This window comes from Kitasatospora cystarginea (genome assembly GCF_039533515.1).
Classification (GTDB): domain Bacteria; phylum Actinomycetota; class Actinomycetes; order Streptomycetales; family Streptomycetaceae; genus Kitasatospora; species Kitasatospora cystarginea.
On record NZ_BAAATR010000010.1, the window covers coordinates 56501 to 111617 of the forward strand.

A 55117-nucleotide genomic window follows, 5' to 3' on the forward strand; every position below is an offset into this window, starting at 1 on the left:
GCCTGGACGACGAACAGCTCACCGCGCGGGCCGTCCTTGGCCCACTCGAGGTCCATCGGGCACCCGTAGTGCTCCTCGACGGCCACGGCCCACTGCGCGAGCGTCCGGACCTCCGTGCCGTTCAGCACCAGGCGCGACCGCTCCTCGGGCGTGGTGTCCACCGTGCGGGTGAGGCCCTGCTCGGCGTACACCGCCTTGCGGCGCTTGGGGCCGACCGAGGCCTGCAGCACCGGGTTCAGCGCCGGGTCCTTGAGCAGCGGCTTGAAGACCACGTACTCGTCGGGATCGACCTGTCCGCTGACCACCGTTTCGCCCAGCCCCCAGGCCGCGCTGATCAGCACCACCTCGGGGAAGCCGGTCTCGGTGTCCAGGGTGAACACCACCCCGGCCCCTCCGAGATCCGAACGGACCATCAGCTGCACCCCGACCGACAACGCGACCGAGAGCTGGCCGAAACCCATCCGCTCTCGGTAGTCGATCGCCCGGTCGGTGAACAACGAGGCGTAACAGCGCCGACAGGCATCCAACAGCGCCTCGCGGCCCCGGACGTTGAGGAAGGTCTCCTGCTGTCCGGCGAAGCTCGCCTGCGGCAGGTCCTCGGCCGTGGCGCTGGAACGCACGGCGACATCGGGGTCGGTCCGCCAGACGTTCCCGCCGAGCCGCTCGTACGCCTCGCCCAGGTCGCGCTCCAGCGCGGACGGCAGGGGAGTGGACAGGACGGCGGCGCGGATCGCGGAGCCGACCTCGGCAAGCGGCTCGCCCTCGCGCAGCCGGTCGAGTTGCGCGGCGATCCGCTTACGCAGACCCGGGGTGTCGAGGAACTCGCGATAGGCCTCGGCGGTGGTGGCGAAGCCGTCGGGTACCCGCACGCCTGCCGGGCCGAGGCGAGTGATCAGCTCGCCGAGCGAGGCGTTTTTGCCTCCGACCAGGCTGACGTCATCGCGGCCCAGGTCGGTGAACCAGATCACACGGCGCATTGCTACTCCCAAGCAGTCAGTACGGCGGTAGGCAGCCGGAGACATCCACAGAGCGGCGACCGCAGCTGCAGACTTGGAGGGGGCTTGGCGGCCCTCACTCTCAAACCCGGTCAAGGCCCGCATCGACTGGCCAGGCGGCTCACGAGACGGTGGGGTGGTGAGGGGACACCCGCTTCTCGCGTCCTTACCCTTCGAGGCCTCCCCGTCGCTTCCAGGAGAACCCTGGCCACCTGCACCCGGAAGGGCCGGTCGGCCCCATCCCCGGGCTCGGCCGGTCCATTCCCCCAGGGCGGCGCTGTGCTGGAAGCCGAGAACCGCAGTCCGGGAGGGTGGCCCTCGACAAGAACTGGCCGGCGTGAGCGCGCGTAGGGAACAAGGCCTGGTAGCCCTGCAGTCTCAACTGCGGGGGCCGTACCCAGGCCATTGACGACACAGGCCGAGGCCCGGTCGGGGGTTGTCGAGGTCGCGTGAGGTCCTGGCAGGGCCGACCGGCCCCTTCCCCGGCCGCTCTGCGCGGCGGGGCCGCGCGGTCCCGCCCAGCGGTCCGAACGGCCTTCCCCGGCAGTGGCCCGGGCCACCGAGGCTGGAAGCAGACCGGTGAAGTGCCGGCTCCGAACCGAAGGGAGCTCCCGATGAACGGCTCCACAGCCCCGACCGGCACCGGAAGCCGCCGCCCCGTGGGCGTCTCCCGCTCCGAGGCCAGCCGCTACGGGCAGGCCGCAGCAACTGGACTCCATGCTCGGACAGTTGGCGTTCGAAACTACGGCCGAAGTAGTTCTTGTCGCCGATGAGAGTCTGTCGGGGGCGTTCTCGCAGAAGCTCGCATTCGGCTGCCAGGAGGCCAAGGAGGGTCTCGCGTTCGTCGGCCTTGGCCCCGGTCAGGGCGAAGGCGATGGGCAGGCCCTGAAGGGTGCAGACCAGGTGCAGGCGCAGGCCCCAGAAGAAGCGGCTGTGGCTGGCGCAGTAGCCGTATTCGGCCCAACCTGCCAGGTCGGAGCAGCGTTTGACGGTCTCGCGGGAGCGGCCGCATTCCATCGGGGTGGAGTCCACGACCCATACGTCGTCGCTCCACACCGAGGTGGTGGCGGCCAGGATCCGGTTGACGCTTCGCATCAGAGCGGCGGCCTTGCGAAGCCGCTTGTTGTAGCCGGGCTGCTGGGGCAGGTAGGGGAAGAGGTGGCGCAGGTGGGCACGGGCATGGCGGAGCCATTTGGCCTCGGAGGTGTAGCCGAGTATGGCCTGCATCGTGGCGAGGGTGACCAGTTCGGCATCGCTCAAGCGGGGCGTGATGCCGACCGGCGGGCGCCACGGCGCCAGGTCGGGATGCTCCTTCAGCATGTCGTCGGTCGTCGCGTAGAGTGCTGTCGCGAGGGTGTCCACGTCGTTCGTCACAAAACGATCTTGGACGCCCTCGTTCTCGTCTCCGCAGGCACCCCGTGGGCCACACCACCTGGAGGAACCGGTGTCGTACCCGCAACTGCTCACCCCCGAGGAGAAGCTCGCCGACGCGAAGAAGCTGTTGAGCCTCCCGCGTATCGTCGTGATCTGCGGCTCCACCCGCTTCATGACCGAGATGGCCGAGGCTGATCTGCGGGAGACCAAAGCCGGAAAGATCGTCGTCAAGCCTGGCTGTGACATGAAGTCGCCGCGCGAACTTCGGTCTGATCCTGTCGAGGCCGAGGCGTTGAAGGTTCGACTCGACGATCTGCACCGGGCGAAGATCCGGCTCGCTGATGAGGTGCTCGTGGTCGGCGACTACATCGGAGACAGCACCCGAGCCGAAATCGCCTACGCCCGGTCGCTGGGCAAGCCCGTGCGGTTCACGCACCCCGAAGTCGACCCTGACGCCTGACCGCCCGCTGCCACCTCGACAACCAGGGCCGGCAGCCCGCCGCCTGACCGTCTCGCGGTGGCTTCGGCCGCTCACCCCACACCCTCCGCAGGCATCCCTTGGAATTGATCATCTAGCGATCACTGCCCTGCGCAGGACGCCGGGACCTGCGGTCACGCAGAACTGAGCCTGCTCCGCTTTAACGGACACCTTTGGTGTGTTGGTCAGGCGGCGAGCATGGCCTCGTAGGCGGCCGGGCTGCGGTAGACCCGGTCCCAGGCCGGGAAGTCCGCGGGCGTCGCCCGCCAGGTGATCCCGCCCGCGACCAGGTACCGCACCGCGTCCAGCATGTGCCGATGGCAGTACCCCTCCGGCCGCCCGCCACGGCCCTCCACCAGCCCGGCACCGGCAGCAGGACACGGACCTGGTCACACTCCGCGTCGGTCATGTCCGAGGGACACCCGACCGCCTGTACGGGCGGTCCCCGGCGTTCCCGAACCGGTGCGCGAGACAATCACACCCACGCGCAGCCGAGTTGGACCCCACCAGGGCAAGGGCATAGAACTGCGGCAACAGGGCCTCCCGGCGCGCTCAACGGTCTTCGACAACCACGAGCTGCACCAGAGGCCCTGTCTTCATGCGCGTTCCAGCCCGACACCACCCGACCGGGGACCACCGCTCGAACCAATGCCCACCAAGATCGATAGAGCAACAGTCACTAACAACCTGCCTGTGGACTCCCTCGTCTCAAGCGCGCAGCCAACCCTCGGAATCGATCATATGTTCGGCGCGAGTCCGTTCGCGATTCAGCGACAGGTTTGTACGCGGTGGCCTGTCGTCACGCCCAGTCCTCCGGTTCCCAGGCGAAGAGCAGGTCGAGCAGCTCCCGGTCCCCGTCGAGTTGCAGGGAGTCCGCCGAAATGCGGTCGTACCGCCAGAGGACCAGGTCACTGGCCGTGCCGCGAATGGAGAGGCCTGCCGCTTCCGGGGCCTCGCCGATGGCGGGCAGCCGGGTGGTCCGTGCACCGTCGCCGTCGACCGTGAGGCGCCAGGAGCGGTCCTCGGTGGCGTGAAAGTCGAAGGCGGTGGGCTTGTGCGGCCAGGCACTCCTCGTGAAGCTGGCGATGAACAGGCTCTCCTCGACACCGTCGAGCGCCACCTCGACAGGCAGTGAGGCCGAGTCGCCCACGGTGAGCTGGGCATCGTAGGTGTGCACCGCGATCTCCTGGACTTGGTGCCGGGCGACGCCACCGGCAGTGTGCGGCGTCTGCGTGACACCCCAGCCGGTGAAGCAGCCCTGGTCCGGACCGGCCTCCCGCAGGGCCGCCAGCAACAGCTCGGTCGAGGCGGCCAGCCAGGCCAGCACGCCCTCGCGCTCCTGCGGCGCGACCGCGTCACCCTGGGCCGGGGTCCTGGACGTGGCGTCCGGCCCGGCCGCGACGGTGGCGGCCCAGCGACGGCGGCCCTCGCCGATGTGCTGCACCAGGTCGAACAGCGTCCACTCGGGGCAGGTCGGCACGGGCAGGTCGAGGCTGGGCGCGACGGCGATCGCGGCGCGGAAGGCGGTTGCACGTTCGTCGATCAGCCGCAGCAGATCGGGAAACTCCAGAGTCTTGTGCACGGCGGTAGTTCTACCACCCTGATCCATTCGCCCGACAGCGGTTTTCCCAGCCGGAACTCCGGCCCAGGCGAGCCCACGCTCGGGCTTTCGCTATGCCATGGCCGAGCCCCGCGTTCCGGGCGACAGAACCACGCCCCCCGATCGCTCCGGCCGCCTCGGCCTCGGCCAAGATCGCGGTGGACAGCCGCTCCGGTCCCGTCCAACTCCCAGCTCCGGAAGCGGCCATACACAGTCTGCTGCCGATGCCCATCCCCCCTGCTGCCGACAACCGCAACAGGAGTCCGCGTTCTTGCTGTTCAGCGCCTCAACGCGCAGCCCAGGACCCCTTGGAATCAATCATCTCTAGAGGCGGCTCCAGGTGAGCGCCGGAAGAGCCGCGGCGAGCAGCACCGCCACCGTGCCGGAGACGAGCAGTGGGATGCGGCCGTCGCCGTTCCAGGCGAGACCGGCCCACAGACCCGCGATGAGAACGGCGGCCGAGGCGGCGCCCTGGTACAGGCCCTGCGCGGTGCCCTGTTGCCGATCGGGGACGAGACTGGAGATCCAGGCTTTGCCGACGCCGTCGGTGCAGGCGTTGAAACCGCCGTACAGCGGCAGGACGAGGAAGACCAGCCACGGGACGTGGATGAGGCCGAGACCGAGGTAGCCAACGGCGAAGAAAGCAAGTCCGGCCGCAAACACCAGTGGACGGGGACAGCGGTCCGAGAGCGCACCCGCCGGGTAGGACAGAGCGGCATAGGCGAGGTTGTAGACGGCGTAGGCGAGCACCACCCCGGCCGTGGACAGCCCCAGTTGGTGGGCGCGTAGCAGCAGGAGCGCGTCGGGGAAGTTGACCAGGCCGAAGACGGTCAGTGCGGCGAGGACCCGCCAGTACGCGCGCGGCAGCTCACGCCAAGCCGTACGGGGCGTTCGGGAGTCGGCGGCCCGCTCGGACGGGGTGCCGCGCCGGTCGTGGACGGCGGCGGTCAGGGCGACCGAGGCCGCGGCCGGGACAAGAGCCACCCAGAACAGCGGGCGCAGGCGGTGGTCGAGCGCCTCGTACAGGCCTAGCCCCACCAGCGGTCCGACGACCGCGCCGGCGGTGTCGGCGGCACGGTGCAGGCCGAAGACCCGGCCACGCCGACCGGCGGGGATGCCGTCGACCAGGAGGGCATCGCGAGGCGCACTCCGGAGTCCCTTGCCGAGCCGGTCGGTGACGCGGGCTACCAGCACGAGCGGCCAGACGGTCGCGACGGCGATGAGGAACTTGCCGAGCGCGGCCAGCCCGTAGCCGTAGGCGATGAGCGGTCGGCGCGCGAAGCGGTCGGCGAGCCGCCCGGCGGCGACCTTGGTGAGAGAGGCGGCCCCTTCGGCGAGACCCTCGATCGCGCCGACGGCAGCAGGCGGAGCGCCGAGCACGGTGGTGAGGAAGATCGGCAGAACCGGGTAGAGCAGTTCGCTGGCGGAGTCCTGGAGGAAGGAGACACCGCAGAGCACCTTGACGTTGCGGGTCAGCCAGCCGTTCTCGGTGGGTGGCGCCGTGTTGGTGGCGGCCGTCGTCGGTTCGGGCTCGGTCATTGGTGCAGGGTATCCGGGAGACAGCCGACCGCCGTGGTCGCGTCGGCGAAAGGCGGGTGCGGTCGGTGCTGCGGTGACCGGAACAGAACGGGATGGCCGGGGGCGTGGCTCCGTCACCGGGTGCCGAGTGCGGCTTCCTCGCGGTCGAGTTCGTGCTGAAGGCGTCGGCGAGTGGTGTCGCTGATGCGGTGTCCGTCGTACAGGCGGTGCAGCTCGGCGTTCTGGACGGCTAGCACCTCGTGCCGAAGTTCCCGGTAGGCGGCGTCCACGGTGGTGCCGTCCGGGCCGTCGATGCTGTGGTCGAGGCGTGCCGTCAGGCCCCGGTGGACGCGGTCGATGACGGGCTCGGGCATGGCCTCCAGCGCGGCGAGGTGCTCGACGTGGTCGAGCGCGGCGCGGTTGAGGGCGTCGCGGGCGTCGTCCTCCTCGCGGACCGTGTGCTCGGGCTCCAGGGCGATGCCGGAGCGGTTGACCACAGAGGCCAGGCTGAGGCCCTGAACGACCAGGGTGAACACGACGACGGCGGTGGTGAGCACGAGGACGAGCGGGCGCCCGGCGAGCCGGCTGCCGCCGTCGGCGGTGAGGGGGATGGACAGGGCGGCGGCCAGCGGCATGACCCCCCTGGTGCCGGCCCAGGTGACCACCCCGGCCACCCGCCAGGAGAGGCGTCCACGGCTGGGCTTGACCGCGCGGGTCAGTGGCAGGGTCCACGCCACTCGGACGGCGATCAGTACCGCCGCCAGGGCGAGGGCCTGGAGCGGCCACCAGCCGGTCTCCCTGGGCAGGTCGTGGACCAGGGCCGGCAGTTCCAGCCCCACGATGCTGAAGACCACGCTCTCCAGTACGAACACCACGACCGCGTAGACGGCGTGCAACTGCAGGCGGATGCGGGCGTCGCTCAGACGGTGGCCGGAGCGGCCGAGCAGGACACCCGCGACGACGACCGAGGTGATGCCGGAGGTGTGTGCGGACTCCGCCAGTACGTACGCCGCGTACGGCGTGACCAGGGCGATGACGGTTTCCAGCACCGGGTCGGTGGTGCGGCGGCGGATCAGCCACACCAGGCCGGCGACGGCGGCGCCGACCACGCTTCCGCCGCCGCCGAGGAGCAGGAACTCCCCGCCAGCGGCGGGCAGGCTCACCGCACCGCCCGTGGCCACCGCGATGCCGACGGCGACCTTGAAGAGAACGAGGGAGGTGGCGTCGTTGAAGAGGCTCTCCGCCTGCACCAGGACCTGGACACGGCCGGGTAGCGCCAGACGGCGGCCGAGCGCGGTGACGGCGACAGGGTCGGTGCTGGCCAGCACCGCACCGAGCACGAAGGCCATCGCGGGCGGTAGCCCGGTCACGGCGACGGCCGTGAAGCCCACTGCCGCGGCCGAGGCGAAGACCAGGCCGAAAGCGAGGATCGTGACCGGCCGCCACACCATTCGCAGATCGCGCAACGACAACTCCTCCGCCGAGGCGTACAGCAGCGGCGGGAGCACGACCAGCGCGATCGTCTGCGGAGGGATGTGCAGTCTGGGCACGCCGGGTACCAGCGCCACTCCGAGCCCGGCGAGGACCAGCAGAGAGGGGGCGGGGACTCGCCAGCGCCTGGCGAAGGTGGCCACGGCGGTGGCCAGGGCCACCAGGAACAGAACGATCCCCACGGAGTGCATCTGCGAAGAACCCCATCACGTCAAGCGGGGTCACCGCCGCCCGTTCGCTGCAGTCGTCCCCCGAGCCGACCAGGCTTCCCGGCACACCACGGGTAATTTTATCGGGAATTTAGCGCGGCGCGACAGACTTGACCGCGCCCCACGCGGTGAGCGTCGACACCCGCCGTCCGGTCGCGCCCCCGGGCTTCGGGTCCGACGAGGTCACCACTGTCGCCCGGCTTCACCGGCCGCCGTCACGGGCCGCCGGAGAAGCTCCGGCGGACGGCCCTGTCCAGGGCGACAGGGACGGCCGCACGTGGACACTGAAGTGGGGGGAACCACCCACAGGGGAGTTCCACTGGTGCGATTCCGCGACTTCTTGGCACGGTTCCGCCCCACCGGTACACCCGGGGCGGCCGCGACCGGCGTCCCGGCCGACCGGGCCGCTGAGCTGGCCGCTGAACTGGGACCGTCCCTCGCACAGCTGACGCAGGCCCAGGAGGAGGCGGCCGCGATCCGGGCCGAGGCCGCCGGGCAGGCCGAGCGGCTACGCCGGGACGGCGCCGAGCAGGCGGCGGAGCTGATCGCGCAGGCCCGGGCGCGGGCACCGAAGGTGCGGGAGGAGGCGGCCGCGGCGGTTCGGCGAACGGCTGAGGCGGAGGTGGTGCAGGTGTCGAGCGCGGCCGAACGTTCGGCCGAGCAGACGCGCCGACGGGCCCGGGAGCGGATGCCCGCCCTGGTCGAGCGGATCGCGGCGGAGGCGTTCCGGACGCCGGAGGAGACGGAGGGGCCCCGGTGAGCGCCGGGTGGGTCGGCGGAGCGACCCGGGCGAGAGGTTTGCTGTCCCGCTGCCTCGGGGCCCAGGCGGTAGGACACCTGGCCGCCTCCGCGTCACTCGGTGGGGCCCTGCGGCAGCTGGCGACCACCCCGTACCGACGGTTCCTGACGGCCGACGCCACGGTGACCGAGGCGCAGCGGGCGGTCTCCGCGACGCTGCTGTGGCACCTGCGGGTGCTCGCCGGCTGGCTGCCGCGCTCCGGGGCGAACGCGGTGCGCGTGCTGGCGGCGGGGTTCGAGATCGCCAACACCGAGGACCGTCTGCGAGCCCTCGTGGGGGTGCCGACGCCGCAGCCGTACCGGCTCGGCGCACTGGCCACGGCGTGGAACCGGTTGGCGCGTGCCGGTAGCCCGGGCGAGGTCCGGGCCGTGCTGGCCGCCTCGGCCTGGGGCGACCCGGGTGGCGAGGACCTGGCGACCACGGGCACGGCGATGCGGATCGCGGCCGCCGTCCGGGCCGCCGAGGCGGCGCCTCCCGCGCAGCGGTGGGCGGCAGGCCGCGCCGCCCTGCTGGCGGCCCGTGGGCGGTTCGTCACCGACCGGCCGCTGACGGGTCCGGCCGCCAGGCACGCGGCCCGGCTGCTCGGCCGCAGGGCCGTCGAGGCGGCCTCCTTCGAGGAGTTCCGGCGACAGCTGGTGCCGACGGCACGCTGGACGGTGGACGGCATCGAGAGCCCGGACGAACTGTGGCAGGCCGAGGCCCGCTGGTGGACGGCACTCGACCGGGACGGCCGTGGGCTGTTGCGCGGGGCCCGGTACGGCCTCGAACCGGTGGTGGGCGCCGTCGCCGTACTGTCCGCGGACGCATGGCGGGTACGCGCCGCCCTGGAGCTGGCCGAGCATGGTGGAGGCTCCCCGGAGGTACTAGATGCGCTGGTCTGAGACCGTGGCTCCGGTACGCATGCAGCGGGTGGCGATCGTCGCCCCGCAGGCGGCGCTGCGCGAGGTGCTGGTACGGATCGCCGATGCCGGATGCGTGGAGATCGACCGGATCGAGGAGGCCGCCCCGGGGCCGGCCGGGCGGCGGCTCCAGCGGATGGCGGCCACCCGGTCCGGGCCGGCTGTCGTGGCCGGGGCGCCGCCGGATCTCGACGAGTTGGAGCGGGAAGGGCGTCTGGACCTGCTGGCGGGAGAGGCCCAGGTCGAGGAGCGCTCTGCGAGTGCGGTCCGGGGCGGCGAGGCGGTAGCGCTCGGCGGCTGGTGCCCGGCGGCCGAAGTGCCGCGGGTGGCCGGGCGACTGGCAGCCGCCGGGGGAAGCCTGGTGCCGCTGCGGAGGCCGCGCGGCACCGATCCGCCGACGTTGCTGCGCGGCCGGGGCCCGGTGCACCGGGCGTTCGCCCCGCTGGTGACGACCTACGGCACGGTGCCGTACGCGGACCTGGACCCCACCTGGCCGACCGGGATCGCGTACGTGCTGATGTTCGGCCTGATGTTCGGCGACGCCGGGCACGGGGCGCTGCTGCTCCTGGCCGCTCTGCTGCTGCGGCTGGGCCGCCCGCGTCGGCTGGCGTCGCTCTGCGGCCTCTGGCCCTTCGTGGCCGGGGCCGGACTGGCGAGCACACTGGCCGGGGTGGCCTACGGGGAGTTCTTCGGGCCGACGGGTGTGCTGCCGGTGCTCTGGCTGAACCCGCTGGAGCAGCCCGAGCGGCTGCTCGTCGCAGCGGTGGGCCTCGGCGGAGTGCTCCTCTCACTCGCCTACGCGGCCGGGACGGTGAACCGGTGGCGCGAGGGCGGTCCGGCCAGAGCCCTGTACGCGACCTCCGGAGCCGCCGGGTTCGCGCTCTTCCTCGGTCTCGGTGTCACCGGCGCCGGACTGTACCTGCACCAGCCACCGTGCACGACCGCCGCGCTGGTGCTCGCCCTGGGCGGGCTGGTGCTCGCGGGCGCGGGTCTCTACGGCGACAGCGCGGGCGGCGCGGGCGGTGTGCTGCAGACCGGGGTCGAACTGCTCGACACGGTGGTGCGGATCTTCGCGAACACCGTCTCGTTCGCCCGGATCGCGGCCTTCGGTCTCACCCACGCGGCGCTCGGCCAGGTGGTCTGGCGCGGCACGTCCGCCCTGGCCGGGCGGGGGGCGGGCGGGTTGGCCGGGGCGGTGCTGGTGTTCGCCGTGGGAAACGCGCTCACCTTCGCGCTGGAGGCGCTGGTGGCCGGGGTCCAGGCACTGCGACTGGAGTTCTACGAGCTGTTCTCCCGGGTCTTCGAGGGTCTGGGCCGTCCCTTCCGCCCCTGGCACCCGCCCGTTCGACACACGGAGGTCAACCGGTGATCACCTGGCTGATCGCGCTCCCGGCCCTGGTCGCCGCGCTCGGCGGCGTGCACCTGCTGACCCGGCGGCGCGGGCGGGCGGCGGTGCGCTGGCTGATCGGAGTGAACGCCGTGCTCCTGGCCGGCGCACTGGTGCTGCTGGTGGCTGCGCTCGACGGCCCAGCGCGGGCCGCCGCCACCCCCGGGGCCGCCGCGAGCACCGGGCTGGGTCCGGCCGCGCTGATCGGCGCCAGCATCGCGGTCGCGGGAGCATCGATCGGTGCGGCCCTCGCCGTGGCGTACACCGGAGCCGCGGCCATCGCCGCGCTCAGCGAACGACCCGAGCTGTTCGGCCGGGCGATGGTCATCGTCGGCCTCGCCGAGGGCATCGCGGTCTACGGGCTGGTGGTGGCGATCCTGCTGATCGGGAAGGCCTGACGGTGGGCGCGGTCGTCGCCCTCGGGGAACGGACCAGGGTGGCCGGGTGGTCCCTGGCCGGAGTGACCGTGCTCGTCGCCGATCAGCCGGAGGCGGTGCGGCGGGCCTGGGCTGACCTGCCCGAAGGAGTCGAGCTGGTGATCCTCACCCCGGCGGCGGGCCGGGCCCTCGGCTCCGCGCTGTCGGAGAGCGGTCGGCCGCTCTGCGTGGTGATGCCGTCGTGATCGCCGCACCGGGCACGGATGCCCTGGAGCCGGTCCGGGCCGAGCTGCTGCGGGTAGCCCGTGCGGACGCCGAGGCACTACTCGCCGCGGCGCGCCGGGACGCCGCCGAGGCCGTGGCAGTCGCCCGGGCGAAGGCCGAGACGATCGTCGAATCCGCCCGGAGCGAGGGCACGGCGGAGGGGGAGAAGGCCAAGTCCGAAGAGCTCGCCCGGGCTCGCCGCCAGGCCGGAGCCGCCGAACTCGCCGTCCGGGGTGAGGCATACGCACAGCTGCGTCGCCGCGTCACCGAGCGCCTGCGCGAACGCTACGAGACGGACCCGGCGATCGGTGAGGGACTGCGGGCGCGGGCCCGCCGACTGCTCGGACCGGACGCGCAGCTGACCGAGCACCCGGAGGGCGGAGTGGTGGCCTCGGTTCCCGGCCGGCGCGTCGATCTCGGCCTGCCGGCGCTGGCCGCGCGGGCACTGGACCGGGTGAGCGTGGAGGCGGAGACGCTGTGGGCGCCGTGAGCCGGATCCTGCGGGTGGCCGGGCCCCTGGTCGAAATCGCGTACGCCGGTGACACCGCGATGCACGACGTGGTGCTGCTCGGCCCGGACCGGCTGCCGGGAGAGGTGGTGGCGATCGGCGGCGAGGTGGCGACCGTGCAGGCGTACGAGTACACGGGCGGTCTGGCTCCGGGACACCCCGCCGTCCCGCAAGGCGGCCCGCTGCGAGCGACGATGGGACCCTGGCTGCTGGGCGGGGTCTTCGACGGTCTGCTGCGCCCGCTCGCCGGTGGTGGCGACTGGCTCGTTCCGGGCGGGGGCGTCCGCGGCGACGACCGTACCTGGCGGTTCGTCCCGGGGGTGACGGTGGGCGAACACGTGGGGGAGGGCGGTGTGCTGGGTGAGATCGGCACCGGGCCGGTGCCGTTCCGTCTCATGGCACCACCGGGGCACGCCGGGACGGTGGAGCGGATCGCCCCCGAAGACCAGTACTCCGCAACGGCGGTGCTGGGCGTGGTGGGCGCTACCGAGGTCCGGATGGCGGTCGAGTGGCCGGTCCGCCGCCCGCGTCCCGCCAGGGAACGGACCGAGGCCCGGGTACCCCTGAACACCGGTCAGCGCGCCATCGACCTGCTCTTCCCGGTCGCCCGCGGCAGCACCGTAGCGGTCCCGGGCGGCTTCGGCACCGGCAAGACCATGCTGCTGCAGCAGATCGCCAAGTGGTGCGACGCGGACGTCATCGTCTACGTCGGCTGCGGTGAGCGCGGCAACGAAATGGCGGACGTCATCGCGGAGTTCGCGGAGCTCGACGACCCGCGCACCGGCGGGAGGCTCGCCGACCGGACCGTGGTGATCGCCAACACCTCCAACATGCCGATGATGGCCCGCGAGGCGAGCGTGCACACCGGTGCGACCGTGGCCGAGTACTTCCGCGACATGGGCCTCGATGTGGTGGTGATCGCCGACTCGACCTCGCGCTGGGCCGAGGCGCTGCGCGAATTCGCCTCCCGGATGGGCGAGTTGCCCGCCGAGGAGGGCTATCCGGCCGGTCTCGCCTCGGAACTGGCGGCCTTCTACGAACGTGCCGGCGCCGTCCGCACCCTGGGCGGCGCGTCAGGGTCCGTGACGGTCCTGGGTGCGGTCTCGCCGCCGGGCGGGGACCTGGCGGAACCGGTCACCGCGCACACCGAGCGTTTCGTCCGCTGCCTGTGGACGCTCGACCGGGAACTCGCCTACGCCAGGCACTACCCCGCCGTTTCCTGGCCCGGCTCGTTCTCCCGGGACGTCGCGTCACTCGCGGCCTCGCACGCGGGCTCCGGCGACCCGGCCTGGCCGCAGCGCCGCGAGCAGATCACGGCCCTGCTCGCCGAAGCGGACCGGCTGGCCGACCTGGTGGACCTGGTCGGCATCACCGCACTGCCCGCGCAGGAGCGGATCAGCGTGCTCGGCGGCCGGCTGGTCAGGGAAGGAGTGCTCCAGCAGAACGCCCTGTCGCCGAAGGACGCGTACTGCCCGCCGGAGAAGACCGCCGCACTGGCCGAGGCCGTACTCGCGGTCATCGCCGAGTGCCGCGAACTGATCGACTCCGGCACCCCCGTGGACACGGTGGAGGAAGTGGACTTCACCCCGCTGCTGCGCGCCCGCGAGGAGGTGGACCCGCAGGGCGCCGCCGCCGTGGCGGTCCGCCGGGACGCCGTGCTCGCCGCGCTCCGGGGGCTGCCGTGACGGCGTGGGGCGAGGTCGAGTACACCGATGTCCGCGAGCTGCGCGGGCCGCTCCTGGTGGTGGGCCGGGTGACCGGAGTCGGCTGGGACGAGTTCGTCCGGATCACCCTCGACTCCGGCGAGCAGCGCCACGGCCTCGTCCTGGAAGTGGACCGCGACCTCGCCGTGGTGCAGGTCCTGGAGGACACCACGGGCATGGACCCGGCCGCCACCAGGGTCGCCTTCGCGGGCACCCCGCTGCGCATCCCGGTCGGCACCGGCTGGCTCGGCCGGGTCTGCAACGGCCGGGGCGAACCCGTCGACGGCGGCCCGCCCGTCTTCGGATCCACCGACGCGGCGGTCGGCGGCGCCCCGATCAACCCGGTGCGCCGCAGGCCACCCGCCGAACCGGTGCTGACCGGGGTCGCGGCGATCGACGTGCTCACCACCCTGGTGCGGGGCCAGAAACTGCCGGTCTTCTCCGCGGCCGGCCTGCCGCACCTCGAACTGGCCGTCCAGATCGCGGCCCAGTCGAACTGCGGCGGCGAGACGTTCAGCGTGGTGTTCGCCGGGATGGGCCTCACCCATGCCGACGCGTCCTTCGTCCGCGACGCGCTCGCCGAACGCGCCGGAGCCGGCGAGCTGGTGCTGCTGCTCAACACCGCCGACGACCCGGTGATCGAACGGCTGCTCACCCCTCGCCTCGCGCTCACCGTCGCCGAACACCTGGCCTTCGACCAGGGCCGCCACGTCCTGGTGGTGATGACCGACATGACCGCGTACGCGGAGGCCCTGCGGGAGGTGTCCGCCGCACGCGGCGAGATCCCCGCCCGGCGGGCCTACCCCGGCTACCTCTACAGCGACCTCGCCTCGCTGTACGAACGCTGCGGACGGATCGTGGACCGCCCGGGGTCGGTCACCGTCCTGCCGGTGCTCACCATGCCCGCGGGCGACATCACCCACCCGGTACCCGACCTGACCGGGTACATCACCGAGGGGCAGATCGTCCTGTCCCAACCGGCCCACGCCCGCGGGGTCTACCCGCCGGTGGACGCGCTGTCCTCGCTCTCCCGCCTGATGCGCAAGGGCGCCGGGCCGGGCCGCACCAGGGACGACCACCTCGACGTCGCCGCCCAGCTGCTCGCCGCGCTCGCCCGGGCCCGTCAGGTGCGCGAACTGGCAGACCTGATCGGTGAGTCCGCGCTCAGCCCCACCGACCGCCGGTACCTGGCGTTGGACGAGGCCTACCTGCACCGCTTCCTGGCCCAGCGGGCCGACGAGAACCTGCTCCTGGACGCGGCCCTCGCCCGGGCCTGGAACGTTCTGCTCACCCTGCCGAGAGCCCAACTCCCGATGATCCCGGCAGAGTTGCTCGACCTTCACGGTGCGACATGACCGCGCCGCGCCGCACCCCGCCGGGCCGGGCAGGACGACTGCGCCTGCACCACGGCCTTCAGGTCGCGCTGCGCGGCGCGGACCTGTTGGAGCGCAAACTGCGGATCCTGAGCGACCGGCACCGACAGCTGCGGGAGGCCGAGGAGGAGGCGGAGCGGATCTGGTGCCGCAGGGTGGGCGAGGCCGAGACCTGGCTGCTGCGAGGGCTGCTGCTGGGCGGCGAACGGGCGCTGGAAGCAGTGGCCGTGGCCGACCGGGCGGACGTCACCGTCGAATGGGTCACCGCGATGGGCGTGCGCCACCCGTCCGCCGCTCTCTGCACTGATGCCGTCCGGTCCGCTGACGAGCCCGCCCCGGGCAACACCGCCCTGGCGCACGCCGAGACCGCCTACCGCGCGGCGGTACGGGCCGCGGCCGAGTACGCGGTCGCCCGTACCGCCGCGCACCTGGTCGGAGCGGAGAAGGACCGGACCCGGCAGCGGGTCCGCGCGCTGCGCCGCCACTGGATCCCACGCCTGACCGCAGAGTTGGCCGCCGCGGACCTGGCCCTGGAGCAGGCCGAGCAGGAGGACTCGGTGCGGCGGCGCTGGGCGGCAGGAACCAGAGAAGGCAGGGCCGAGTGAGGGGGAGAAGGCTGCCCGCCGCCCGGGCCGGGCTCCTCGTCCGCCGTGCTCGGTCAGTGTTGCAGGGTGGGCACGTCCCGTCCGGAGCGCAGCCCGGCTTCGAGCTGCCGCCGTACCTCGGCGCTGAACCGGCGCAGCCGGTCGGAGACGGCGGCCTCGGGCGGGGTGGGGCCGGCGATCAGGCGCGCGGCGGGCGGGAGCCGGGCGAGGTCGGCCTCGAAGGCGGAGCGGGCCTCGGCGAGCGGACGCGGCGGCCGGGTGCGCTGCCCGTGAGCCATCACCGTCTCCAGCAGTGGCCGGGCGCCGGGCGGCACCGGCTCGTCCCGCAGCGCGATGGTGTCCGTGAAACCGGGGCCGCGGAAGACCTGCTTCGCGCCCGGAGTGGTGGCCTTGGCCGCGGACAGCTTCATCATCGGCCGACCGTCGTACTCGACCAGTTTGTACGCCGCGTCCAGGTACGGCGCGTCCGCCGACACGCCCACCAGCGTGCCGACGGCGAACAGGTCGATCGGTGCCCGCTCGCGGACCAGCCGTTCGACGGCGAACTCGTCCAGGCCGCCGCTCGCCGTGATCCGCACCCCGGGCAGCCCGGCCGCGTCCAGGATCCGCCGCGCCGCCATCGCGAGTGCTCCGAGATCCCCGCTGTCCAGCCGCACCCCGCAGCCCTGGTGCAGCCCGAGCTCGCGCAGCACCCGGGCCGCCACCGCCACCCCGGCCCCGGTGTCGTAGGTGTCCACCAGGAAGGTCACCGGCCCCGGGTGGGCGCGCGCGTACGCCCGGAACGCCTCCGCCTCGTCGCCGAACACCTCGATGTACGAGTGCGCCATCGTGCCCACGGCGGGCAGCCCGTAGCGGTGGGCGGCGGCGACATTGCTGGTCCCCGCGAAGCCCACCAGCGCGCCCAGCCGGGCGGCCTGGTCACCGGCGTCGGCGCCGTGGGTACGCCGCAGCGAGAAGTCCACCACCGGCCGCCCGGCCGCCGCGATCACGCAGCGCGCCGCCTTGGACGCGACCGCCGTCTGGTGGCACACCTGGTTGAGCAGGTACGACTCGACCAGCTGCGCCTCGGCGATCGGCGCCGTCACCTCCAGCAGCGGCTCCCCGGCGAGCACGATCCGCCCCTCCGGCACGGCCCGTACCTCGCCGGTGAAGCCGAGCCCCCGCAGTGGCGCGAGCTCCGGCGCGGGGCGGCCGAGCGCGGCGGCGAACGCCGCGACGTCCTCCTCGTCGACCCGCACCTCGGCCAGGTGGTCCAGGACCGGTTCCAGTCCGGCCGCGACCAGGAAACCGCGGTCCGGAGGCAGTTTCCGGACGAAGAGGCTGAACGTCGCCGGGGCGGTCATCCCCTCCAGCAGGTACGAGTGCGCCATCGTCACCTCGTACAGGTCGGTGATGCGGGCGTTCGACATGGCGCTGACTCCGGTTGTGGCGGGACGGCTCTCCGGACGTGGCCTAACGGCCGGCGGGTCCGAAGCCGGTACACCGTCGGAGGGTCCGGCGGACCGGTCGGGCGACCACCTCCAGGGGGCTCCTACCCGGCCACCTTCCCACTCCGACGTCCTTGTGCCATCCGCCTCAGGGCCTGTGCCCGGTGGGTCCACCGGCCCTCTCGCAACCGCCATTCCGATCGCACCGGCCGACGGGACGCGGGTGTCGCCCCGGCCATGGGCCGTTGGGCCCCCGGACCGAGGCCCTGGAGCCCCTCGTGACGTGTCCCGGGCCCGGGGCATCGTGGAACCAGCACACTGTGGCGAACGTACCGGGGCAGGCGGTGGGAGAGGTGACGGTTGATGCAGCACCGCAGCGTTGTGGACGTGATGACCCGCGAGGTCGTCCGGGTGGCGCCCGAGACGGGCTTCCGGGGGGTCCTGGCCCTGCTCACCGAGTTCGGCATCACCGCCGTGCCGGTGGTCGACGGCGACGACCGCCCGATCGGCATCGTCTCGGAGGCGGACCTGATGCGGGTACAGGCCGCCCAGGACGACCCGTCCGGTCTGGTCGCCGAGCCCGCAGCCGGGGGTCGGGAAGCCGCCACCGCACGGGAGTTGATGACCAGCCCGGCCATCTGCACCTCGCCCAGCACGAGCGTGGTGGCCGCCGCCAGGCTGATGAACCGGCACCAGGTCAAGCGACTGCCGGTGGTCGACGAAAACGGCCGCCTGGTGGGCATGGTCAGCCGGAGCGATCTGCTGCGGGTCTTCCTCCGTGACGACCACGCCATCCGCAACGAGATCGTGGAGGACGTCCTCGCCCAGGTGGCGGGCGTCAGCCCGGCGCAGGTCGGTGTCGAGGTCGACCAGGGCAGGGTGACGCTCAGCGGCACGATCGCGGCACCCCACCTGGTGCCGATCGTGCTGCGTCTGTGCCGCTCGGTGGACGGCGTGGTGTCGGTCACCGACCGTCTGGAGTGCTCCACCGGCTGAGAACGGGCGGCACACCGGGCCCTCGCGAGACCCGTACGGTCAGCGGCCGACCGCACGGACGTGTCCGGAGGACCTCACTGGTTGTTGAGCCAGGTGCTCGGCGACGTCCCACCGTCCTTGTGGCCCTCGGCGCCTTCGCATGCCCCTCCCGCTCGACGAACGCCGCCAGGCCCTGCGTGAACCGGCAGGGAGGAGAGTAGCTCTCCGGGGGAGGATGCCGGGCGGCAGGCACGGATCCTGCGGACGGGGGTACAGCGGCTGCGGCCTGGAGCACCAGAAGCCAGGATCGGTCCATGGCGATTCGTTTGGGATTCGGGCTGCCGCAGATGAAGTGGTACGACCTCGCGCACGCTCCGGCAGAGGCGGCGAGGGCAGCGGAGCGGATCGGCTACGACAGCCTGTGGGTTTTCGAGCGGGTGCTCTTCCCCGAACGTCCGCGGCAGGGCCTGTACGACGTGCCAGGACTGGCCTGGCCGGACTCCTACCGGTCGGTTGCCCATCCGTTGGTGGTCCTCTCACTCGCCGCCGCGGCGACCGAGCGGGCCCGGCTCGGTAGCAGTGTGCTGATCGCGCCCTTCCACGGCCCGTTCCAGCTCGCCCGCGCGCTTGCGACGCTGGATGGTACGGCATCCGTGTCAACGCGGTCGCCCCGGGTTATACGCAGACCGGCATGTACGAGCGTGCCACCGGCACCGACGCGGTCCGCGCCGCAGTCAACGCCGTGCTCCCGCTGGGCCGGCCCGGGACCCCCGAGGAGATCGCGGCGGCCGTCCAGTACCTCGGCTCCGGTAAGGCCAGCTACATCACCGGCCAGACCCTCACCATCGACGGCGGTCTGATGTCCGGCTGGCCCCTCTTCCCCGATGCCTGAGCTTGCCGTTTTACCGTTCGTAGCGGTTCATCGTGGCTTGGTGCCCTTCTTGCGGCGGGCGGATCGGGTGTGTGCCTCGTCGGTGGCGAGGACTCTGCCCACGTCGTGTCGGGGTGCCAGTCGCTGGTTCCTGGAGCCGGCACACCTCGGGCACTCAGGAGGTGGGCGACCGCGAAGCCGATGAGCCCCGCGAGGGCCGGTGCGGCCAGGTCGCGCCCTTCGCGGCCGTGACACCGGTGCCTCGAAGTGGTCAGTCCGCGAAGAGGTGTGGGCCTCCGGGTTCCACGGTCTCCTTCTCGGGGCCCGGTTGCGGGTAGTGGTGGACCCTGGCGTCCGGGCCGGGGAAGAACTCCGACACCCGTCCGGTGTCCGACCAGCGAACGTCGTAGGGCGGGCTGCCGTCGGCGTGGTGCAGCGCCACGACCTCGCCGTCGCGGCGCGTGACGCCGGGCCGGGTGCCCTCCACGATGATCCGGTCTCCCACTGCGGCTTTCATCTCATGCTCCTTGACTCACCAGGGCTCCGCCATGTGCCCGGGGCGGGCCGCTACCTCCATGGCATCGCACGGCCGCACCGCCGGCCAGGGGCCGACCGCCCCTCCGGGTGGGGCCGCCGGTCCCGGGACGGACCGGCAGGTCGGGCCTGGCGGCGCGGGGAGGAGTAGGTGGAGCCGCTGTGGTCCGGCCGGACGCACGGCCGGGGCGGCGGGTGAGCCGCCCGGGCCGGTGCGGCAGACCGGGCCCGCTCAGAGGGTGAAGCGGTGGCTCTCGCCGGGTCGGATGGTGACCGGGGAGCCCCGGAAGCGGACCTGGACCGGTTCCTGGCGGCTTTCGCGCAGGCTGACCGTGATCTGCCGGTGGTCGAGCGCGAGCTCCACGCCCCAGTGGCCCCGGTAGCGCAGGTCGAGCTCCAAGTGGCCCAGCGCGGAAGGCAGGTGGGGGTCGAGCCACAGGGCGTCCTCGCGAATTTCCAGGCCCGTGTAGCAGCGCTGGAGCAGGTCGACGGCTCCCGCCATGGCGCCCAGGTGGACGCCCTCGCAGGTGGTGCCGCCCTGGACGTCCCGGAGGTCGGCGGTCAGCGCGTCGCGGAAGTGGCGCCAGGAGGCCCGGCGGTCGGAGCGGGTCAGCACCCAGGCGTGCACCACCGAGCTGAGGGTCGAGCCGTGCACGGTACGGCGCAGGTAGTAGCCGGTGGTGCGGCGCAGCAGCTCGTGCCCGGCCGGGTAGCCGAGTCGGCGCAGCAGGTCGCGGACCTCGCGGGCGGAGAACAGGTACCAGAGCATCAGGACGTCGGCCTGTTTGGACGCCTTGTAGCGGTTGACGCTGTCCCCCTCGGCCTCCAGGATCCGGTCCAGCCTCCTCAGATCGGGGTGCCGCTGCCGGTACGCCGCCCAGTCGAACTCCGCCAGCCGCTCGTAGCCGTCGAACTGGCTGAGCACGCCGTCGTGGAAGGGGATGTGCAGTCGGCGGCTGACCTCCTGCCAGCGGTCCAGCTCCTGCGGGCCGAGGGCGAGCCGTTCCAGGAGCTCCTCGCGCCGGTAGCCGGGCAGCGCTTCGACGGTGTCGAGTGCCCGGGCCAGCACCCACGAGGCCAGGACGTTGGTGTACGCGTTGTCGTCCACCCCCGGCCGCTCGGCCCAGGGGTAGGCGTCGTGGTACTCGTCGGGGCCGAGGACGCCGCGGATCGAGTACCGTCCGCGCCCGGGGTCGTAGGTGGCGGATGAGGACCAGAAGCGGGCGATCTCCAGGAGCATCTCGGCGCCGGCGGTGGCGAGGAAGTCGAGGTCGCCGGTGGCCTGGTAGTACTGCCAGACGTTGTAGGCGACGGCCGATCCGACGTGCCGCTGCAGGTGGCTGTGGTCGGGCAGCCAGTGGCCGGAGAGCGGGTTCAGGTGCAGCCGCTGGGACTCCTCGCGGCCGTCGCTCGCGCTCTGCCAGGGGTACATCGCACCGCGCAGGCCCACCTGGCGGGCGGCCTGGCGGGCGGCGTCCAGGCGGCGGTGGCGGTAGCGCAGGACCGCCCGGGTGAGTTCGGGGAAGCGCAGGTTGAGGAGCCTCAGGACGAAGAGCTCGTCCCAGAAGACGTGGCCGCGGTAGGCCTCGCCGTGCAGGCCGCGGGCGGGAACGCCGACGTCGAGGTCCACGGAGTGCTCGGAGTACGTCTGGAGCAGGTGGAACAGGTTCAGGTGGAGCGAGCCGATGCCGTCGAAGTCGGCCTCGATCCGGCAGCGGCGCCACAACTCGGCCCAGCGCAGGGCGTGTTCGGCCAGCAGTCGGTCGAAGCCCGGGGCCTGCGCGGCGAGCAGCCGGGCGGCCCGCAGCGGAGCGCCGATCGCCGGGTCGCGGGAGGTGTACACCGCGACGGTCTTCTCCACGGTGACCGGTCGGCCCATGAGGGCGTCCAGGGTGAGGAGTTGGGCGGCCCAGCCGTCCTCGACCTCCCCGATGCGGTCGACCGGGAGCGGCGTGTTCGCGTGGTGTACCCGGGTGCGCGCGGCGAGGGCGATGTGCAGCGGTGATCCGGCGGCGGTGACCTCCAACCGGAGCAGGCCGTCGTCGCCCGAACCTTGGCTGACCGGGACCAGATGGCGGTCGGCCAGGCCGAGGTAGCGGGCGACGCCGGTGTTGGTCACCGTCCCGTCGAGCGCGGAGCGGACCTCCAGCCGGCCGGACCAGTTCTCCGGCACCAGTGTGGTCTCCAGCGCGACCAGGTGCGGCTGGGCCTGACTGGCGACCCTGCGCTGGACCATCCGGGTGCGCAGGCCCTGCGGGTCCGCCACCAGCGCGTGCCGGGTGAGCACACCGCGGCGCAGGTCCAGCTCCAGACGCTGCCGTACGGGTGGGCCGGCGAACCACTCGCCGCCCTCGGGGCGGAAGGTGAGCGGCAGCCAGTTCGGGCAGTTGACCAGATCTTCGTTGTCGACGAGGTGCCCGTCGACGGCGGACGTGGCGCGGTCGTAGCACCCGGCGAGGTAGGTGCCGGGGTAGTGGACGCCGTCGGCCCGGGACTCGGGGGCGGCGCCCCGGGTGACCAGGTAGCCGTTCCCCACGGCGCACAGGACCTCGCGAAGGCCCTCCTGGACGGGATCGAATCCCTCGTACCGCAGCGTCCAGGGGTCGGGCATCGCCGGCTCCGCGGCCGAGAGCGGCGCCCTCCGTGCCCCGGGCGCGGAGGAGTGCGCGCGGGCGTCTGCGTCCACCTGGCTGGCCTCCTCCGCTCGGCCTGCCTCCAGTGTGAGCGGCGCACCGTCACCCTGCTCAGTGGTTGGAGGCCGACGGCGGTGGCGTCTGCTCGGTCCGGATGATCCGGCCGGTCACGGCGGTGGGCTCGATCCGGACCCAGACGTCGCGATCTCCTCCGGCCCAGGGGGTCGGGAAGCCGCGGTGCGTGAGGTGTTCGATGGTCTCCTGGTCCTCCAGGATCGCGGTGGTGCCGGTGGCGAGGACGCTCCAGCCGGTGCTCAGCGCCTCGTCCAGTCGGTCGACCTCGAAGGCGACGTTCGTGCCCACGGCGGAGGCCAGCAACCCGGTCGCGGTGGTGCGGAAGACCAGGGTGCCGTCCAGCACCAGGTAGTTCACCGGAAGGACGACGGGCCCCTCGGAGGTACTAAGGGCCACGCGGCCGACGCCGCCCGGAGCCAGCCTGGCCCAGCACTCCGCAGCACCGAGCTCGGTCAGCACCGGACGGGTGCTCGCCCGTCCGCGGCCCGGCGGCAGGTCGAGGCCGCCGCCGAGCAGCTGCTGGGGGGTCGTGCCGAGCGTTCCGGCCAGCCTGGTGAGCGCGGCGATGTCGACGGCGGCGGGCGAGGACTCCACGTACTCCAGGTACGTCTCGGCCATGCCCGCCCGGGCGGCCGTCTCCCGGCGGCTGAGCCCTAGCTGCTGCCTGCGTAGGGCGATGCGGCGGCCGAGGTCGCCGGCGCCGGTCGGGTACTTCCCGGCCGAGCCCGCGTGCTGCATGAACATGGCCTGCTCCCTTTCGTTACCGGCTTCGGGATCCGCTCGGGACCACCACGAGCGGGCGGTGGCAGCGGTTGACCAGGACGCGCCCGGTCGACCCGAGCACCAGGCCCTGGAAGCCGCCGAGTCCCCGGTTGCCGATCACCAGGCAGCGGGCGTGCCGCGCGGCGGTGGCGAGCATCTGGGCGGGGTCGCCGGTGAGCACCTCGTGCCTGACCCGGACGTCCGGGTACTTCTCGCGCCAGCCGGCGAGCGACTCGGAGAGGTCGAGGAGCGACTCCTCCACGAGATCGGGGCGGTCCGCCTCGCGCGGGCGGCGGACCTCGACCGCCTGCAGGTCGGTCTGCCCGAGCGAGGCCTCCTCGAAGGCGAAGCCGATCGCGGCCTCGCAGGCGGCGGAGCCGTCGATGCCGACCACGACCGGGCCGGCGCCGGAGGTGTCCGGTTCGGGCTCGGGGACGAGCACCACCGGGCACGGGGGATGGCCCACCAGGGACGCGCCTTTGGAAGCGATCATCAAGGTGGCCTGCGGCTCGGTGAGGTGCCGGCCGCCCAGGACCAGCTGCGCCGCTTCTTCGGCGGCCTCGCGCAGCACGCGCACAGGTCGCCCCTCGACGAGCCGGGAGGTGATCTCCAGCTCGGGGTGGCGTTCGGCGGCGAGCAGCCGGGCGGTCTCGAGCAGCTCCTCGCCGTGGGCCCGCAGCGTGATCAGCCGGTGGTGCCCGGGCCGTCCGGGCTCAGTCTGCGGGGAGATGCCGGTGGGCCAGTCCTGGGCGTGCAGCAGGTGCAGCGGCAGGCCGCGCCAGGCGGCGGCGTCACAGGCCCAGCGCACGGCCCAGCGGCTGGCCTCGGAGCGGGAGACGCCCACGACCACGGGGCGGCGGCTTCCGGTGCCGGTCGGGGCTGTGGAGCCGTTCATCGGGAGCTCCCTTCGGTTCGGAGCCGGCACTTCACCGGTCTGCTTCCAGCCTCGGTGGCCCGGGCCACTGCCGGGGAGGGCCGTTCGGACCGCTGGGCGGGACCGGGCGGCCCCTTCGCGCGGATCGGTCGGGGAAGCCCCGGGGTCGGTCGGCCCTGTCGGGACCGCGCGGCGGGGACGGATGGTGGAGGTGTACTGCTCGGGAGCGCCATGGACCGAGGAGGCGCCATGTCCACCGCTCAGCACCCGCCGCGCTCCGTCGAGGCGCTGCTCGCCGACGGGACCACCGTGTCGATCCGGCCACTGGGACCGTCCGACCACGCGGCCGTCCTCGGACTGCACGCGGAGCGGATGTCGGATGACAGTCGCAGGCTGCGCTTCTTCGGCGCGAGTCGGCGTGCCCCGCAACTGGCGGCCGAGCGGCTGTCCGGGCCGCCGAGACCCGAGCTCCTGGCACTGGGCGCCTGGGCGGGCGGAGAGTTGGTCGGGGAGGCCGACTGCGAGACGGTCCCGGGACACCCGGAAGCGGCCGAACTCGCCCTGGCCGTCGCCGACGACTGGCACCACCGGGGCGTCGCCACCCTGCTGCTGGAACACCTGGTCCACGCGGCACGGCAGAATGGCATCCACACCTTCGAGGCCGACACCCTCGCGGACAACCGGGCCGTGCACCGGGTCTTCTCCGACCTCGGCCTGCCGGTGCGCCGCCGCTTCGAGCAGGGCGAGGTACGGGTCCACGTCCCGCTCGACGAGGCGGACGAGCACTACCGCGAGGCCGTGGACGAGCGGGGCCGCAGCGCCGACGTCGCCAGCCTGGCCGCCCTGCTGCGCCCGGCGTCCGTCACGGTGGTGGGTGCCTCCCGGCGGCCGGGCTCGGTCGGTCAGTCCGTGCTGCTGAAGATCCGGCAGGCCGGTTTCACCGGCGAGCTGTGGGCGGTCAACCCGTACGCCGCCGAGATCGCGGGCGAGCGGGCCTACCCTTCGCCGAGCACCCTGCCCGGCACCCCGGACCTCGCCGTGCTGGCGGTGCCGCCGATCGCGGTGGCGAGCGCCGCCGAGGAGTGCGGCCGGGCCGGAGTGCGGGCGCTGGTGGTACTCACCTCCGGTCTGGACGCCGATGCCGCGCGGCAGTTGATGCACGTCTGCCGCCGCCACTCGATGCGGCTGGTCGGCCCGAACAGCCTGGGCATCGCCCAGACCGACCCCGCGATCCGACTGGACGCCGAGTTCGGCGGCGCCTTCCCGCTGCCCGGCACGGCCGGGGTCGCGGTGCAGTCCGGCGGAGTCGGGATCGCGCTGCTGGAGCGGCTGGCCTGGCTGGGCATCGGGGTCTCCAGCTTCGTCTCGCTCGGTGACAAGTACGACGTCAGCGGCAACGACCTGCTGCAGTGGTGGGAGAGCGACGGCCGCACCGACCTCGCCCTGCTGCACGTGGAGTCCTTCGGCAACCCGCGCGCCTTCTCCCGCACCGCCCGCCGGGTCACCCGCAGGTTCCCGATCCTCACCGTCGACGCCGGACGCTCGCCCGCAGGGCGCCGGGGCGCCGCCTCGCACACCGCCGCGGCAGCCACCCCGACCGTCACCCGCGAGACCCTGTTCCGCCAGGCCGGGATCACCGCGACCCGCAGCATCGCCGAACTCGTCGACACCGCCGCCCTGTTGCACAGCCAGCCGCTGCCCTCGGCACGCTGCGCGGTCGCCGTCGTCTCGAACGCGGGCGGTGTCGGCATCCTGGCCGCCGACGCCTGCGCGGACACCGGGCTGACCCAGCTCGAACTGCCCTCCGACCTGGTCACCGAGCTGCGCGACCTGCTCCCCGGCAGCGCCTCGACCGCCAACCCGGTGGACACCACCGCAGCCGTGACCCCCGGCCAACTCGCCGCCTGCCTGGACACCTTGTCGCGCAGCCGGGCGGTGGACGCCCTGCTGGTCTGCCTGGTCCCCACCGCACTGACCACCGCAGCGCAGGACGATCCCCTCCGCGCCCTGCTCGACGGCCCCGCGCACCGCCGCATCCCCCTCGCCGCCGTACTGCTCAGCCAGGAGGTACCGGTCCGCCTGCTGACCTGCGCCGACGGCGGGCACATCCCCTCGTACACCGACCCGCAGGACGCCGCGCGGGCGCTCGCCCACGCCCGCGACCGGGCCCGCCGACTGGCCGAGCCGCCCAGCCCCGAGGCCGCGGCCCCGCCCGGCTGCGACCCGGCCGCCGCCCGGCGCCTGGTCGAGTCCTTCCTCACCGCGAACCCGGGCGGCGGCTGGCTCGACCCGGCCCTGACCGTCGAGCTCTTCGACTGCTACGGCCTACCGCTGACCATCTCGATCTGGACCCCGGACGAACACGGAACCGTCGTCGCCGCCCAGTCGCTGCGACAGCTCGGACACCGGCGCGAGGTCGTGCTCAAGGCGTACTGGCCGGGCCAGGTCCACAAGAGCGCGGCCGGCGCGGTCCGCACCGGCCTGGCCACGGACACCCAAGTCCGCCAGACCTTCCGGGAGTTCACCGAACGGTTCGGCAGCCGGCTCACCGGCGTGGTGGTCCAGCCGATGGCCGCACCCGGGCTGGAACTGCTCGCCGGAGTCGTCCAGGACCGGGTCTTCGGACCACTGGTCCTCCTCGGCCTCGGCGGCACCGCCACCGAGGTACTGGACGACCGGGCCGCCAGGCTCGCCCCGCTGACCGAACGGGACCTGGCCACCATGCCCGCCGAACTGCGCGGCTCCGCACTGCTGTCGGGCCACCAGGGCGCACCCGCCGTCGACCTGGCCGCCGTCCAGGACGTCCTCGCCAGGCTCTCCCACCTGGCCACCGACCTCCCACAGCTCGCCGAACTCGACCTCAACCCGCTGATCGCCCGGCCCGACGGAGTGCTCTGCGTGGACGCCCGGGCCCGGCTGGAACCCAGGCCGTCCTTCGACCCCTACCTGCGACGGCTCCGCCGCCCGGCGGCCGCCGAAGAGGACTGAGTACCATGAACCACAGCATCCTCGACGGCACTTCGACCGTGGGCTTCGCCGACCCGGGCCACACGCGCATCCCCGGCCGGGCCCTCGTCCGGACCTGCATGAGCCGCCCTGCCGTCGCAGTCACCCCCGACACCGACTTCGCCACCATGGTTGCCGCCATCACCGCGTCCCGGCGCGGCGTCCTGCCCGTCGTCGCCCCGGACGGCACCGTGACCGGCGTCGTCGCCGCCTCCGACCTGCTGGCCGCCTACGCCGAGCCGAACACGGCGGAGCTCCTCGCCCGCGACCTGATGACCGCGCCGGCCGTCACCGTGGCGGAGGACCGGACCGTCGCCGAGGCAGTGGCCACCGTCCACCAGAGGTCGATCCACCACCTGCCGGTGGTCGACGGCGAGGACCGGCTGACCGGCACGGTCTCACCACACGACCTCCTGGACGCCCTGCGGCGTGACGACGAGCAAATGCGCAACGAGGCACTGACCCTCGCCCTCACCCCGGGCACCGGCGTCGTCCCGAGCTCGCTGCACATCAGATGCGAACGCGGCCGCCTGACCGTCGCCGGCCGCACCCGCACCCGCGGCGACGCCGCCGCGCTCTGCCTCCAACTCGCCCGGATCGAGGGGATCGCCGGCCTCACCGACCGGCTCCGCTGGGACCTCGACGACATCGAAGGGCGGGCCGAGGCATGATCGGCTCCGCCGTCACGGTGCTCCTGGACCCGCGCCGCATCAACGCAGCGGTGTTCGACGCCGACGGAGTGCTCACCGACTCCCTGCCGCTGCGCACCACCGCCTGGCGCGACACCCTGCACGCCTTCACCGCCCAGTACGCCCGCGCCACCGGCGACGCGCGGCCCCCACTGGCCACCTCGGCCGACCTGCCCGCCCACCTGGCCGGCCTGCTCGACGAGGACATCGCGGCCGCGCTGCTCCGCCCGCCCACCCGTCGAGTCGACCTCGCCGGCAACCATCTCGGCCCGGCCGAGGCGGAACTGCGCCGGATCCTGGCCGACCACGAGGACCAGCGCTTCACGGAACTGCTGGACGCCGAAGGGCTGCAGGCCCGTCCCGGCGCCCACCGGGTCCTGCTCGACCTGCAGGCGGTGGGCGTCGTGGTGGGAGCGTTCTCCAGCGGCAAGCACTGTCCGGCGATGCTGCACCGGGCCGGCCTCGACCACCTGGTGGCGGTCAGTGTGGACGCCGAGGACACCGAGCACTACGGGCTCGCCGGACCGCCCAACCCGGCGCTGCTCCAACTCGCGCTGCGCCTGCTGCACACCCGGCCCGAACACGCGGCGGTGTTCGCGGACACGCCCGCCGCCCTGGAAGCGGGGGAGCGGAGCGGGTTCGCCCTGGTCGTCGCCGTCGACCACCGGGACGAGGAACGGGCCCGGGTGCTGGGCGGCCGGGAACCGGTGGTCCACGACCTGCACCAGGCCGAGGTGCCGGCCGGCCGTCCGATGCCGCTCGGGCTGTGACCGGGCCATGAGCGGGCCGATGCCTGCCCGTACGGCCCTATCGGCGCTGTGTCGGGCCCGAAATCCTGCTCATCAGGGCGGTTCTGTGCAACAGATGGGCCGGTGGCGGGAAGGGACGGCGGCAGAGGTCCGCGGCACCGGAACAACCGGAGAGGGAGGTACCCCGCAGTGAAGTGGCTCGGATCGGAAACAGCTGGAGGAACCCCGGCACCCGCGGGCGGGCGCGGGTCCATGACTGACGAGCGGACGCCCTGATGAGCGCCCCGGTCACTCCGGCGGCCGACGAGGCCGTGATCGACCGCGAAGGCCTGGCAGCCCTGGTCGACGTCCTGCGCTCCCGCGGCTTCACCGTGATCGGCCCGACCGTACGGGGCGGTGCCATCGTGCTCGACGAGCTGGAGTCCGCCGAGAGCCTGCCGTACGGCTGGGGTGTCGAACTCGAGGCGGGGCAGTACCGGCTGCGGGAACGGCCGGACCCGGCGGCCTTCGCCAACGCGGCCGGACCGCAGTCGTGGAAGACCTTCCTGCACCCCGCCCGGGTCCGCCAGTGGCGGGCCGAACGAGCCGACGGACAGCTCACCTTCGAGGCGGACGACCCCCCGACGCCCCGCTACGCCTTCCTCGGTGTCCGACCGTGCGACCTGCGGGCCATCGCGATCCAGGACCGGGTGCTCACCGGAGGCCGGCACGCCGATTCGACCTACCAGGGCCGGCGCTCGGGCGCGTTCCTGGTCTCGGTGGAGTGCACCGAGCCCGGAGGTACCTGCTTCTGCGTCTCCATGGGCACCGGGCCGGCGGCCGGCCCTGGCTACGACCTGGTGCTCACCGAACTGGTCGACGACGAGGACGGCCACCGGTTCTGGATCCGCAGCGGCAGCCCGGAGGGCGCCGACGTCCTCGCCGAACTCCCCGGCAGAAGGGCCGACGACGCCACCCGTGCGGCCGCCCACGAGCGGGTCTCGGCCGCCGCCGACCGGATGGGCCGCACCATGCCGGAGGCCGACCTGCACCAGCTGATGGCGGGCACGCTCGACGCCCCGCGCTGGGACGACGTCGCGTCCCGCTGCCTGACCTGCGGCAACTGCACCATGGTCTGCCCGACCTGCTTCTGCACCACCACCCAGGACGTCACCGACCTGACCGGCGACCACGCCGAACGCTGGCGGCTGTGGGACTCCTGCTTCGACCTGGACCACTCCTACCTGCACGGCGGAACGGTGCGCGCCTCCTCGCGCAGCCGCTACCGGCAGTGGCTCACCCACAAACTGGGCACCTGGTACGACCAGTTCGGCTCCTCGGGGTGCGTCGGCTGCGGGCGGTGCATCGTCTGGTGCCCCGTCGCGATCGACATCACCGAGGAGACGGCCGCCCTGCACGACTGGGCCGGCCGACCGGCGGACGACGGCGAGGAACCGGCATGACCGAGCTGCCGTTCCTGCTCGACGCGCTGCCCCAGGCACACCGGGACCGGCTGCTCGCCCTCGCCCGCGACAACTCGTTCCCCCCGGGCGGGCGGCTGTTCGACGAGGGAGGGCAGGCCGACCGCTTCTGGCTGATCCGCTCCGGTGAGGTCGCCCTCGACCTGTACGTCCCCGGCCGCCCGCCGCCGGTCGTGCAGACCGTCGGTCCGGGCCAACTCCTCGGCTGGTCCTGGCTCTTCCCGCCGTACCGCTGGCACCTGGGGGCCCAGGCCCTCGGGCCGGTGGACGCCTGGGAGTTCCCCGCCGACGAGGTCCGAGCGCTCTGCACGGCGGACCCGGTCCTCGGGTACCAGCTGACCCTGCGCTGCGCCGAGGTGATCGGCGAACGGCTCCGGGCCACCCGGATCCGCCTGCTGGACCTCTACGCACCTCGCACGGGCGCGCCATGAGCACCGTCACGCCACCGCTCCCGTACCGGGTGACCGCCTTCCGGCCGGAGACGGGGGACGCCGTGTCGCTCGAACTGCAGCCCGTCGAAACGGCGCTGCCCGCCTTCCTGCCGGGGCAGTTCTCCATGGTCCACGCCTTCGGCGTCGGCGAGGTGCCGATCTCGGTCAGCGCGATCCGAGGCCGCGACGGCGCCCTGGTGCACACCGTGCGCGAGGTCGGCGCCGTCTCCGGAGCACTGTGCCGACTGCGCCCCGGCGATGTCCTCGGCCTGCGCGGCCCCTACGGCACCGGCTGGGACCTGGACTCGGCGACCGGAACGGACGTCCTGGTGATCGCCGGCGGCATCGGACTGGCTCCACTGCGCCCGGTGGTGCACCAGGTGCTGGACCACCCCGAACGGTACGGCGATCTCCGCGTCCTGGTGGGCGCCCGCACCGCCGGGGACCTCCTCTACCGGGACGAGCTGGAAAGCTGGCGGACCTCGGCCCAGGTCGAGGTGACGGTCGACCGCCCCACCCCCGGCTGGCAGGGCGCGGTCGGCGTCGTCACCACACTGCTCGACCGGGCCGGACCGCTCGGCGACGACACCCGCGCACTGCTCTGCGGACCTGAGGTGATGATCCGCCACACCGCGCAGGCGCTGCTCGCACGGGGTGTGCCCGCACGGCGCATCCAGGTGTCGCTGGAGCGGAACATGAAGTGCGGCACGGGCCACTGCGGCCACTGCCAGCTCGGACCGCTCCTGCTCTGCCTGGACGGACCGGTGGTCGACTACGCCCGATCCGGGCCACTCCTCGCCGTGCGGGAGTTGTGAGATGACCGACGACACTCTCCCCACCCTCGCGGTCTGGAAGTTCGCCTCCTGCGACGGCTGCCAGCTGACCCTGCTCGACTGCGAGGACGAACTGCTCGGCCTGGCCGACCGGGTGCGGATCTCGCACTTCCTGGAGATGTCCGGCGCCGAGGGTACGGGTGACGACGGCCCGGCCGGCCTGGAGGGCGTCGGACCGTACGACCTCTCCCTGGTCGAAGGGTCCGTCACCACGGCCGAGGACGCCCGGCGGATCCGCCGCATCCGGCAGATCTCCCGCCGCCTGGTCACCATCGGGGCCTGCGCCACCGCCGGCGGCGTCCAGGCCCTGCGCAACTTCGCGGACGTGACGGAGTTCCGCGCCGCCGTCTACGCCCACCCCGAGTACATCGCCACGCTGGCCACCTCCACCCCCATCTCGGCCCACGTACCGGTCGACTTCGAGCTGCGCGGCTGCCCGATCGACCGCCGCCAGCTGCTGGAGGTGATCACCGCCTACCTGGCCGAACGCAAGCCGAACATCCCGGCGCACAGCGTCTGCTACGAGTGCAAACGCCGCGGCACCACCTGCATCACCGTCGCCCACGGCACCCCGTGCCTCGGCCCCGTCACCCACGCCGGCTGCGGCGCCATCTGCCCGGCCTACGACCGTGGCTGCTACGGCTGCTTCGGGCCGTCCAACACCCTGAACATGCCGGCGATGGTGCGCCAGCTCCAGCACGACGGCATGAGCGAACGGGACGTCGTGCGGGTCTTCCGGACCTTCAACGCGGCCTCCCCCGAGTACGCCGAACTACCCGGTCTCGTCAACCAGGACACCTCCACCGACAGGGAGACCGGATGAGCCACCGGGGAGAGCGGATCCTGCGCCTGGACGCACTCGCCCGAGTGGAGGGCGAAGGCGCCCTGCACCTGGCGATCGGTGACGGCGAGGTCACCGACACCCGCCTGCGGATCTACGAACCGCCGCGCTTCTTCGAGGCATTCCTGATCGGCCGAGGGCACACCGAACCACCCGACATCACCTCCCGGATCTGCGGAATCTGCCCCGTCGCCTACCAGATGACCGCCTGCCAGGCCATCGAGGCCGCCTGCGGTGTCACCGTCGACGGCCAACTCGCCGAGCTGCGCCGCCTGCTCTACTACGGCGAGTGGATCGAGAGCCAGTCCCTGCACATCCACCTCCTCCACGCCCCCGACTTCCACGGCCACCCCAGCGCCGTCGAACTCGCCCGCGAGCAACGCGGACCCGTCGAGCGGGGACTGCGGATCAAACAGGCCGGCAACGCCGTCATGGAGCTGCTCGGCGGCCGCGCCATCCACCCGGTCAACGTCCGGCTCGGCGGCTTCTACCGGGTACCGACGCGAAGCGAACTCGCACCGCTGGCCGAGCAGTTGCGCCGAGTGCGGGACGACGCACTGGAGACGGTGCGCTGGGTGGCCGGTTTCGACTTCCCCGACGCGGAAATCGACTGCGAACTGCTGGCCATGCAGGAGAGCGGCCGGTACGCCATCGACTCCGGTGCGCCCACCGTCCTTAGCCCGGCCGACGGCACCACCCCGAATCAGGCGAACTCACAACGCCGGTTCCCCGTCGGCGAGTTCGAACAGCACGTGGTGGAGGAACACGTCCCCCACTCCACCGCCCTCAGATCGAGCCTGGACGGCAGACGCCATCTCACCGGCTCACTCGCCCGCTATGCCATCAGCGGCCGCTGGCTGCACCTGACCGCCGCCGAAGCCGCACGGGCGGCCGGCCTCGGCGACCCGGCCACCGGCGCGGTGTGCCGCAACCCCTTCCGCAGCATCGTCGTCCGCGCCGTCGAAGTGGTGCACGCGGTCGAGGAGGCGCTGCACATCATCGGCGCCTACGAACCGCCGCCCCGGCCGCATGTCGACGTGGCGCCGCGCGCGGCCGAGGGCTGCGCCGCCACCGAGGCGCCGCGCGGCCTGCTCTACCACCGCTACGCCATGGACGCGGACGGCACCCTCACCTTCGCCCGGATCGTCCCGCCGACCGCCCAGAACCAGGCGGCGATCGAGGAGGACCTGCGGCGGCTGGTGCAGGCGCGCCTGGACCGGCCCGGCGATCCCCCCACCGACGAGGAGCTGACCGGTCTGTGCGAACGGGCCGTCCGCAACCACGACCCGTGCATCTCCTGCTCAGCCCACTTCCTCGACCTGACCGTGGACCGGGCGTGACGGGCCGCGTGGTCGTGATCGGCGTCGGGAACCCCTACCGCCGGGACGACGGAGCAGGACCGGCCGTCGTCGAAGCGCTGAGCAGCACGGTGCCCGAGGGTACGCTGCTCATCGTCAGCGACGGCGAGCCCGGGCGGATGCTCGGCCTCTGGACCGGCCGTGACAGCGTGATCGTGGTCGAGACCGTGCACGGGCACCCGGGCCACCCGGGGCGGCTGCACACCCTGGACGCCGAGACGACCGCCAGGTGCGCGAGCGGCCCGGCCAGCAGCCACGGCCTGGGCCTCGGCGAGACCGTCGCCCTGGCAGCCGCGCTCGACCGGATGCCCCTCGAACTCGTGGTCCACGCAGTGGAGGGCGAGGACTTCGGCCTCGGCCCCGGACTCAGTGCCGCGGTCCGCGCGGCGCTCGCGGAACTCGTCGACCGGGTGGCCACAGCCGTCCGGGACGCGCACCGACGCCAGCGTTCCCGGTCAGGCTGAGCCGGAGTTCCCGGGCCGAGGCTTCGGGTACGGGGCAGGGCTCTCGGTCGTCATGGCGATCTCCAGAGGAAAGCCCTCCCATCGTCCTGCCCGGAGCGGTCGTTGTCTCCTGGACCGGTCTGGCCACGGCAGTGGGACCGAACGGCCCTGTGCTGACTCTCGGCCCGGGCGGAGAGTGTGAGGTAGAGGACATGCGTGGAGGAGTGAGGACCATGCAGCACCGCACCGTTCACGACGTGATGACCCAGGAGGTCGTCACCGCTCGGCCGGACACGCCGTTCAAGGAGATCGTGGCGTTGTTCCACCGGAACGACATCACCGCGATCCCGGTCATCGACGACCAGGAACGCCCGCTCGGCATGGTCTCCGAAGCCGACCTGATCCGTAAGGAAGCCGTCCTCCCCGACCCTGAGGGCCGTACCCCCGGCCGCTGGTTGGAGCCGCAGGACCGGGCCCGCGCGGAGGCCGAGACCGCCGGTGGCCTGATGACCAGCCCCGCCGTCACCGCCCGTGCCACCTGGTCCGTACCCGAGGCCGCCCGGGCCATGGACAAGCACAAGGTCAAGCGGCTGCCCGTGGTCGATGAGGTCGGCCGCCTGGTGGGCATCGTCAGCCGCCGCGATCTGCTCCAGGTCTTCCTGCGGCACGACGCGGCGATCCGCGAGGAGATCGCCCACGACGTGTTCGGCCAGACCCTGTGGGTCGCGCCCGGCTCCGTCCAGGTCGCCGTGCACGAAGGCGTGGTCACCCTCACCGGACGGCTCCCGCGCAAGAGCCTGGTACCGATCGCCGAGCAGCTGTGCCGGGCCGTGGACGGCGTGGTGGCGGTCCACCAGAGTCTCGACTGGACCGAGGACGACACCGAGGTCCAGCTCGAACACCCCCACGCCTACCAGGCCGGCCGGCGCCAGTGACGCCCGGGGCAGTCGTCGTCACCCGAGTCGTCGTCATCTCATGGGCAAGGCCGCGGTTGGGCCGGAGAAGCCTCGACATCACCAGGCCCGAGCTCAACTCCGTAGTAGCGGATCGCGCCGCGCCAGCCGGTCATCGGCGGCTACACCGACCCCGCTCGACCGGCGTCCCGAGGTGACAATCGGACTGAAGGAGCCCGAGAGATGCGCGTCGCCGACCTCATGACCGCACCGCCGGTCACCGTCACGCCCCACACCACGGCGAGGGACGCCGCCCGGCGCATGGACGAGGAGGCGGTGGGCTGCGTCCTGGTGGCCGAGGGCGGCACCCTGCACGGCGTCCTCACCGACCGGGACCTGGTGGTCCGGGCACTCGCACGCAACGCGGACCCCGCGACGTGGGTGTCCGAGCTGATGTCCGCCCCCGTCGTCACCCTCGACACCACCGACGACCTCGCCGCCGCCTATCGGGCCTTCCGCCGTACGGGTGTGCGCCGACTGCCCGTGCTGGACGGCTACCGTCTGGCCGGTGTCCTGACCATCGACGACCTCTTCCTGGACGTCCTGCAAAACCTGGCCGACCTGCTCGGTCCGGTCTCCTGGAGCGCCCTGCGCGAGGGCAGCCCCGGGCCGGGACCGGCGATCCCACCCGCAGCTGTGAGGAGCACACCGTGGAAAAGCGCTGGGACACCGTAGGCGAGGTGATGACCCACGCCGTCATCGCCGTCGGACGCGACACGAGCTTCCAGGAGATCGCCGAGATCCTGCAACGCTGGAGGATCAGTGCGGCACCGGTGCTCACCGGGGACGGCCGGGTGATCGGGGTGGTATCCGAGGCCGATCTGCTGACTGCTCAGGACCAGGCCCCGGAGAGCGCCGAGAACCTGACGGCCGGACAGCTGATGTCGGTCCCGGCCGTCACCGTGCACGCCGACAGCCCGACCGCCGAGGCTGCCCGGGCGATGGCACGCGGCCATCTCAAACGCCTGCCGGTGATCGACGAGGAGGACCGCCTGGTAGGCATCGTCAGCCGCGGGGACCTGCTCAAGGTCCACCTGCGAACCGACGAGGACCTCGCCCAGCAGGTCCGCTTCGAACTGCTCGCGGCGCTGGGGCCCGCGTACGCGTCGGCTGTCGACGTCCACGTCGAGGAGGGCCGGATCACCCTCACCGGTTCGCTGCCCGAAGCGGCGCCGAAGGCCCTGCTGGAGCGCCTGGTCCGGGCCGTGCCCGGGGTGGTGGACGCCGAGGCGCGGCTCACCGCTGTGAGTGGTGACCAGGAGCCGGTGACCTCGTGAACCGGCCGGTCCTCGCCGCCGTAGACGGCTCGCCCGCGAGCCTGGCCGCCGCCCGCTGGGCGGCCGACGAGGCCGCCAGGTGCGGTGCACCACTGCGCCTGGTACACGCCTGGCCGTGGCCGCAGCGTGCGGCCCCGGGACTGCCGGGCGTGAGCGAGGTGCGCGGACAAGCCCTCTGTCTGCTGGCCGACACGGCGGAGGACCTCCGCACAGACCATCCGGACCTGAACGTGTGCACTGCCTTGCTGGATGAGCCGGCCCGGCAGGGGATCGTGGCCGCGGCACGGGACGCCCGCCTCGTGGTACTCGGCTCGCGCGGGCTCGGCGGCTTCACCGGCCTGCTCCTCGGATCGGTGAGCCTGGCGGTCGCCGCACGCGCCGACTGCCCGGCCGTCCTGATCCGGGACGAACACCAGCAGCCTCCGGCCGGGCAGGTCGTGGCCGGTATCGATGCCCACGACCCGTCCGAGGCCGTCCTGGAATTCGCGCTCGAGACAGCCCATTCGCGCGGCGCGGACCTACGGGTCGTCCACGCCTGGGACCCGCCACCCTGGTGGCGGAGCTCCCCGGAGGAGCAACGCGCTGACTGGGCAGGGGCTGTCCGGGCACAGAAGGAACTGCGAGAGCTTCAGCAGGTGATCCGTGACCACGCGTCCGGTGACGTGAAGGTCATCGAGGAGGTGCGTCCGAGTGGTGCTGCCAAGGCGCTGCTCCAGGCAGCCGAGCACGCGGATCTGCTCGTCGTGGGCAGGAGCGGTCGCGGCCGTCCAGGCCACCTCGGATCGGTCGCCCACGCGGTGATCCACCACGCGCGGTGCCCGGTCGCGGTGGTCCCGCACGGCTGACCCCGGTCGCATCGTGGGCCGGGCCCGTGAAGATCCCGGCCCACGGCTTCGGTCACTCGGACGGGTTCACCGGGATGCTGCGTGCTGCCTTCTCCTGTTCGACGGCCTGCGGGGTGCCGGTCCGTCGTCGCACTCCCACGGTCCGGCGGTGCCCTCCCTGGCCTCATGAGCCGCTCGGCCCCGTGCCAGGGCCTCCCGGCCCATGACGGCGGTGTCGGCGTCCCGCGCGGTGCGAGCGTCCCGGGACGCGCAGAATCGTAGGAGAGCCGTCCGCCGGTCAGGAGCACAGCGATGGACACGACCGACTCCAGCGAATCCGTACAGCCCGTGCGCGTCTTCCTGCTGGACGACCACGAGGTGGTCCGGCGCGGGGTGCGTGATCTGCTGGAGGCGGAGCCCGACATCGAGGTCGTCGGCGAGGCGGGCAGCTGCGCCCAGGCCCTCGCCCGGGTGCCGGCGCTGCGCCCGCAGGTGGCCGTGCTCGACGTACGGCTGCCGGACGGCGACGGGGTGACCGTCTGCCGCGAACTACGCGACCGGATGCCCGAATTGGCCTGCCTGATGCTCACCTCCTTCGATGACGACGACGCCCTGCTGGACGCGGTCATGGCCGGAGCCGCCGGGTACGTGCTCAAGCAGGTCAAGGGCGTCGACCTGGTCAGCGCGGTACGGACGGTCGCCTCCGGCCAGTCGACGCTGGACCCGGCCACCACCCGCAGACTGATGGAGAGCCTGCGCCACCACGACGAGTCGGACACCGACGCCGCCCTCGCCCAACTGACGCCTCGCGAGCGGGAGATCCTGGCATTGGTCGGTGAGGGCAAGACCAACCGGCAGATCGGTCAGGAGCTCTACCTCGCCGAGAAGACCGTCAAGAACCACGTCTCGCGCATGCTCGCCAAGCTCGGCGTCGAGCGGCGCCTCCAGGCGGCCGTCCTCGCCGCCCACGCCGAGGCCGAGCACCCCGGGCACCCGCGCTGAGCCGGGCGGCCCGGCACATGGATCCGAACGGCCCAAGCGCCGCCGACCAGGTCGGTCGCACCATGGGCGCAGAGGGTATCCGCCTTACGGTACGAGCAAGGAGCCCGTGATCACGTACCTCGGCCGCGTGCCGCGGCAGCATTCCGCCGCCGGGCCCAAACCCCCGCCGCCCGGCCCCTCCAGGCGGTGCCGGCCCCTCTGACAGCCCGAAGGAGCGTCCGCGTTTCAGAGCAGGGCCCAGCACCGGCTGACCCAACCAACCCCTGGGAGACCGCCATGGCCGCCATGGCCCTGGACGGTGCCACGGTGGAGAAGCTCGTCTCCGCCGCGGTGGCCGCCCCTTCGATCCACAACACCCAGCCCTGGCGCTACCGCCTCCGGCCCGAGACCAGCACCCTCGAAGTCCGTGCCGCGCCCGAGCGGTCGCTGCCGGCCACCGACCCCGAGCAGCGTGCCCTGCACATCTCGGTCGGTGCGGCGGTGCTGAACCTCCGCACCGCCGCACGCCACCTCGGCTGGGCACCCGACGTGCACCTGCTGCCCGACCCGGCCGAGCCCGACCTGCTGGCCGCCGTCCGCCTGGACGAACCGTCCCGGGCACAGCTGCCGCGGACGGCCGAGCTGTACGACGCGATCTGGCACCGGCACACCGTCCGCACCCCGTTCACCGGCCCGCCGATCCCACCAGCAGTACGGAACGAACTGGTCGAGGCCGCCCGCACGGAGGAAGCGGTGCTCTACTTCCCCGACCGGGAGGAGACGGCCAGATTGCTCCACCTCACGGCCGAGGCCGAGCGCCGCAATGTCACCGACCCCGAGCACCGCAGCGAAAGCCGCAGCTGGATCCAGAGGCCGGGCGGGGGACCGTACGGCATCCCGGCCGCCGCCCTCGGCCCGCAGGACGCCGCCGGACACCTGCCGATGCGGGACTTCTCCGCCATCCACCCCGCCGAGCACCAGGCCCCCGAGGCCTTCGAGGCCGAGCCGTGCATCGCGGTGCTCGCCACCGAGCACGACCATCCCATGGACTGGCTGCGCGCCGGACTGGCCCTGGAGCACGTCCTGCTGACCGCCACCGTCCGTGGGGTGCGCGCTTCGCTGCTGCACCAGGCGATGGAGTGGCCCAACCTGCGTTGGGAGACCCGCAGCCCGCACCGGGGACCGGGCTTCGTCCACATGCTCATCCGGCTCGGCTACGGACCGGAGGGGGCGCCCACACCCCGGCTGCCGGCCTCCGAGGTGCTGGTGGTCGACGGCAGCTGAGGCTGTCGGCCTCACTCGGGCGGCAGTGGGACCCGCCAGAGCACTTCGGTGCCGCCGTGCGGGAGTGCGTGCGCGTCGAAGGCGCCGCCGAGCGCCGCCGCCCGCTCGGCGAGGTTCTCCAGCCCGCTGCGCCGTCCGCCCTTAGAGAGCCCGACACCGTTGTCCGTCACGGTGACCGTCAGCTCGGCGTCCGCCGCCAGCGCGACCTCCACCGAGGTCGCGTCGGCGTGCCGGGCGGCGTTGGACAACGCCTCCTGGAGGACGGCGACGGCTTCGTCCGCGATCTGCGGCGGCACGGTGACGTCCAACAGGCCGGACATCCGCAGGCCGGGAGTGAAGCCGAGCACGGCCGCCGCCCGCTCGACGACCTCCACCACCCTGGCGCGCAGCCCCTTGGCGGCAGGTCCCGCTTCCCGGGCCCGAAGGCCGAAGATCGTGGATCGGATGGTCTTCGCGGTCTCGTCGAGGTCGTCGATGGCGCGCAGCACCCGGTTTCCGGCTTCCGGGTGGTCGATGAAGCGGATCGCGCCCTGGAGGGTCATACCGGTGGCGAACAGCCGTTGGATCGCCAGGTCGTGCAGATCGCGGGCGATCCGGTCCCGTTCTTGGAGTAGCGCGATCTGCTCGGAGTCCCGGCGCCGCTCCGCCAGCTCCATCGCCAGCGCAGCGTGCCCGGCGAAACTCAGCAGCAGCCCCGACTCATCGGACTCGAAGAGCGGATCACCTTCCGCGCGGGCCAGCATCAGCACGCCGCGTACGCCGTGTTCCGGAGTACCGATCGGTACCGCCACGGCGGGCCCCAGACCGCGCCAGCGCGGTGGCCCGGCGGTGATCCGCGGGTCCTGCTGCACGTTCGTGCTCACCACCAGTTCACCGGTGCGCGCCGCAGCCCCCATGAACGAGCCTTCCAGGGGCAGTACCAGACCGCGGTGCTCCCGCTCACACAGCCCGACGGCGATCCGGACCTCCAACTCCTCGGAGTCGGGCACGGGCAGGGCGACCACCGCGAGGTCCGCTCCCGCGATCTCACCCGCTCTGGCGACCAGTAGGTCCAGCACCTCCTTCTCGGAGCTTCCGGACAGCAGACTGCCGGTGATCTCCGCACTGGCCGCCAGCCACCGCTCACGCAGCCGACCCTGTGCGTACAACCGGGCGTTGTCGATCGCCACCCCCGCCGCCACCGCGAGCGTGGACAGTACGGCTTCGTCCTCGGCGTCGAATTCGCCGCCGCCGCGCTTCTCGGTCAGGTACAGGTTGCCGAACACCCTGTCCCGGACCCGGATCGGCACCCCCAGGAAGCTGCGCATGGGCGGGTGGTTGGCGGGAAAGCCGTAGGAGGACGGATGCTCGGAGATCTTGCCTAGCCGCAACGGCACTGGGTGCCGGATCAGCTCGCCCAGCAGACCGTGGCCCGACGGCAGCGCCCCGATCCGCTTCACCTGCTCCGCGGTCACCCCGACCGGGACGAACTGCGACAGTCGATGGTCCTCACCGATCACCCCGAGAGCGCCGTACTCGGCGTCGACCAGGTTCACCGCCGCCTCCACGATGTGCCGCAGCGCCTGGGCCAGCTCCAGATCCCGGCCGACCGCGAGCACCGCCTCCAGCAGGCTGTGGATCCGGTCGCGGGCGCCCCGAGCGGCGTTCAGCCTGGCCTGCAGCTCGTCCAGCAGGTCGTCCAGCCGCAGCTGCGGCAGCGGTACCGAACTCTCCGATGCGCTCCCCACCGGTACCTCCGCGGCTCGCCGGACACCACCACCCAGCCTAGAAGGACCGAACCAGGCGCGTCCCGCGCAACCGGTGCCCATTGGGCCCACCGGTCCACTCCCAGGGGCGGCCGACCCACGGCACGCAGTCCCACCCTGGACAGCCCTGGACCTGAAGGGGGCAGCGGGTGATCGTGCCGGCCGCTCGACGGCTGACAGAGGTGATCGGGGCATGAAGGCGCCGACCTTGTCACGGGCCGGGCCGTCGTATCTGTGGCGAGATACCCGATGCGGTGATCCGGGAGAGGCAGGACGCCGTCGTCCGGGTGGACGTGGTTACCGTCCGCGGTATGGACCTGCACATCCTCGAGGGCGACGTCCCCGAGGTGACCGACGGCCGGATCCTCGGCTACGGAGCCGTCAGCACCGTCATCGAGACCGGCCCGGGCGTACGGAGCGTGGCCGACGGCGACCGCGTCCTGGTCTCCCGCATCTTCGCCCGGGCGGCACGATGCCCTGAAGGTCGCCCTGTTCCGGACCTGACCGAGCCCCGCGGAGAGACGACGGAGTCACCGTGAAAGAGAACCCCCAATCGACCGACGCGGCTGTGCAGCCGACCGGATCCGTCCTCCTTGCCCCGCGCGTTGCCGAGCAGCGTACGCAATTCGGTCTGACCGAGCATGAGTTGGCGAGCCAGGCGGCGATGTCTCCCTGAGTGGTCGACGGCCCCGGCCCTGAACCGGGTTGTCCTGGTACCCCGCTGGCTCGGCCCCGGCCGCGCACTTGGGCGACACCGGTTCGGGACGAGGGACGTCAGATGCCCGAAGTGTGGGCGAGTTGGCCGACGGCCGCGGTGACGGCCATGGCGAGCCCGCCGCCGAGAACCACCCGCAGAGCCGGGCGCAGCACGCCTGCGCCTGCCGTACGGGCGGCCAGCACGCCGGCAGCGGCCAGACCGCAGAGAGTGACGACGACGATCAGCCACAGCCGTGCAGCGGTGGGGGCGAGGAGGCCGAGGAAGGGGACGGCTCCGCCGGTGAGGAAGCTGGCGGCGGAGGCGAGGGCGGCTTGCACCGGGTTGGCCGTGGTGTGTTCGCTGTGGCCGAGTTCGTCGCGCAGATGGGCCTGGAGCGGGTCGGCCTCCTGGAGGGCCTCGGCGACCTGTCGGGCCAGCGCCGGCGGGACGCCGCGGCTCTCGTAGATGGCGGTGAGTTCGGCGAGCTCGGCTTCCGGGGCGTCGGCGAGCTCACGGGCCTCCTTGGCGCGGTCGGCTTTCTCGACATCGACCTGCGAGCTGACCGAGACGTGCTCACCTGCGGCCATCGCCATTGCACCCGCGGACAGCCCGGCAAGACCGCCGGTGACCACTGCGGAGGTGCTCGCTCCGCTAGCCGCGATGCCGACCATGATGCTGGCAACGGAGACCAGCCCGTCGTTGGCTCCGAGGACGGCGGCACGCAGCCAGCCGGCCCGGCCCGCGGTGTGGCCTTCCGGGTGGGGAATGCGCTGGTCCGGGAAAGTCATCGGATGAGATGCTCCCGTAGGGGTCTCATGGTCACAGTCTCGGCAGGACTCGCCGGGGTGTCGTATCCAGTGAGCCGTTCGTGGCCGATGCGGGCGCTTCTGGGCTACGGCCTGCGCGCGGCCGACGCCGCCGATCTGGCCGCGAACACGAGCCGAACGCGCTGGAGCCACTCGAGACCGGCGGTCTGTCCGTCCGACATGATCCGCCGGCACGCTCACACCAGTGAGAGTGGTGAGTCTGGCGTTGCCCTCAGGGCCGCCGGCGTCGCCGTCCCGGTAGCCGGTCCGCGCTGTTCGGCTGGTGCCGGGCCGCCGGGTGAGTCGTGGATGGGCGGTGCGCCTGGCGAACGCCCCGCCCGGGAGCGCGGAGCGCGAGCGGACCCGCAGGACGAGCTGTCCGTCGTCGACAAGGTGGCGCAGGACGGAGCAGGTTGCGCACGATGCCGGGGTGGACGAGCCGCCCGGTCTCAAGCCCCGCCAACACCGGCAGGATGTCGCAGGCGGGCAGTGCGAGCGGACGCGGGAAGCGCCCAATGCCGCGTGGCGGCTGCGCGGGAGCCTGGGCCCGACGGTGCGGGGCGGCCATCCGCGTCCCAGAGCACGGGCCAGTTGGTCCATGGTCACCGGTGACCTCACCGTGGAGCCGGACGGATACATCCGCGCAGCTGGTGCGGTGGTGGAGCTGTTGCCGAGGTGGCCACCCCGTCGTCGGTGTTTGCGGGGCGGCCACCCGGTGGCAGCCGTTTCCGGGAGCACCACATGACGACCTTAGCAGTTGCTGATGTTGGCAACTGTGTGCCAGGGCAGGAGGAGGAATGCGTATCTCACCGCAAGGCCGCGCGGCTGAGCCGCTTGCTCCGTTCTCGGCGCGGGGTGGCGTGTGTCTCCCTGCGCCGGGTAGGCGGTGCCCGCATGTGTGGTGCGGGCGCTCCGTCTTCCTGTCCGGCTCCGCTGGTCGCGGAGTGCGCACGCATGCTCATCGTCACCCTGGGTGTGGTGCTCGAGGGTGGTGGTGAGCATCCAGCGGGAATTCGAGGATGCGGACGGCATCGGGGTCCTGTACCTGACCGACTCTCTGGGCGAGCAGGCCGCCCACCGCTTCCAGGGCGCGTTCGACTGGGCCGTCGCCCGGTGTTTCCGTGCGGCCGTGATCGACATCTCCGCCCTGGTGGGCTTCAACGCCGCGGGTGAGGGCGTGATCGTGGACGCCCACCGCTCTCTGGCGACTGCCGGTCGGCGCTGACCACCCACGGCCCGATGATGGCGTACTTGCGTGATTGCTAAGGTCAGTAATTGATGATGTTCTGCCTTGCTTGGGCCCGATGGAGACGGTGACGCCCGTGAACGCCGAAACCCCCGCCACGCCTCCCGTGGTCGGCGCACCGCTGTACCAGCTGAAGGCGGAGTTCTTCAAAACACTCGGGCACCCGGTGCGCATCCGGGTCCTGGAACTGCTCAGCGAGCGCGAGCACGCGGTCGCCGAGATGCTGCCCGAAGTCGGCGTCGAGGCGTCCCACCTGTCCCAGCAGCTCGCAGTCCTGCGCCGGGCCAAGCTCGTGGCCTCCCGCCGCGAGGGCTCCACCGTGTACTATAGCCTCACCAGCTCCCAGGTCGCCGAGCTGCTGCGGGTCGCGCGGGCCATCCTCAGCGGCGTCATCACCGGCCAGGCCGAACTTCTCGACAGCCTGCTCGTCCCCACCACCGCCACGACCGAGGGCTGACCCGACCGCACCGTGATTGCCGGGCTCCGGTCAATCCGTGCAGTTCAACCGTGGTGACGCAGACGCTGTTCTCCTGGAAGCAGTCCTGGTGATAGACGTCCCAACGCCAGTCGATGGAGTAGCAGAGGCCGGGGCCCACGCAGGGGTGGCTGTTGGTCCAGGCGTCGGGGCCGACAGGAAGTGGTCGCCGGTGCACAGGAGTTGGCTGGTGGGGCGGTCGATCTCGACCTGGCCGTACCATCCGCGCCCGCCCGGCTGGACGATCATCTTGCTGTTTTACCCGTCGTGCCGCATGCGGGCGTGATGGTCTTCGTGCTCGCCTTGTTCCACCCTTCCCGCGCGGACGGCATCGCGGACGAGCAGTGCCGCGCAGTCGGGGTACTGGCGGAGGCTGTCTTCGCGCTGTTCTGTCCGGCTGCCGGAGCCTTCTCACGTCGGACGGCGGAGCTGCCCGCTACGGGCCCTCGTCTGTCATGCTGAGCGTTGGTCCAGCTGGTGGCCGCTGAGGTCGAGGATCTCCTCGACGGGCCGGCGTGGTGTGGGGTGTCCGGGCGGGCCGAAGCCGAGCCGCATGACGAGTTGGACGTGGCCGGGGCCCTCGGCCGGATCGCGCAGCCGCCACCGCGTTTCTTGCCATTCGACCGCCTGGTGCAGGATGTTGGCGCGGACCCCGTGGGTTGTCGCCAGCAGCCAGACCCGTTCCATGGCCTGACCGGTGCGCAGCCAGTCGTTTGGGTGGTCACCGTGTGTCTTTATGACGGCGACCTGCGGTAGGGCCTCGAACCTCTCGGCCGACACGGCGGGGCGGGGCGGGTGGCCGGTGAAGCCGCGCATCGGCACCCGGGCGTCGAGGTCCAGCGGCCCGAGTGCCTCGAGCGGGATGCCGTCGGTGGCGGGCTCCTCCGGGCGCAGCCAGCTTCGGGTCTCGGCTTGCCGTGCGACGTCCTCGGCGATCCGCTGCTCGGCCTCGGTGGTGAGCGCCAGGACGCGGCGCGCGCCGTCCTCCTCCAGAACCTCCAGGGTCGTTCCCTCGTCGTCGGCGGCCTCGATCAGCTCGCCGATGACGGCTTCGGGGACGTCGCGGTTGGCGAACGGCTGGCGGCTGGAGTGGCGGTGGGCGATCGCGGCGTACAGATCCGGGATGTTCCCGCCACCGTCGGGGAGTGGTTCGGACAGATCGATGATCGCGGCCAGGTCCGGTTGGGGAGGATCGGGGCTCAGCCGGACGGTGGCCTGGCGTCCGAGGTGGTGGGCCGCGGTGCGGAGGTTGAACAGGGCCGCGCCGACGGAGATGAGCATGGCCCGGCCGTCCGGGTCCGCGACGGGTACCGCCCTTTCGGGGGTCGAGTACACCAGCATGCCGTGCAGGTTGGTGGTCGGGCGCAGCCGCCAGGGTTGGCTGTTGTGCACCGAGGGCGCGGCGCCGGCCGCGGTCGCGAGCAGTCGCAGTTCGGTGAGGGTGAGAGGGGACTCGGTCATCGTGGTCACTCCTTCGACCGGCAGGAGTCGCCGTTGCCCCGCTGTGTCAGCCTACTCGGTGCGTGGGCGGTTCGATGTGTCCGTCGCGCAGCGACGGGAGGACGGCTGGCGCTGGGATTCTGGTTATGTGATCGGCCGGGTGGCGGTCGTCCTTCGTGCCGTCCGGCCGATGTCTGGGCCGCTGGTGGCATCGGCCGTCCGGTCGGGAGGGACCACCGGTGAGGGTTGCTCGTTGGCTGAGTCGGTCAGTGCCGCGTGCGGTAGTAGTCACGCCAGACGAGGCGGTAGATCCTGGTCCAGCGGGGGATGGACCGGATGCCGGGGATGAACGGCACCAGGACCAGGGCGAGGCTGAGCACGGCCATGATGGCCCAGATTTCGGCGTCCGCGTTCTTCGAGGTCGTGAACGGGTCGATCTGGTACCAGAAGGTGTAGAGCCACAGCCAGGCCTGTCCGGGGTAGTCCCCGGTCTCGTTCATCATCCCCCATTGGCTTCCGGTCAGGTGCTGTTCGGCGGCCCGGTCCGACAGGTACGAGCCGTCGGCGAGGAAGAGCATCGGCTTGGTGAAGTCGGTCTGGTAGAAGCGACCCCGGCCCAGCAACTGGCCGTCGAGTGAGCCCGCCTGGGCAAGCGTCAGTAGATGGGCGGTCAGTACCGGCACCGGGCCGTAGTCGCCGGGGCCGACCTTGGCCGGATCGCCGTCCGGTGCCTTGCCCAGGGCGTCCGCGTAGGCCGAGCTCCAGGACTGCCGCTGGTCGGCGGAGGCGGCGTTCCACTCGGTGAGTGCGGCGGTGACCTCCGGCGGCTCCGCGGAGTGGCGCAGGGGTTGCAGTACGAAGTCCTCGGCCGGGTCGACGGGGATGCGGACGCCGGCTGCCCGCTGCAGGCTGACCGGGCCGATCTTCTGGCCGGCGCCCGGGGTGTGGTTGTAGGGCGGGCCGTACTGCGCGGAGGTGCTGGTGCCGGCGAGTTCGGCGACGGCCGTCGCGGTGAAGTCGTTCGGCGCCGCGGTGGACCAGGCGGCCAGGGTGATCGGTGTTTCGTCCGGGGAGGAGAACAGACCGGCCAGCCCCGCGCTGAGCAGGGCGGTGATCACCAACGCGATCGTGAACTCCTTGACCAGGTCGTAGCGGCGGACGGGGAAGGCGTCCGACCCGGGCGCCTGGGCGGGCTTCACCGCTCGACCTCGGGCGCGGTGGCGCCGATCGGCGGCACGATGCCGCGCATGCGGACCAGCAGGACGTGCCAGGCGGTCAGCAGCCCGATCGCGAGCGGGAGCAGGACGATGTGCCACATCAGCATCTGGCCGAAGTCGAGGACGTTGAACCAGGCGCCGATGCCGACCGCGTTGAGCGCGTCCTTGGCCTGCCCGGAGATCCACTGGGAGTCGAAGTTCTGCTGGACCAGGTAGCCGGTGAACGCGGTGCCGATCGAGACCAGGAAGGTGACCGCGCCGGTCGCCCAGGTCAGGGCCCGTCGGCCGCGCCAGGCGGCCATGAAGAACTTGCCCCACAGATGGATCACCATGACGGCCATGAACAGCTCCACGCTCCACAGGTGGACGCTGTTGACGTACCTGCCGACGCTGGAGGTGTGCCACCAGGCGGGGCCCATCAGCGCGAGCACACCGCCGGAGACCAGGACCACCACGAGCGCCGACACGGTGAGCACCCCGAAGACGTAGATCCACGACGCCATGTAGACCGGCTGGGTCTCGGGGAGGAGCTTCTCGGGCGGTAGCCTCCGCAGGGCGTACCGCCGGATCGCGCCGGTCCAGTTACTCGCCATCACGCCGCCCGTGCGGGGAAGGGCAGCAGCAGCGCGGCCACGAAGACCACCACCATCAGGCAGATGACTACCAGATTCGTCACCGAGATCTGGACCACGCCCCAGTGCACGTAGTGGCCCGGGTGGTTCAGGTCGACAGGCGCCGAGAGGACACTCGTCGTCGGTGCTGCTGTCATCGCCGCTTCCTTTCGACCACCGAACAGGATCTGGCGCCAGACTGACGCGGCGAGTGCGCGCCGGCACGTGCAGTGGTCCGAACGCGCGAGGATTGGCGCCACGCGTGGGACGTGGTCAAGCGAAGTCCGCGCCCGAGTTCCCCCAGGCCACAGTCGCGCGAGCCGGTGGCCGGTGGCCGGGGCCGACTCGGCGGAACGGGTCAGTGCGGGGGTGGCAGCAGCGGCTTCTGCGGAGAGGTGATTCGCGAGGGTTCCCTCAAACGCCGGCGACGGCCGCGGTGCACGCCATGGCGAGCCCACCACCGACGACCACGCGCAGTGCTGGACGCAAGACAGTGGTTCCGGCGGCGCGGGCGGCGAGTACGCCGGCCAGGGTGAGGCCGCAGAGGGTGACCTTTTCCCAGCGCGACCGGACCTGCCGCCCGGGAGGTGGTGGTGAGGTGGATCCCGCGCTTCTCTGCGACCGGCTCCCATGCCGTGATCCGGTCGGCGACGACCTCGTCCACTCGGACCGGCACCGGTTGCGGTAGGGCCTGCTCGGCCCGGGCCACCGCCAGGAGGCCGCCCATCTCGCCCGGCTCCCTGGTCGCCGACCACCGATTCGGTGGTCACCGCCATCGTGCCCACACGCCGGGGCCGGTCGCTTGGGCCGAACAGCCCCGACTCCACCCACACGTGTGTGGTGCACGATCAGGGCCCGCCCGGCCCGGTCGATGGGCCCGAAGGCCCCTGCCACGCCACACCGAGATCCACCACCTGCCTGACAGATCGCCAATCACCTGCAACTCGCCGACGCCGACCACGGCCGCCTGCACCCCGAACAGTTCGACGACCTGCGGTCCTGCCTCTACGGCCTCCTAGAGTGCTGCGCTTGCACTTCGCCCAGGAAGAGGAGAACTACTGCTCCCTCGCACGCTGGCCAAAGCGAGAGGTCGGGGGTGGTCGAGTCGACCACCCCCGACTTTTCGACCCCGTTCGGCTCCCGGCGGGGAGCCACCCGGAACGGGGGCGGTCACCGTTTGGTCAGCCGAGGCCTCTGCGGGCGGTCTGGAACGCCTGGGCGTGGCCGGCCTCGTCATTGGCGTTGTGCTGGAAGAGGGTGGCCGCGGCGGTGTCGCCGACGGCCTTGGCCTGTCGGGCGAAGGTCGGGTACATCGTCTGGGACTCGTAGGTCTCGCCGGTGATGGCCGTGGTCAGGTTCCGGCTCGTGGTGCCGACCGTTCCGGCCAGCACCGCCTCGCCGGAGAGGTGCTCCTGCAACTCCACGTTGGAAATTCCGGTGAACAGGCGTGCCAGAGCTGCGTTGCCGCTCTGCTGGGCGCGCTGGGCGTAGAGGCTGTACTTGGCGTGGGCCAGGGCCTCACCGTGCATGGCGGTGTCGAGGTTGGTCTTGGTCTGCGCCGAAGTGACCTTGGGCTGCCCGGCCGCCACCAAGACGGGGCTGACGGCCGGGGGCGCCGGGATGGCGCCCTTGCCGGCGCGGACCGAGGTGAGCGCGGCCCGGTATGCGGACAGGTGCGCTGTCTCGTCCTTGGCGATCTCGGCGAAGAGGTCGGCCGCGGCGGTGTCGCCGGCCGCCTTGGCCTGCCGGGCGAACGTCGGGTACATGGTGGTGGACTCGTATCCCTCGCCGCTCAGGGCGTCGGTCAGGTTCGCCTCGTTGCTGCCCACGAGGCCGCTCAGCGCGGCCTCCTCGGTGAAGTGCTCACCCAGCTCCACACCAGCGGTCTTCCGGAAGAGGTCGGCCACGGCCGAGCGGCCCTCGCGTTGGGCCTGGGCCGCGAAGAGGGTGTAGGAGGCGTTGGCGAACGCCTCGCCCTGCATGGACTTCGTGAGGTTGGTGCGTGTCTGCTGCTGGAGGGCCGGGATCGCGGTCCCGACAGCTGTAGCGGCGGACGCGGTGGCGGTTGCACACATCACGACACTCACAGCCAACGAACCGGTGACCAGAGCGCGTATCGGGTAGGCGGTCATCTCAACCTCCTCGGCGGACACCCGACCGGGTGCCCCGCCCATCACAGCAAGGCGCCCCGGATACCGCGATCCGGTATCACCCATCCAGGTGAATACGCGAAACGACGACCGCACCGACCCAACATCCGTCTCCTGGCCTTCTCATCAAACCGCGTGCAACGGCGACCGACTGATCTGAGGCGCCCGGTGCCCGGTCCGGTCGGCAGCGCGGTTCGCGTCGCGTCACGATGAGGGGGCGGACGGGACGGCCAGATCCGGCTCGGGCCTACCGTGTCCGGAGGTTCCGCTCCCGACCGGATCGCAACCACCGCTCAGCGGCGACCCAGGATCCTTGCCAGGAAGCCACCCTCCTTGCCCGTGCTCTTGTCGCAGGTGCAGCGGTCGGCCTTGCCAACCCCGGCCAGCACCTGGTCGACGTGCATGCCGCACCCCGCATAGGTGGCCTTGCCGCAGGTGCGGCAGACGGTACGTCGACACATCACATGACTCCTTGCGTCGTGGCCCTTGATGGGCAGCCGTTTCTTCAAATATACCCTGCGGGGTATTTTCGCGGGTCGTGACTGTCGGCTGTGCATGTCCTGCAGGCGCGACGCGTAGGTGAGCAGGCGGGAGCCGGGCCGCGCCGTGTCCGTGCGGCCGGGGTCTCCCGGGAAGCAGAGTGGAGGTCTTCGCCCGAGCCATCGGCGGAAGGACGGGAGGCGCTGAGCGGAAGTCAGCTTGTTGGCGGATGCCAGGGGTGCGGCCGACGTGACGGGTCGGGGACGGCTCATCCGCCCACATCCTCGGCGGCGTTTCGTCGCCTCAACCTGCTGCGAGCCGCCGGTGCGGAGTCGGCCGGACGGTCTGGATCAGCCAGGTGTCGGTGACCGTGCCGCTCGGCCAGTCCGACCGGACTCTGCAGAAGCGCGCCGACACGCCGATCCACCATGGCGAGGAGCCTCTGGCGGGCCACCTCGCCCACGCGCGTAGCCTCGTCGCCGAACGTCCCGGCCGAGGCCATCCTTTCGACGCTGGACGACTGGTGCTCGGCCGAGCCGCTGGCGTTGCTGGTGGACGACTTGCACCGGGCGGGCCCTGGTCACCCCGGCCGATATGAGCGATCGCGATGCCGCCGAGGAAGCGGTTTCCCGTCTGCCGCTGGTGCACCCGGAGATCACCATCGCCTGGCCGACTCGGAATGCCGACCGCCACCAGCCCGGCCACGCCCAGCGGTCAGCCGATCTCCCCTGCCCGGGGAAGAAGGACACGACCTGACCGGTCGACCGCTCCGTGGCGGTTGCCGAGAATGGGCGATGCAGATCAGGCCTTCTTGACGACGCTGGACTTGAGCTGCATGGCGCCGAAGCCCTCGATGCGGCAGTCGATGTCATGGCCGTCGACGCCGTCGACCAGGCGGATGTTGCGGACCTTGGTGCCCGCCTTGATGCCCGAGGCGCTGCCCTTGACCTTGAGGGCCTTGATGACGGTCACGGTGTCGCCGTCGCTCAGCACGTTGCCGACCGCGTCCTTGACCACGCGCTCGCTGACCCCGGGGGAAGCGGCCCCGCCGGCGTCGGTGGGCACCCACTCGTGGCCGCACTCCGGGCAGACCATGAGGGCGTTCATCTCATAGGTGTACTCGCTGGCGCACTGCGGGCACGGGGGGAGGTTGTCGCTCATGTGTTCAGGATATCCAGGTCGTCTGAGGGATGTTTTCCGTGGTCAGCGGGCGTGAAGGCCCGCGATGTCGCAGTCTCGGTCGGCCAGTTCAGTGTCGATTGCCGAGGGCGAAGAGCAGGATGACGAAGCCGGCGAACAGGTGGGTGCCGAGGATGTAGACCGAGGCGCGGATGAGCATGGCCTTGCGGCGGCTCCTCTCGTCACTGGTGCTGTCACTCATCGAGGCTCCTGGCCGATTGCGGAGGGGCGGTCCTCCCGGGGCTGGGGGCGGATGTGCAGGCGTCGGCCGGTGGTGGCGGCCTCGGTGAGGAGGGCTTGGAGGGCGGGCAGATCGACGGTCTGCCGGGAGGCGGGGGCGCCGTGATCGTCATAGGGGGTAATGGTGAAACGCAAGGGCGGCCTCATTCCGGGGTCGGGGCGGGCGGTGTGAGCGGGAGGTGGACGAGGATGGTCTTGCCACCGTTGGGGTCGGGTGGATCGTCAGTTCGCCGTCGAGGTGGCGGGCGACGGCGAGGACGGTGGTGCTGCCCGCGAGCGTTCTGGGTCGTACGCCCCAGCCGGTGAGGACGGTCGCCGTGATCCGGCGGGCCACACAGGCTCATCCGGTAACGCCGGGTATGGTCGGCGGGCCGGGCCGGCGGAGGAGGGCTCGCGCTGCCTGCGATCCCGCCAGCGCCGGATCACCGTGGCCTCTCGGCGGTTTCGGCCACTCGGGAGGCTCCGGTGGTGGTCAGGTTTTGATCGGAGGGGACGGCCTGGCCGTGGAGGTGAGTGCGGGCGTAGCTGATGGCGTCGGGGGTGGTGGCGAATACGTGGCCGTCGGCGTGCAGCTTGTCGAGTGTGCCGAGGGCGTCGAGGGGGCGGTGGTGTTCGTCGCGGATGCCGGACATGAGGACGAGAGTGCCCCGGCGCTGGAGTTTGGTGACGGCGTCACCGAGGACAGTCGCGCCGCTGGCGTCGATCGCGCTGACCCGGGACATCCGCAGGATGACGACCTTGACCATGGCGCTCTCGGTGAGTTCGAGCAGGAAGCGGTGCGCGGCGGCGAAGAGCAGCGGGCCGTCGATCCGGTAGGCGACGATGTGCTCGTCGAGCAGCGCCTGCTCCTCGTTGTGGTGGTCGTCCGAAGGGGGCACCTCCCGGCCGGAGGCTGGGGGAAGGTCGCCGTGCAGCGGGACCTGCTCGACCCGCGCTGCCTTCGCGACTGCGGCGAGGGCGAGCACGCCGGATACCAGCAGGCCGACGACGACTGCGGTGACCAGGTCGAAGGCGAGCGTGGCGGCGGCGGTGAGGAGCAGGACGGCCGCCTCGCCGCGCCCGGTGCGGGCGATTGCGCGCAGCGAGCCGACCTCCACCATCCGCACGGCGGTGGCGATCAGCACGCCGGCCAGGGCGGCCAGCGGAATCCCGGCGACCAGGGGCGCGACGGCGAAGACGATCACGGCCAGGGCGGCGGCGTGGACGAGAGCGGCGAGTCGGGACACGGCGCCGGAACGGACGTTGACGGCGGTACGGGCGATCGCGCCGGTGGCGGCGACACCGCCGAACAACGGGGCAGCCAGGTTGGCCAAGCCCTGGCCGAACAGTTCGCGGTCGCTGTCGTGGCGCTCGGACACGCTCATCGCGTCCGCGGCGGTTGCCGACATCAGCGACTCCAACGCGGCCAGCGCGGCGACCGTGAAGGCGGAGGGCAGCAGAGCGGGGACGGCGGAGAGGTCGAGGAAGCCGAGCGAGGGCGCCGGCAGCCCGGCGGGCAGGTAGCCGATGGTGGCGACCGGCAGGTCGGCGAGGTTGGTGACGACGGTCGCGGCGACGACAGCGATCAGCGAGAACGGCAACGAGGGGCACAGCCGTACGCCGATGAGCATCACGACGGCCACCGCGAGGGCCACACCGAGCGCCGCCCAGTGCGGTGCGGCGGCGTACTCGCGCACTGCCCTGGCCGCGACGACGGCCGGGTTGCCGCCCTCGGGCTTCCTGACACCGAGCGCGCCCGGGACCTGCTGAAGGGCGATGACACCGGCGATGCCGACCGTGAAACCCTCCACCACCGGCACGGGGACGTAGGCCATCCAGCGGCCGGCCCGGGCCAGGGCGAGGGCTATGAGGATGATCCCGGCGAGCAGACCGACAGTGAGCACGCCGTCGGTGCCGTAGCGGGCGACGATGGGGACCAGGACGACGGTCATGGCGCCGGTCGGCCCGGACACCTGGAGGTTGGAGCCGCCGAAGACCGCGGCGAGCGCCCCGGCGACGACGGCGGTGGCCAGGCCCGCCTCTGCGCCGGCGCCGGAGGAGATGCCGAAACCGAGGGCCAGCGGAAGTGCGACGATCGCCACCGTCAGGCCGGCCAGCAGGTCCTTGCGGGGTGAGCGACCCATCGTGGCGAGGATCCGTTGGGTGGGGAGGACAGAACGCATGCGGTCGAGAACAGCATGGGCGGGGCTCACGCGGTGACCTCAGGGGTCGTGGTTCCGGCGAGCTCGTGCAGCAGCTGGTTCTGGCCGGTGATCACGTCACTGAGGATTCGGCGGGCCGCGCGCAGCAGCTCGGCGACGTCCGGGGTGGAGAGCGCGTAGAGCACGGTGTTGCCGTCGCGGGTGGCGGTGACCAGGTTGGTGCGGCGCAGGACGGCGAGCTGCTGGGAGAGGCTGGAAGCCTCGATGTCGAGGGCGGCGAGCAGGTCGCGCACCAGCAGCGGGCCGTCCTGGAGGAGTTCGAGGACCCGGATGCGGGCCGGGTGGCCGAGGGTGCGGAAGAACTCCGCCTTCGCCTGGTACAGCGGGACGGCCATGTCTCAGCTCTCTCCTTGCTCTTCCCCGGCGGTGTGCGGGATGTCGATGCCGTGGCCGGCCGCGAGCGGCAGCAGCGCCGCTACGCGCCCGGCATAGGCCGGGTGCTGTCGTCCCTGCTGACTCGGGCTTGCCGCAGGGCCTGGCGGGTCTGGGCCAGTTGCTCGCGCTACTCCTCGTCGAACAGCGCGCTCACGACCGCCCTCCCAGGTGGCCGACAGGTGCCACGCACCGTACGCCGATCCAACAGCACGCCAGCATGTATGAATATGAAGAATTTTTCAAATCGCTGGTTTTGCATGTGATGAATTCGGACAGTAGTGATCTCTTGTGATCAGTAGCGGTCATCGCGCCGGGGGCCCGGTGGGCACTGCCCACGCTCAGTGCCGGTCGCTCCGCAGGGCCGATTTCGAGGTGGAACGGTCGGAAGGGCTTCTGCATGGCAGGGATCGACGGCGCGCTGAAGGACGCGATGGTGATCGACGGGGCGCTGGGCGCGGCCCAGGTCGACTCCGCGGCGCGATGGTGCTGGCCACGCCTGGCGACGTCGCGGGGCAGGACCTGCAACTCGCCGCGGCCGGTGCCACCGACGTCGTGCGGCGATAGCGGGTGTGGTCCCTCAAACTGGTGGCCAGGCGCCGCTGTTCGCGGCGGACCGTGCCGTCCTGGTAGGTCACGGTGACCCACGGACAAGCAGACCGTGAGTCGGGTCCTGGCCGAATCGGACGATCCGCCGTTCCCAGACAACGAGGACGAGACACAACTCGCCTTCGACATCCTGGTCGCCAGGTCCGGGAGCGGCCGGCACGCCAACGACTACGCGCACCGTGTAGAAGAAGCCGCGCGAGATGCCCACGCGTACGTCCAGAGCCGCGTTCCTCCCGAGTGGGCGATAGAACAGGAGGCATAGACCCCGGCTTCGGCAGGCAGGGATTGCCGTTGACCGCGGAGTCCTGCGGTGTGAGACCCTACGGTCGGGAGTCGCAGGGGACGTCGCAGGCAGAAGCAATGGGGGCGAAATGGGATCTAGCGGGCCTGTGGGGGCGGGGCTGGCTCCGGTGGAGACCGCTGGTCACCTCTTGGAGAAGATCCGGCAGGGCAACGTGTACGCCCAAGGAAAGAAGAAGCGTTTCCGCCTGGCCTCCTCGGCGTTGAAGGTGCTGACGCTCTCGCTGTCCGCCGCCTCAACGATCATCCTCGGCTTGCAGAGCCTGAACTTCTGGGCTGGCTTGGCCTTCGCCCTCGTGGCACTGGTTACCCTGCTGGGAGCCGTTGAGTCGTTCTTCAACTGGAGATCGCGCTGGGTGTTGATGGAGGAGACGCAGTATCGGTTCCAGCGTCTCGCTGATGACCTCGAGTACCTCATCGCCTCAACTCCCGCCGCTGATCTCAGCTACGATCGGCTCCAGCCCCTCTTCGATGAATACCAGAGTGTAT

Annotated in this window: 56 protein-coding genes and 2 pseudogenes (2 of these 58 cut by a window edge); 34 read left to right on the top strand and 24 right to left on the bottom strand. The window is 72.2% G+C overall.

Annotation, left to right across the window (positions count from 1 at the left end; translation table 11 throughout):
• Nucleotides 1-977, bottom strand: partial view of a phosphoenolpyruvate synthase gene (gene ppsA, locus ABD369_RS13595; protein ID WP_344636611.1) — the 5' portion only. Its footprint begins 1384 nt before the window's first position; the window shows 977 of its 2361 coding nt (coding positions 1-977); the start codon lies at nucleotides 975-977; its stop codon lies beyond the left edge, outside the window.
• A gap of 687 nt (nucleotides 978-1664) precedes the next feature.
• Nucleotides 1665-2369 (bottom strand): annotated as a pseudogene (locus ABD369_RS13600) (IS982 family transposase); the annotation flags it as partial.
• 70 nt (nucleotides 2370-2439) lie between these two features.
• On the opposite strand from ABD369_RS13600, the gene ABD369_RS13605 reads away from it, so the two are divergent.
• On the top strand, nucleotides 2440-2829 hold the full coding sequence (locus ABD369_RS13605; protein ID WP_344636613.1) for a hypothetical protein: 390 nt from the start codon (nucleotides 2440-2442) through the stop codon (nucleotides 2827-2829).
• 203 nt (nucleotides 2830-3032) lie between these two features.
• Here the strand turns inward: ABD369_RS13605 and ABD369_RS13610 are convergent, their stop codons facing one another.
• The 4 genes from ABD369_RS13610 to ABD369_RS13625 all read right to left on the bottom strand — a co-directional run bounded on the left by ABD369_RS13610 (nucleotide 3033) and on the right by ABD369_RS13625 (nucleotide 7647).
• Entirely contained in the window at nucleotides 3033-3158 is a 126-nt protein-coding gene (locus tag ABD369_RS13610) for a hypothetical protein (protein ID WP_344636614.1), read from the bottom strand.
• 488 nt (nucleotides 3159-3646) lie between these two features.
• A complete protein-coding gene (locus ABD369_RS13615; protein WP_344636615.1) occupies nucleotides 3647-4429 on the bottom strand; it encodes a maleylpyruvate isomerase family mycothiol-dependent enzyme in 783 nt (260 codons plus the stop codon).
• Nucleotides 4430-4771: 342 nt separating this feature from the next.
• Nucleotides 4772-5986: an MFS transporter gene (locus ABD369_RS13620; RefSeq protein WP_344636616.1), complete on the bottom strand. Its 1215-nt coding sequence runs from the start codon at nucleotides 5984-5986 to the stop codon at nucleotides 4772-4774.
• A 113-nt stretch (nucleotides 5987-6099) separates the two neighbouring features.
• Entirely contained in the window at nucleotides 6100-7647 is a 1548-nt protein-coding gene (locus ABD369_RS13625; protein WP_344636617.1) for a Na+/H+ antiporter, read from the bottom strand.
• Between the two features lie 340 nt (nucleotides 7648-7987).
• Between ABD369_RS13625 and ABD369_RS13630 the strand changes: the two genes are divergently transcribed.
• The 9 genes from ABD369_RS13630 to ABD369_RS13670 are packed head-to-tail and all read left to right on the top strand — an operon-like array spanning nucleotide 7988 to nucleotide 15580.
• Entirely contained in the window at nucleotides 7988-8425 is a 438-nt protein-coding gene (locus ABD369_RS13630; RefSeq protein ID WP_344636618.1) for a V-type ATP synthase subunit E family protein, read from the top strand.
• The gene (locus ABD369_RS13635) at nucleotides 8422-9345 is read left to right on the top strand and encodes a hypothetical protein (RefSeq protein ID WP_344636619.1); all 924 of its coding nucleotides are present in this window, start codon (nucleotides 8422-8424) and stop codon (nucleotides 9343-9345) included. The genes ABD369_RS13630 and ABD369_RS13635 overlap by 4 nt, the downstream gene beginning before the upstream one ends.
• On the top strand, nucleotides 9332-10732 hold the full coding sequence (locus tag ABD369_RS13640; RefSeq protein WP_344636620.1) for a V-type ATPase 116kDa subunit family protein: 1401 nt from the start codon (nucleotides 9332-9334) through the stop codon (nucleotides 10730-10732). The genes ABD369_RS13635 and ABD369_RS13640 overlap by 14 nt, the downstream gene beginning before the upstream one ends.
• Nucleotides 10729-11148 (top strand): ATP synthase subunit C, encoded by a 420-nt coding sequence (locus tag ABD369_RS13645; protein ID WP_344636621.1) that lies wholly within the window; start codon nucleotides 10729-10731, stop codon nucleotides 11146-11148. The genes ABD369_RS13640 and ABD369_RS13645 overlap by 4 nt, the downstream gene beginning before the upstream one ends.
• A 2-nt stretch (nucleotides 11149-11150) precedes the next feature.
• Nucleotides 11151-11372 carry a hypothetical protein gene (locus ABD369_RS13650; protein WP_344636622.1) on the top strand — a complete coding sequence of 74 codons (222 nt, stop codon included), beginning with the start codon at nucleotides 11151-11153 and terminating at the stop codon, nucleotides 11370-11372.
• Nucleotides 11369-11881, top strand: a complete 513-nt coding sequence (locus tag ABD369_RS13655) for a hypothetical protein (RefSeq protein WP_344636623.1) — start codon at nucleotides 11369-11371, stop codon at nucleotides 11879-11881. Before ABD369_RS13650 ends, ABD369_RS13655 begins: the two co-directional genes overlap by 4 nt.
• Nucleotides 11869-13584, top strand: coding sequence for a V-type ATP synthase subunit A (locus tag ABD369_RS13660; RefSeq protein WP_344636624.1), 1716 nt, complete (start codon nucleotides 11869-11871; stop codon nucleotides 13582-13584). Before ABD369_RS13655 ends, ABD369_RS13660 begins: the two co-directional genes overlap by 13 nt.
• Complete coding sequence (locus ABD369_RS13665) at nucleotides 13581-14957, top strand: V-type ATP synthase subunit B (RefSeq protein ID WP_344636625.1); 1377 nt, start codon at nucleotides 13581-13583, stop codon at nucleotides 14955-14957. Before ABD369_RS13660 ends, ABD369_RS13665 begins: the two co-directional genes overlap by 4 nt.
• Nucleotides 14954-15580 (top strand): V-type ATP synthase subunit D, encoded by a 627-nt coding sequence (locus ABD369_RS13670; RefSeq protein WP_344636626.1) that lies wholly within the window; start codon nucleotides 14954-14956, stop codon nucleotides 15578-15580. The genes ABD369_RS13665 and ABD369_RS13670 overlap by 4 nt, the downstream gene beginning before the upstream one ends.
• A gap of 53 nt (nucleotides 15581-15633) precedes the next feature.
• Here ABD369_RS13670 and ABD369_RS13675 read toward each other — a convergent pair whose 3' ends face one another.
• A complete protein-coding gene (locus tag ABD369_RS13675) occupies nucleotides 15634-16989 on the bottom strand; it encodes a nicotinate phosphoribosyltransferase (RefSeq protein ID WP_344636627.1) in 1356 nt (451 codons plus the stop codon).
• 381 nt (nucleotides 16990-17370) lie between these two features.
• Here ABD369_RS13675 and ABD369_RS13680 point away from each other — a divergent pair, with 381 nt between their 5' ends.
• The 3 genes and pseudogenes from ABD369_RS13680 to ABD369_RS13690 all read left to right on the top strand — a co-directional run bounded on the left by ABD369_RS13680 (nucleotide 17371) and on the right by ABD369_RS13690 (nucleotide 18874).
• On the top strand, nucleotides 17371-18003 hold the full coding sequence (locus ABD369_RS13680; RefSeq protein WP_344636628.1) for a CBS domain-containing protein: 633 nt from the start codon (nucleotides 17371-17373) through the stop codon (nucleotides 18001-18003).
• 326 nt (nucleotides 18004-18329) lie between these two features.
• A pseudogene (locus ABD369_RS13685) lies at nucleotides 18330-18614 on the top strand (LLM class flavin-dependent oxidoreductase); the annotation flags it as partial.
• Nucleotides 18615-18631: 17 nt separating this feature from the next.
• Nucleotides 18632-18874, top strand: coding sequence for an SDR family NAD(P)-dependent oxidoreductase (locus ABD369_RS13690; protein WP_344636757.1), 243 nt, complete (start codon nucleotides 18632-18634; stop codon nucleotides 18872-18874).
• Between the two features lie 250 nt (nucleotides 18875-19124).
• Here the strand turns inward: ABD369_RS13690 and ABD369_RS13695 are convergent, their stop codons facing one another.
• The 4 genes from ABD369_RS13695 to ABD369_RS13710 form a co-directional block, all read right to left on the bottom strand.
• Nucleotides 19125-19370 (bottom strand): DUF1918 domain-containing protein, encoded by a 246-nt coding sequence (locus ABD369_RS13695; RefSeq protein ID WP_344636629.1) that lies wholly within the window; start codon nucleotides 19368-19370, stop codon nucleotides 19125-19127.
• A gap of 249 nt (nucleotides 19371-19619) precedes the next feature.
• Nucleotides 19620-21998 carry a glycoside hydrolase family 65 protein gene (locus ABD369_RS13700; protein ID WP_425557615.1) on the bottom strand — a complete coding sequence of 793 codons (2379 nt, stop codon included), beginning with the start codon at nucleotides 21996-21998 and terminating at the stop codon, nucleotides 19620-19622.
• A 133-nt stretch (nucleotides 21999-22131) separates the two neighbouring features.
• Entirely contained in the window at nucleotides 22132-22839 is a 708-nt protein-coding gene (locus ABD369_RS13705) for a helix-turn-helix domain-containing protein (protein WP_344636631.1), read from the bottom strand.
• A gap of 16 nt (nucleotides 22840-22855) precedes the next feature.
• Nucleotides 22856-23752 carry a universal stress protein gene (locus ABD369_RS13710; protein WP_344636632.1) on the bottom strand — a complete coding sequence of 299 codons (897 nt, stop codon included), beginning with the start codon at nucleotides 23750-23752 and terminating at the stop codon, nucleotides 22856-22858.
• Between the two features lie 228 nt (nucleotides 23753-23980).
• On the opposite strand from ABD369_RS13710, the gene ABD369_RS13715 reads away from it, so the two are divergent.
• The 15 genes from ABD369_RS13715 to ABD369_RS13785 all read left to right on the top strand — a co-directional run bounded on the left by ABD369_RS13715 (nucleotide 23981) and on the right by ABD369_RS13785 (nucleotide 38860).
• A complete protein-coding gene (locus tag ABD369_RS13715; RefSeq protein WP_344636633.1) occupies nucleotides 23981-26719 on the top strand; it encodes a bifunctional acetate--CoA ligase family protein/GNAT family N-acetyltransferase in 2739 nt (912 codons plus the stop codon).
• 5 nt (nucleotides 26720-26724) lie between these two features.
• Nucleotides 26725-27408 carry a CBS domain-containing protein gene (locus tag ABD369_RS13720; RefSeq protein ID WP_344636634.1) on the top strand — a complete coding sequence of 228 codons (684 nt, stop codon included), beginning with the start codon at nucleotides 26725-26727 and terminating at the stop codon, nucleotides 27406-27408.
• The gene (locus ABD369_RS13725; RefSeq protein WP_344636635.1) at nucleotides 27405-28196 is read left to right on the top strand and encodes an HAD family hydrolase; all 792 of its coding nucleotides are present in this window, start codon (nucleotides 27405-27407) and stop codon (nucleotides 28194-28196) included. The genes ABD369_RS13720 and ABD369_RS13725 overlap by 4 nt, the downstream gene beginning before the upstream one ends.
• A 254-nt stretch (nucleotides 28197-28450) precedes the next feature.
• Nucleotides 28451-29617: a 4Fe-4S dicluster domain-containing protein gene (locus tag ABD369_RS13730; RefSeq protein ID WP_344636636.1), complete on the top strand. Its 1167-nt coding sequence runs from the start codon at nucleotides 28451-28453 to the stop codon at nucleotides 29615-29617.
• Nucleotides 29614-30066: a cyclic nucleotide-binding domain-containing protein gene (locus tag ABD369_RS13735; RefSeq protein ID WP_344636637.1), complete on the top strand. Its 453-nt coding sequence runs from the start codon at nucleotides 29614-29616 to the stop codon at nucleotides 30064-30066. Before ABD369_RS13730 ends, ABD369_RS13735 begins: the two co-directional genes overlap by 4 nt.
• Nucleotides 30063-30881, top strand: a complete 819-nt coding sequence (locus ABD369_RS13740; RefSeq protein ID WP_344636638.1) for an FAD/NAD(P)-binding protein — start codon at nucleotides 30063-30065, stop codon at nucleotides 30879-30881. Before ABD369_RS13735 ends, ABD369_RS13740 begins: the two co-directional genes overlap by 4 nt.
• Before the next feature lies 1 nt (nucleotide 30882).
• The gene (locus ABD369_RS13745; RefSeq protein ID WP_344636639.1) at nucleotides 30883-31722 is read left to right on the top strand and encodes an NADH-quinone oxidoreductase subunit B family protein; all 840 of its coding nucleotides are present in this window, start codon (nucleotides 30883-30885) and stop codon (nucleotides 31720-31722) included.
• Complete coding sequence (locus ABD369_RS13750; RefSeq protein ID WP_344636640.1) at nucleotides 31719-33080, top strand: Ni/Fe hydrogenase subunit alpha; 1362 nt, start codon at nucleotides 31719-31721, stop codon at nucleotides 33078-33080. Before ABD369_RS13745 ends, ABD369_RS13750 begins: the two co-directional genes overlap by 4 nt.
• A complete protein-coding gene (locus tag ABD369_RS13755) occupies nucleotides 33077-33562 on the top strand; it encodes a hydrogenase maturation protease (RefSeq protein WP_344636641.1) in 486 nt (161 codons plus the stop codon). The genes ABD369_RS13750 and ABD369_RS13755 overlap by 4 nt, the downstream gene beginning before the upstream one ends.
• A gap of 212 nt (nucleotides 33563-33774) precedes the next feature.
• Nucleotides 33775-34476, top strand: coding sequence for a CBS domain-containing protein (locus ABD369_RS13760; protein WP_344636642.1), 702 nt, complete (start codon nucleotides 33775-33777; stop codon nucleotides 34474-34476).
• Between the two features lie 201 nt (nucleotides 34477-34677).
• The gene (locus ABD369_RS13765) at nucleotides 34678-35169 is read left to right on the top strand and encodes a CBS domain-containing protein (protein ID WP_344636643.1); all 492 of its coding nucleotides are present in this window, start codon (nucleotides 34678-34680) and stop codon (nucleotides 35167-35169) included.
• Nucleotides 35145-35771 carry a CBS domain-containing protein gene (locus tag ABD369_RS13770; protein ID WP_344636644.1) on the top strand — a complete coding sequence of 209 codons (627 nt, stop codon included), beginning with the start codon at nucleotides 35145-35147 and terminating at the stop codon, nucleotides 35769-35771. Before ABD369_RS13765 ends, ABD369_RS13770 begins: the two co-directional genes overlap by 25 nt.
• Entirely contained in the window at nucleotides 35768-36616 is an 849-nt protein-coding gene (locus ABD369_RS13775) for a universal stress protein (protein WP_344636645.1), read from the top strand. Before ABD369_RS13770 ends, ABD369_RS13775 begins: the two co-directional genes overlap by 4 nt.
• A 291-nt stretch (nucleotides 36617-36907) precedes the next feature.
• Nucleotides 36908-37597 (top strand): response regulator, encoded by a 690-nt coding sequence (locus ABD369_RS13780; RefSeq protein WP_344636646.1) that lies wholly within the window; start codon nucleotides 36908-36910, stop codon nucleotides 37595-37597.
• Between the two features lie 276 nt (nucleotides 37598-37873).
• Nucleotides 37874-38860, top strand: coding sequence for an Acg family FMN-binding oxidoreductase (locus tag ABD369_RS13785; protein WP_344636647.1), 987 nt, complete (start codon nucleotides 37874-37876; stop codon nucleotides 38858-38860).
• An 11-nt stretch (nucleotides 38861-38871) separates the two neighbouring features.
• Here the strand turns inward: ABD369_RS13785 and ABD369_RS13790 are convergent, their stop codons facing one another.
• Nucleotides 38872-40587: a sensor histidine kinase gene (locus ABD369_RS13790; RefSeq protein WP_344636648.1), complete on the bottom strand. Its 1716-nt coding sequence runs from the start codon at nucleotides 40585-40587 to the stop codon at nucleotides 38872-38874.
• Between the two features lie 272 nt (nucleotides 40588-40859).
• Between ABD369_RS13790 and ABD369_RS13795 the strand changes: the two genes are divergently transcribed.
• The gene (locus ABD369_RS13795) at nucleotides 40860-41144 is read left to right on the top strand and encodes an alcohol dehydrogenase catalytic domain-containing protein (RefSeq protein ID WP_344636649.1); all 285 of its coding nucleotides are present in this window, start codon (nucleotides 40860-40862) and stop codon (nucleotides 41142-41144) included.
• A 235-nt stretch (nucleotides 41145-41379) separates the two neighbouring features.
• Here ABD369_RS13795 and ABD369_RS13800 read toward each other — a convergent pair whose 3' ends face one another.
• Nucleotides 41380-42090, bottom strand: a complete 711-nt coding sequence (locus tag ABD369_RS13800) for a VIT1/CCC1 transporter family protein (protein WP_344636650.1) — start codon at nucleotides 42088-42090, stop codon at nucleotides 41380-41382.
• Between the two features lie 1012 nt (nucleotides 42091-43102).
• Between ABD369_RS13800 and ABD369_RS13805 the strand changes: the two genes are divergently transcribed.
• Entirely contained in the window at nucleotides 43103-43333 is a 231-nt protein-coding gene (locus ABD369_RS13805; protein ID WP_344636651.1) for an STAS domain-containing protein, read from the top strand.
• Nucleotides 43334-43430: 97 nt separating this feature from the next.
• A complete protein-coding gene (locus tag ABD369_RS13810) occupies nucleotides 43431-43811 on the top strand; it encodes an ArsR/SmtB family transcription factor (RefSeq protein ID WP_344636652.1) in 381 nt (126 codons plus the stop codon).
• Nucleotides 43812-44282: 471 nt separating this feature from the next.
• Here ABD369_RS13810 and ABD369_RS13815 read toward each other — a convergent pair whose 3' ends face one another.
• The 6 genes from ABD369_RS13815 to ABD369_RS13840 all read right to left on the bottom strand — a co-directional run bounded on the left by ABD369_RS13815 (nucleotide 44283) and on the right by ABD369_RS13840 (nucleotide 49708).
• The gene (locus ABD369_RS13815) at nucleotides 44283-45290 is read right to left on the bottom strand and encodes an Acg family FMN-binding oxidoreductase (RefSeq protein WP_344636653.1); all 1008 of its coding nucleotides are present in this window, start codon (nucleotides 45288-45290) and stop codon (nucleotides 44283-44285) included.
• A 245-nt stretch (nucleotides 45291-45535) separates the two neighbouring features.
• Nucleotides 45536-46468, bottom strand: a complete 933-nt coding sequence (locus ABD369_RS13820; protein WP_344636654.1) for a hypothetical protein — start codon at nucleotides 46466-46468, stop codon at nucleotides 45536-45538.
• On the bottom strand, nucleotides 46465-47079 hold the full coding sequence (locus ABD369_RS13825; RefSeq protein ID WP_344636655.1) for a cytochrome b N-terminal domain-containing protein: 615 nt from the start codon (nucleotides 47077-47079) through the stop codon (nucleotides 46465-46467). The genes ABD369_RS13820 and ABD369_RS13825 overlap by 4 nt, the downstream gene beginning before the upstream one ends.
• Nucleotides 47079-47255, bottom strand: a complete 177-nt coding sequence (locus ABD369_RS13830) for a hypothetical protein (RefSeq protein ID WP_344636656.1) — start codon at nucleotides 47253-47255, stop codon at nucleotides 47079-47081. The genes ABD369_RS13825 and ABD369_RS13830 overlap by 1 nt, the downstream gene beginning before the upstream one ends.
• Nucleotides 47256-48278: 1023 nt before the next feature.
• Nucleotides 48279-49229 carry a ferritin family protein gene (locus ABD369_RS13835; RefSeq protein WP_344636657.1) on the bottom strand — a complete coding sequence of 317 codons (951 nt, stop codon included), beginning with the start codon at nucleotides 49227-49229 and terminating at the stop codon, nucleotides 48279-48281.
• Between the two features lie 311 nt (nucleotides 49230-49540).
• Nucleotides 49541-49708 (bottom strand): hypothetical protein, encoded by a 168-nt coding sequence (locus ABD369_RS13840; protein ID WP_344636658.1) that lies wholly within the window; start codon nucleotides 49706-49708, stop codon nucleotides 49541-49543.
• Between the two features lie 613 nt (nucleotides 49709-50321).
• Here ABD369_RS13840 and ABD369_RS13845 point away from each other — a divergent pair.
• On the top strand, nucleotides 50322-50483 hold the full coding sequence (locus ABD369_RS13845; RefSeq protein ID WP_344636659.1) for a hypothetical protein: 162 nt from the start codon (nucleotides 50322-50324) through the stop codon (nucleotides 50481-50483).
• 45 nt (nucleotides 50484-50528) lie between these two features.
• On the opposite strand, the gene ABD369_RS13850 is transcribed toward ABD369_RS13845, so the two are convergent.
• The 5 genes from ABD369_RS13850 to ABD369_RS13870 all read right to left on the bottom strand — a co-directional run bounded on the left by ABD369_RS13850 (nucleotide 50529) and on the right by ABD369_RS13870 (nucleotide 53682).
• Nucleotides 50529-50888, bottom strand: a complete 360-nt coding sequence (locus ABD369_RS13850; protein ID WP_344636660.1) for a zinc ribbon domain-containing protein YjdM — start codon at nucleotides 50886-50888, stop codon at nucleotides 50529-50531.
• Nucleotides 50889-50976: 88 nt separating this feature from the next.
• A complete protein-coding gene (locus ABD369_RS13855; protein WP_344636661.1) occupies nucleotides 50977-51108 on the bottom strand; it encodes a DUF6126 family protein in 132 nt (43 codons plus the stop codon).
• Nucleotides 51105-51281 carry a hypothetical protein gene (locus ABD369_RS13860; protein WP_344636662.1) on the bottom strand — a complete coding sequence of 59 codons (177 nt, stop codon included), beginning with the start codon at nucleotides 51279-51281 and terminating at the stop codon, nucleotides 51105-51107. Before ABD369_RS13860 ends, ABD369_RS13855 begins: the two co-directional genes overlap by 4 nt.
• Before the next feature lie 287 nt (nucleotides 51282-51568).
• Nucleotides 51569-53308, bottom strand: coding sequence for a SulP family inorganic anion transporter (locus ABD369_RS13865; protein ID WP_344636663.1), 1740 nt, complete (start codon nucleotides 53306-53308; stop codon nucleotides 51569-51571).
• A gap of 26 nt (nucleotides 53309-53334) precedes the next feature.
• Nucleotides 53335-53682, bottom strand: a complete 348-nt coding sequence (locus ABD369_RS13870; RefSeq protein ID WP_344636664.1) for an ArsR/SmtB family transcription factor — start codon at nucleotides 53680-53682, stop codon at nucleotides 53335-53337.
• Nucleotides 53683-54380: 698 nt separating this feature from the next.
• Between ABD369_RS13870 and ABD369_RS13875 the strand changes: the two genes are divergently transcribed.
• Together ABD369_RS13875 and ABD369_RS13880 are read left to right on the top strand one after the other, a co-directional pair.
• Nucleotides 54381-54590 (top strand): hypothetical protein, encoded by a 210-nt coding sequence (locus tag ABD369_RS13875; protein ID WP_344636665.1) that lies wholly within the window; start codon nucleotides 54381-54383, stop codon nucleotides 54588-54590.
• Between the two features lie 169 nt (nucleotides 54591-54759).
• Nucleotides 54760-55117, top strand: the 5' portion of a protein-coding gene (locus tag ABD369_RS13880; protein WP_344636666.1) for a DUF4231 domain-containing protein. 68 nt of this gene lie beyond the right edge of the window; only the first 358 of its 426 coding nucleotides appear in the window; its start codon is at nucleotides 54760-54762; its stop codon lies off the right edge, out of view.

Bases quoted from the DNA above. Each gene is read 5' to 3' on its own strand.
- ABD369_RS13800 (WP_344636650.1), bottom strand. From the start codon at position 42,090: ATGACTTTCCCGGACCAGCGCATTCCCCACCCGGAAGGCCACACCGCG.
- ABD369_RS13730 (WP_344636636.1), top strand. From the start codon at position 28,451: ATGAGCGCCCCGGTCACTCCGGCGGCCGACGAGGCCGTGATCGACCGC.
- ABD369_RS13720 (WP_344636634.1), top strand. From the start codon at position 26,725: ATGAACCACAGCATCCTCGACGGCACTTCGACCGTGGGCTTCGCCGAC.
- ABD369_RS13680 (WP_344636628.1), top strand. From the start codon at position 17,371: ATGCAGCACCGCAGCGTTGTGGACGTGATGACCCGCGAGGTCGTCCGG.
- ABD369_RS13830 (WP_344636656.1), bottom strand. From the start codon at position 47,255: ATGACAGCAGCACCGACGACGAGTGTCCTCTCGGCGCCTGTCGACCTG.
- ABD369_RS13870 (WP_344636664.1), bottom strand. From the start codon at position 53,682: ATGGCCGTCCCGCTGTACCAGGCGAAGGCGGAGTTCTTCCGCACCCTC.
- ABD369_RS13725 (WP_344636635.1), top strand. From the start codon at position 27,405: ATGATCGGCTCCGCCGTCACGGTGCTCCTGGACCCGCGCCGCATCAAC.
- ABD369_RS13700 (WP_425557615.1), bottom strand. From the start codon at position 21,998: ATGCCCGACCCCTGGACGCTGCGGTACGAGGGATTCGATCCCGTCCAG.
- ABD369_RS13695 (WP_344636629.1), bottom strand. From the start codon at position 19,370: ATGAAAGCCGCAGTGGGAGACCGGATCATCGTGGAGGGCACCCGGCCC.
- ABD369_RS13825 (WP_344636655.1), bottom strand. From the start codon at position 47,079: ATGGCGAGTAACTGGACCGGCGCGATCCGGCGGTACGCCCTGCGGAGG.
- ABD369_RS13765 (WP_344636643.1), top strand. From the start codon at position 34,678: ATGCGCGTCGCCGACCTCATGACCGCACCGCCGGTCACCGTCACGCCC.
- ABD369_RS13760 (WP_344636642.1), top strand. From the start codon at position 33,775: ATGCAGCACCGCACCGTTCACGACGTGATGACCCAGGAGGTCGTCACC.
- ABD369_RS13675 (WP_344636627.1), bottom strand. From the start codon at position 16,989: ATGTCGAACGCCCGCATCACCGACCTGTACGAGGTGACGATGGCGCAC.
- ABD369_RS13640 (WP_344636620.1), top strand. From the start codon at position 9,332: ATGCGCTGGTCTGAGACCGTGGCTCCGGTACGCATGCAGCGGGTGGCG.
- ABD369_RS13750 (WP_344636640.1), top strand. From the start codon at position 31,719: ATGAGCCACCGGGGAGAGCGGATCCTGCGCCTGGACGCACTCGCCCGA.
- ABD369_RS13625 (WP_344636617.1), bottom strand. From the start codon at position 7,647: ATGCACTCCGTGGGGATCGTTCTGTTCCTGGTGGCCCTGGCCACCGCC.
- ABD369_RS13780 (WP_344636646.1), top strand. From the start codon at position 36,908: ATGGACACGACCGACTCCAGCGAATCCGTACAGCCCGTGCGCGTCTTC.
- ABD369_RS13835 (WP_344636657.1), bottom strand. From the start codon at position 49,229: ATGACCGCCTACCCGATACGCGCTCTGGTCACCGGTTCGTTGGCTGTG.
- ABD369_RS13740 (WP_344636638.1), top strand. From the start codon at position 30,063: ATGAGCACCGTCACGCCACCGCTCCCGTACCGGGTGACCGCCTTCCGG.
- ABD369_RS13745 (WP_344636639.1), top strand. From the start codon at position 30,883: ATGACCGACGACACTCTCCCCACCCTCGCGGTCTGGAAGTTCGCCTCC.
- ABD369_RS13840 (WP_344636658.1), bottom strand. From the start codon at position 49,708: ATGTGTCGACGTACCGTCTGCCGCACCTGCGGCAAGGCCACCTATGCG.
- ABD369_RS13815 (WP_344636653.1), bottom strand. From the start codon at position 45,290: ATGACCGAGTCCCCTCTCACCCTCACCGAACTGCGACTGCTCGCGACC.
- ABD369_RS13610 (WP_344636614.1), bottom strand. From the start codon at position 3,158: ATGCTGGACGCGGTGCGGTACCTGGTCGCGGGCGGGATCACCTGGCGG.
- ABD369_RS13705 (WP_344636631.1), bottom strand. From the start codon at position 22,839: ATGTTCATGCAGCACGCGGGCTCGGCCGGGAAGTACCCGACCGGCGCC.
- ABD369_RS13865 (WP_344636663.1), bottom strand. From the start codon at position 53,308: ATGCGTTCTGTCCTCCCCACCCAACGGATCCTCGCCACGATGGGTCGC.
- ABD369_RS13715 (WP_344636633.1), top strand. From the start codon at position 23,981: ATGTCCACCGCTCAGCACCCGCCGCGCTCCGTCGAGGCGCTGCTCGCC.
- ABD369_RS13670 (WP_344636626.1), top strand. From the start codon at position 14,954: ATGACCGCGCCGCGCCGCACCCCGCCGGGCCGGGCAGGACGACTGCGC.
- ABD369_RS13845 (WP_344636659.1), top strand. From the start codon at position 50,322: ATGAGCGATCGCGATGCCGCCGAGGAAGCGGTTTCCCGTCTGCCGCTG.
- ABD369_RS13735 (WP_344636637.1), top strand. From the start codon at position 29,614: ATGACCGAGCTGCCGTTCCTGCTCGACGCGCTGCCCCAGGCACACCGG.
- ABD369_RS13620 (WP_344636616.1), bottom strand. From the start codon at position 5,986: ATGACCGAGCCCGAACCGACGACGGCCGCCACCAACACGGCGCCACCC.
- ABD369_RS13850 (WP_344636660.1), bottom strand. From the start codon at position 50,888: ATGAGCGACAACCTCCCCCCGTGCCCGCAGTGCGCCAGCGAGTACACC.
- ABD369_RS13710 (WP_344636632.1), bottom strand. From the start codon at position 23,752: ATGAACGGCTCCACAGCCCCGACCGGCACCGGAAGCCGCCGCCCCGTG.
- ABD369_RS13855 (WP_344636661.1), bottom strand. From the start codon at position 51,108: ATGAGTGACAGCACCAGTGACGAGAGGAGCCGCCGCAAGGCCATGCTC.
- ABD369_RS13785 (WP_344636647.1), top strand. From the start codon at position 37,874: ATGGCCGCCATGGCCCTGGACGGTGCCACGGTGGAGAAGCTCGTCTCC.